The organism is Actinosynnema sp. NPDC002837 (assembly GCF_040295345.1).
In the GTDB taxonomy this organism is placed as follows: Bacteria; Actinomycetota; Actinomycetes; order Mycobacteriales; family Pseudonocardiaceae; genus Actinosynnema.
This window is the reverse complement of sequence record NZ_JBEOVG010000081.1, coordinates 1-42,310: the sequence shown is the minus strand read 5'-3', so window position 1 is coordinate 42,310 and position 42,310 is coordinate 1. Positions and strand designations below refer to the sequence as shown.

General features: G+C 73.2%; 32 protein-coding genes and 1 pseudogene. 16 read left to right on the top strand and 17 right to left on the bottom strand.

Annotated elements, in window-relative coordinates:
- Nucleotides 1-306: 306 nt before the first annotated feature.
- Nucleotides 307-1,362 (top strand): L-threonylcarbamoyladenylate synthase, encoded by a 1,056-nt coding sequence (locus ABTZ99_RS35525; RefSeq protein WP_499617664.1) that lies wholly within the window; start codon nt 307-309, stop codon nt 1,360-1,362.
- A 37-nt stretch (nt 1,363-1,399) separates the two neighbouring features.
- Here the strand turns inward: ABTZ99_RS35525 and ABTZ99_RS35520 are convergent, their stop codons facing one another.
- Both ABTZ99_RS35520 and ABTZ99_RS35515 read right to left on the bottom strand, forming a co-directional pair.
- On the bottom strand, nt 1,400-2,038 hold the full coding sequence (locus ABTZ99_RS35520) for a carbonic anhydrase (protein WP_499617663.1): 639 nt from the start codon (nt 2,036-2,038) through the stop codon (nt 1,400-1,402).
- Between the two features lie 132 nt (nt 2,039-2,170).
- Nucleotides 2,171-3,160 carry a hypothetical protein gene (locus ABTZ99_RS35515; protein WP_499617662.1) on the bottom strand — a complete coding sequence of 330 codons (990 nt, stop codon included), beginning with the start codon at nt 3,158-3,160 and terminating at the stop codon, nt 2,171-2,173.
- A gap of 318 nt (nt 3,161-3,478) precedes the next feature.
- Here ABTZ99_RS35515 and ABTZ99_RS35510 point away from each other — a divergent pair, with 318 nt between their 5' ends.
- The 5 genes and pseudogenes from ABTZ99_RS35510 to ABTZ99_RS35490 all read left to right on the top strand — a co-directional run bounded on the left by ABTZ99_RS35510 (nt 3,479) and on the right by ABTZ99_RS35490 (nt 8,717).
- Complete coding sequence (locus ABTZ99_RS35510) at nt 3,479-4,312, top strand: alpha/beta fold hydrolase (protein ID WP_499617661.1); 834 nt, start codon at nt 3,479-3,481, stop codon at nt 4,310-4,312.
- 459 nt (nt 4,313-4,771) lie between these two features.
- The gene (locus tag ABTZ99_RS35505) at nt 4,772-5,371 is read left to right on the top strand and encodes a hypothetical protein (RefSeq protein ID WP_499617660.1); all 600 of its coding nucleotides are present in this window, start codon (nt 4,772-4,774) and stop codon (nt 5,369-5,371) included.
- 273 nt (nt 5,372-5,644) lie between these two features.
- The gene (locus ABTZ99_RS35500) at nt 5,645-6,259 is read left to right on the top strand and encodes a cysteine hydrolase family protein (protein WP_498779103.1); all 615 of its coding nucleotides are present in this window, start codon (nt 5,645-5,647) and stop codon (nt 6,257-6,259) included.
- A gap of 60 nt (nt 6,260-6,319) precedes the next feature.
- Nucleotides 6,320-7,564, top strand: a pseudogene (locus tag ABTZ99_RS35495) (flavin-containing monooxygenase); the annotation flags it as partial.
- Between the two features lie 283 nt (nt 7,565-7,847).
- Entirely contained in the window at nt 7,848-8,717 is an 870-nt protein-coding gene (locus ABTZ99_RS35490; RefSeq protein WP_499617659.1) for an isocitrate lyase/PEP mutase family protein, read from the top strand.
- A gap of 7 nt (nt 8,718-8,724) precedes the next feature.
- Here the strand turns inward: ABTZ99_RS35490 and ABTZ99_RS35485 are convergent, their stop codons facing one another.
- Both ABTZ99_RS35485 and ABTZ99_RS35480 read right to left on the bottom strand, forming a co-directional pair.
- The gene (locus ABTZ99_RS35485; RefSeq protein ID WP_499617658.1) at nt 8,725-8,961 is read right to left on the bottom strand and encodes a DUF6343 family protein; all 237 of its coding nucleotides are present in this window, start codon (nt 8,959-8,961) and stop codon (nt 8,725-8,727) included.
- The gene (locus ABTZ99_RS35480; RefSeq protein WP_499617657.1) at nt 8,958-9,299 is read right to left on the bottom strand and encodes a hypothetical protein; all 342 of its coding nucleotides are present in this window, start codon (nt 9,297-9,299) and stop codon (nt 8,958-8,960) included. The genes ABTZ99_RS35485 and ABTZ99_RS35480 overlap by 4 nt, the downstream gene beginning before the upstream one ends.
- A 77-nt stretch (nt 9,300-9,376) precedes the next feature.
- On the opposite strand from ABTZ99_RS35480, the gene ABTZ99_RS35475 reads away from it, so the two are divergent.
- From ABTZ99_RS35475 to ABTZ99_RS35460, 4 genes are read left to right on the top strand one after another with little or no spacing between them, the layout of a single operon-like run.
- Nucleotides 9,377-10,834 carry an MFS transporter gene (locus tag ABTZ99_RS35475; protein WP_499617656.1) on the top strand — a complete coding sequence of 486 codons (1,458 nt, stop codon included), beginning with the start codon at nt 9,377-9,379 and terminating at the stop codon, nt 10,832-10,834.
- Between the two features lie 36 nt (nt 10,835-10,870).
- Nucleotides 10,871-11,956, top strand: coding sequence for a M20 family metallopeptidase (locus ABTZ99_RS35470; RefSeq protein ID WP_499617655.1), 1,086 nt, complete (start codon nt 10,871-10,873; stop codon nt 11,954-11,956).
- Between the two features lie 28 nt (nt 11,957-11,984).
- Nucleotides 11,985-12,407, top strand: coding sequence for a metalloregulator ArsR/SmtB family transcription factor (locus tag ABTZ99_RS35465; RefSeq protein ID WP_499617654.1), 423 nt, complete (start codon nt 11,985-11,987; stop codon nt 12,405-12,407).
- Entirely contained in the window at nt 12,404-12,901 is a 498-nt protein-coding gene (locus tag ABTZ99_RS35460; RefSeq protein WP_498779086.1) for an SRPBCC family protein, read from the top strand. Before ABTZ99_RS35465 ends, ABTZ99_RS35460 begins: the two co-directional genes overlap by 4 nt.
- A gap of 48 nt (nt 12,902-12,949) precedes the next feature.
- On the opposite strand, the gene ABTZ99_RS35455 is transcribed toward ABTZ99_RS35460, so the two are convergent.
- Nucleotides 12,950-13,351, bottom strand: a complete 402-nt coding sequence (locus ABTZ99_RS35455) for a MerR family transcriptional regulator (RefSeq protein ID WP_498779084.1) — start codon at nt 13,349-13,351, stop codon at nt 12,950-12,952.
- 68 nt (nt 13,352-13,419) lie between these two features.
- Between ABTZ99_RS35455 and ABTZ99_RS35450 the strand changes: the two genes are divergently transcribed.
- Nucleotides 13,420-13,977, top strand: coding sequence for a class I SAM-dependent methyltransferase (locus tag ABTZ99_RS35450; protein ID WP_498779082.1), 558 nt, complete (start codon nt 13,420-13,422; stop codon nt 13,975-13,977).
- Between the two features lie 208 nt (nt 13,978-14,185).
- Nucleotides 14,186-14,590 carry an STAS domain-containing protein gene (locus ABTZ99_RS35445; protein WP_498779081.1) on the top strand — a complete coding sequence of 135 codons (405 nt, stop codon included), beginning with the start codon at nt 14,186-14,188 and terminating at the stop codon, nt 14,588-14,590.
- 38 nt (nt 14,591-14,628) lie between these two features.
- On the opposite strand, the gene ABTZ99_RS35440 is transcribed toward ABTZ99_RS35445, so the two are convergent.
- Complete coding sequence (locus ABTZ99_RS35440) at nt 14,629-15,330, bottom strand: hypothetical protein (RefSeq protein WP_499617653.1); 702 nt, start codon at nt 15,328-15,330, stop codon at nt 14,629-14,631.
- A gap of 60 nt (nt 15,331-15,390) precedes the next feature.
- Nucleotides 15,391-16,158: an ATP-grasp domain-containing protein gene (locus ABTZ99_RS35435; RefSeq protein WP_499617652.1), complete on the bottom strand. Its 768-nt coding sequence runs from the start codon at nt 16,156-16,158 to the stop codon at nt 15,391-15,393.
- Between the two features lie 128 nt (nt 16,159-16,286).
- Between ABTZ99_RS35435 and ABTZ99_RS35430 the strand changes: the two genes are divergently transcribed.
- The gene (locus ABTZ99_RS35430) at nt 16,287-16,679 is read left to right on the top strand and encodes a GNAT family N-acetyltransferase (RefSeq protein WP_499617651.1); all 393 of its coding nucleotides are present in this window, start codon (nt 16,287-16,289) and stop codon (nt 16,677-16,679) included.
- A 74-nt stretch (nt 16,680-16,753) separates the two neighbouring features.
- On the top strand, nt 16,754-19,024 hold the full coding sequence (locus ABTZ99_RS35425) for a catalase (protein ID WP_499617650.1): 2,271 nt from the start codon (nt 16,754-16,756) through the stop codon (nt 19,022-19,024).
- Between the two features lie 48 nt (nt 19,025-19,072).
- On the opposite strand, the gene ABTZ99_RS35420 is transcribed toward ABTZ99_RS35425, so the two are convergent.
- Both ABTZ99_RS35420 and ABTZ99_RS35415 read right to left on the bottom strand, forming a co-directional pair.
- Complete coding sequence (locus tag ABTZ99_RS35420) at nt 19,073-21,358, bottom strand: PQQ-dependent sugar dehydrogenase (RefSeq protein ID WP_499617649.1); 2,286 nt, start codon at nt 21,356-21,358, stop codon at nt 19,073-19,075.
- A 172-nt stretch (nt 21,359-21,530) separates the two neighbouring features.
- Complete coding sequence (locus ABTZ99_RS35415; protein WP_499617648.1) at nt 21,531-22,409, bottom strand: bile acid:sodium symporter family protein; 879 nt, start codon at nt 22,407-22,409, stop codon at nt 21,531-21,533.
- 152 nt (nt 22,410-22,561) lie between these two features.
- Here ABTZ99_RS35415 and ABTZ99_RS35410 point away from each other — a divergent pair, with 152 nt between their 5' ends.
- Both ABTZ99_RS35410 and ABTZ99_RS35405 read left to right on the top strand, forming a co-directional pair.
- Entirely contained in the window at nt 22,562-22,903 is a 342-nt protein-coding gene (locus ABTZ99_RS35410; RefSeq protein WP_499617647.1) for a ClpX C4-type zinc finger protein, read from the top strand.
- Nucleotides 22,885-24,120 carry an MFS transporter gene (locus ABTZ99_RS35405; RefSeq protein WP_499617646.1) on the top strand — a complete coding sequence of 412 codons (1,236 nt, stop codon included), beginning with the start codon at nt 22,885-22,887 and terminating at the stop codon, nt 24,118-24,120. The genes ABTZ99_RS35410 and ABTZ99_RS35405 overlap by 19 nt, the downstream gene beginning before the upstream one ends.
- Here ABTZ99_RS35405 and ABTZ99_RS35400 read toward each other — a convergent pair.
- From ABTZ99_RS35400 to ABTZ99_RS35365, 8 genes are all read right to left on the bottom strand, one after another.
- On the bottom strand, nt 24,082-25,080 hold the full coding sequence (locus tag ABTZ99_RS35400; protein WP_499617645.1) for a class I SAM-dependent methyltransferase: 999 nt from the start codon (nt 25,078-25,080) through the stop codon (nt 24,082-24,084). The genes ABTZ99_RS35405 and ABTZ99_RS35400 overlap by 39 nt on opposite strands.
- Before the next feature lie 2 nt (nt 25,081-25,082).
- Nucleotides 25,083-29,495 carry a non-ribosomal peptide synthetase family protein gene (locus tag ABTZ99_RS35395; RefSeq protein WP_499617644.1) on the bottom strand — a complete coding sequence of 1,471 codons (4,413 nt, stop codon included), beginning with the start codon at nt 29,493-29,495 and terminating at the stop codon, nt 25,083-25,085.
- Nucleotides 29,492-30,814, bottom strand: coding sequence for an MFS transporter (locus ABTZ99_RS35390; RefSeq protein WP_499617643.1), 1,323 nt, complete (start codon nt 30,812-30,814; stop codon nt 29,492-29,494). The genes ABTZ99_RS35395 and ABTZ99_RS35390 overlap by 4 nt, the downstream gene beginning before the upstream one ends.
- Complete coding sequence (locus ABTZ99_RS35385; protein ID WP_499617641.1) at nt 30,811-34,038, bottom strand: amino acid adenylation domain-containing protein; 3,228 nt, start codon at nt 34,036-34,038, stop codon at nt 30,811-30,813. The genes ABTZ99_RS35390 and ABTZ99_RS35385 overlap by 4 nt, the downstream gene beginning before the upstream one ends.
- Nucleotides 34,035-34,712 carry a DUF6875 domain-containing protein gene (locus ABTZ99_RS35380; protein WP_498779054.1) on the bottom strand — a complete coding sequence of 226 codons (678 nt, stop codon included), beginning with the start codon at nt 34,710-34,712 and terminating at the stop codon, nt 34,035-34,037. The genes ABTZ99_RS35385 and ABTZ99_RS35380 overlap by 4 nt, the downstream gene beginning before the upstream one ends.
- Nucleotides 34,712-36,049: an FAD-dependent oxidoreductase gene (locus tag ABTZ99_RS35375; protein WP_498779053.1), complete on the bottom strand. Its 1,338-nt coding sequence runs from the start codon at nt 36,047-36,049 to the stop codon at nt 34,712-34,714. Before ABTZ99_RS35375 ends, ABTZ99_RS35380 begins: the two co-directional genes overlap by 1 nt.
- Nucleotides 36,046-39,192 (bottom strand): amino acid adenylation domain-containing protein, encoded by a 3,147-nt coding sequence (locus tag ABTZ99_RS35370; protein ID WP_499617638.1) that lies wholly within the window; start codon nt 39,190-39,192, stop codon nt 36,046-36,048. The genes ABTZ99_RS35375 and ABTZ99_RS35370 overlap by 4 nt, the downstream gene beginning before the upstream one ends.
- A gap of 5 nt (nt 39,193-39,197) precedes the next feature.
- Nucleotides 39,198-42,310: lantibiotic dehydratase (locus ABTZ99_RS35365; RefSeq protein ID WP_499617636.1), on the bottom strand; the 3,113-nt coding region annotated here is incomplete at its 5' end.

The following is a 42,310-nucleotide window of genomic DNA, read 5'->3' as shown; positions in this document are numbered from 1 at the left end:
CCGGCCCCCCCCCCCCCGTGCCCCCCCGCCCCCCGCCGGCCCCCCCGGCGCGCGCGGCCGGGGCCCCCCGGCCAGGCCATCCGCACGTTGCGGTAGAGGCCGGTAGCGCCTGCGCGGACCCGATCAGGTGCACGGCGAACAGGACCGTGCCGAGCCGGCGGACGTGGGACGAAAAGTGATCAGGTCGTGCGTGCCGTACGGCCTGATCACCGCGTGGACCAGGTAGTCGCACCGGTGCTCGGCGCCGCCTCGGCCTCGTGGGCGACCTCGTCGAGCAGCGCGACTGGTCCCAGGTCGTTGTCCAGGGTGTTCTCAGCCCACCTGGTCGGCCGCGACGTCGATGCCCCCAGTACGTTGTCGCGGGTGGTGGAGAGGATTGCGAGTCCGTTGGCAACGAGCAGTGATCTCGAGAAGGCGGCCGGTGTGCTGCGAGCGGGGGGTCTGGTGGCCCTCCCGACCGAGACCGTCTACGGCCTGGGCGCCAATGCCGAGGATCCCGCCGCGGTCGCGCGCGTCTTCCAGGTCAAGGGGCGTCCGCCCGACCACCCGCTGATCGTGCACCTCGGCGATGCGGACCAGTTGGGTGACTGGGTCGAGGACGTCCCCGCGACGGCGCGTCTGCTGGCCGAGCGCTTCTGGCCGGGGCCGCTGACGTTGGTCCTGCGGCGCGGCCGCCGGGTGCCGCTCGAAGCGACCGGTGGCCTGGAGACGGTGGCCGTGCGGGTGCCCGCACACCCCGTCGCGCTCGCGCTGCTGCGGGCCTTCGGGGGTGGTGTGGCGGCTCCGTCGGCCAACCGCTTCGGTTCGGTCAGCCCCACGACGGCGGACCACGTTCGCGCGGAGCTCGGTGATGCCGTGGACTTCGTGCTCGACGGTGGCCCGTGCGAGGTCGGCGTCGAGTCGACCATCGTCGATGCCACGGGCGACGTCCCGAGCGTCCTCCGGCCTGGCGGCGTGACGCGCGAGGACCTCGAAGCGGTGCTGGGGTGCTCGCTCGCGGTCCATTCGACGAGCCGCGTCCGGGTGCCGGGGCAGCACCCGTCGCACTACGCGCCGCGGGCGCGGGTCGTCCTCGTCGAGCCCGAGAAGATCGTCGCCGAAGCGGAGCTCGCGCAGGAACTGGGGCACAGGGTGGGCGTACTTCTTCCTCCCGCGTTCGCCGGCGCCCCGGTGACGGCGCACGCCGTGGTGGCGGTCCCCGGTTCGACGTCCGACTACGCGCGAGGGCTGTACGGGTTCCTGCGCGAGCTCGATCAGCAGGGGTGTGATCTCATCGTCGCGTCCTTGCCGGTGGAGGAGGGGCTGGGCTTGGCGATCGCCAACCGGCTTCGCCGCGCTGCCGGGCCCCGGCCCCTCGAGTGACCTGCACCGGTCTCGTTCAGCGCTCCTGCCGGGGTGCTCAGTTCGTGGGGACGGGGACGTCGAGGCCGCGGGCCGCGACGAGTCGGGTGTTGCCGTCGGCCAGGCGGTAGCACAGGCCTACCACCGCGGCCTGACCGGAGTCCACCCGCTCGGCGAGCAGCCGGGAGCGGTCGAGCAGCAGGTCCACAGTGCGGCTGACGTGCTCGGCGAGGATCTCGTCGGCCTGCAGGCGTCCGGCGGCCCGCGCCGCGATGACGCTGGGGGTGACGCGCTCGACCACGTCGCGGATGTACCCGTCCGGGACCGCGCCCTCGTCGAGCGCGGCGCACGCGGCAGCGACCGCGCCGCACGCGTCGTGCCCGAGGACCACCACCAGCGGGCTGCCCAGCACGCCGACCCCGTACTCGACGCTGCCCAGCACCTCCGCGCCGACCACGTGGCCCGCGGTGCGCACCACGAACAGGTCGCCCAGGCCGCGGTCGAAGACGATCTCGGCGGCCAGCCGGGAGTCGGAACACCCGAACAGCACGGCGAACGGGCGCTGAGCGGGTGCGACCTCGGCGCGACGGGCCGCGTCCTGATTCGGGTGCTCCGGCGTGCCGGCGACGAAGCGCTGGTTACCGGACAGCAGCAGTTCGAAGGCTTCCTGCGGAGTCGAGTACTTGATCTCGGCCATGACCTGAAGCCTAGGTCAAGCCCGTGCGTTGGGCGCTGCCCTGCCGGGTGACGACGCGGGGGGACGTGGACGGCGAAGTGCTGCCCAGCTCCGTCCGCGCGCACCGCCGCCCTCCGGGTCGGCGTTGCACGTCTACGGGCTGTCCTGGAACGACAACGGGGTGGTCGTGGGCGTGACGGTGACCTCCCCCCGCCTCAGCCGCAGGGCCAACGGTGCGTTCACGGGTAGTTCGCGGCGCAGCGGGTCGGAGAGGTAGTCCATCGTGGCGATGCGGTGGGCGTAGTCGAGGAACCGGTGGCAACCCACGGCGCGCACGTCACCGGGACGCGGTGCGGCCAGCACGTCGGCCAGGGTGAAACCACCGGCGCCGGCGCTTTGGATGACCTCGGCGCTGGACAGGTGCCGCATGACGACCCGCTCCGGGAACGACCGCGACGCGAAGTGCCGGTACAGCACGTACTCCGAAGCCCCGGTCCACCGGGACCGGTCACGGGCGACCAGGAACGCGCGCCAGAACGGCACACCGTGCGCCCGTTCGACCAGCCGCACCAACTCGGCCGCCACCCGGCGCTCCAGCACCATGTGGTGGTGCATCCCGCTGAAGCGGTCGACCGCGCACCACCCGGGCACCATCCGCGAGGCCGCGCTCAGGGTCGAGTGCCGGACCGCGCCGGACGCGCCTTGACCCGAGCCCCAGCGCAGCGGGTAACCCCACGGCATCAGCGCCCGGCCGAACGGGTCGACGAACGTCACGTCCGCGACGAACGCCAGGTCCGCGTCGGTGACCAGCACGTGGTCGGCGGTGACGCCGGGCAGCGCGAAGCAGCCGAGCTTGAGCAGCTGCTGGAAGTACCACGTCGCGTTGCCGTGCGGCGAGCCCGTGGCGCGCAACACCGCCTCGACCTCCGCCAGGCTCGGCTCGACCAGCGATTCGTCGAGCCACCGCACGCGCTGGTCGACGAACTGCGGTGGCGACGCCGACACGACGTGCACCGCGCGGATCGGGTTGCGGCAGTGCCGCAGCAACGACCGCAACGCCAACGCCGCGTCGGAAGCGTCCTTGGGTGCGACGGGCATCACGACGTCCAACTCCGGCAGCGCTGCGTTCACCGCTGAGCTCATCCCGCCATCATCGCGGTGCCGGCCGCTCCCCGCCGTCGGCGGCACGCGCGCCCGTGCGAACGCGCGGTCCCGACCCCAGCCCACCCCGTGGCATTCACGTCGCCGCAAGGCGATGTCGCGACGTATTCCTGACCGCGTTGCGGTGCACCGCGACTCGACAGCACGGCCGCCGCATCCGGTCGACGGACGACCCGACGAACCCGCGACCCCGTCGTGCCGGCAACGTCCGACGCCACGGTTAGCGGGACCCATACCAGGCGACGGTCTTCAGTTCACCTCGGTAGAGGTGAGACGCTGTCGGTGCCGAACACCGCCCGAGTGAGGGGACTTCGTCCGTTGGCCGAGAAGAGCATCACCGTCGACGGGCAGGAACTGGCCTACCTCGAGTCGCCCGGTTCCGGGCGGCCCATCGTCCTCGTGCACGGCAACTCGTCCGCCGCTCGCACCTGGCGCGCGCTGGTGGACGGCCCCTTCGGCGAGCGGTTCCGATGCCTGGCGCCGGACCTGCCCGGACACGGCGGCTCGCCGCCCCCTGCGGCAGAGGAGGCTTACTCGCTGCCGGGCTACGCCGACAACCTGGTCGGCTTCATGGCGGCCACCGACACAGAGGACGCTGTCGTCGTCGGCTGGAGCCTCGGCGGGCACATCGCGATCGAGGCAGCCCCGCGCCTGCCGCACGCGGCCGGGTTCCTGATCTTCGGCACACCGCCCGTCAGCTCACCTGCCCAACTCGCGGAGGCCTTCCTCCTCAACCCGGCCGTGAACATCGGCTTCAGCGCCGAGGTGGACGACGAGGCCGCGCGCGCCTACGCGGCCAGCTTCCTCGCCCCAGGCTCTGCGTACCCGGTCGCCGAACTCGTCGCCGACATCCTGGCCACCGACGGCTCCGCCCGTGCCGGTCTGCTGGCGAGCCTGGGCGCGGGCCGGTTCGCGGACGAGGTGGCGATCGTCGCCGGGCTCACGCAACCCCTGGCCGTCCTGCACGGCGAGGACGAGCAGCTCGTCAACCTCGACTACCTCAATTCGGTCCCGATGCCGACGCTCTGGCGCGGGCAGGTGCGCATCCTGCCGGCCATCGGGCACGCGCCGCACTTGGAGGCGTCGGAACAGTTCGCCGCCGTGTTGACCGAATTCCTCACCGACCTGGGCTGAATCGGGGCGACGGGGCCGGTCTACGCGATATCCACCTCCGCCGGGATCGTGGTGAGCGTCTGGTCGCCCATGACCAGCCTCCTGGTGTGAAGGTGCGAATCGTGACCGACTGGCCACGCCCACGCCATCTCTGGGATTGGTCCCATAAAGAGCGCGGGTCCGGTCGCTGCTCTGGATGCCGCAGCACCGCGTCTATAACTCGAAGTGGGTGCAGATCACGAATCAGTAAACACCGAAAAGTGCGGACGTGGATCCGCAGGAACGCCATAGCGTTCTGCTGCCTCGATGATGCGAGGTCGTCGCCTCTTCGCATGCCCGTACAGTGGTGGGAGCTCCATGACAGGACAGTTGCACAACATGGCTAGCGGCGAGGTACTCGGTGCCCTCGTCCAAGCGGGCTACATCAGCGGGAACCTGAATATCCACCTACCGCCTTCGCCGCCCTCGTCAACTCAGCCGTTGACCGGGTCGGCAAACAGCCCTTGGTACTTCATCATCGGCTGGAACATGGGCAATCGGTTGTCGTTGCTGCCATTGTCCAAGGAAGGTCGAACGGCTCGGGACGAGCTGGTCGAAGCGCTGGCCGGCATCGGGCTGACGTGGGAGGAATTCGTCCCCGTTCTGGCCACCGGCCACCAGCTGGTGGACCCGCCTCCTCCGGATCCACACGGCAAGGACCTGGCGATCAGGGCGTACACCGGGGCACTTGACGACCTCCAGCGGCGGGTTGAGCAGCAGGCAAACCGGGACGAGCTGGCGTGGTTCCTACTGGGGCGGCTTGTGGTGGAGATCCGCACCTACCGCGTCCTGGACCACCAGTTCGCTGCCAACCCGGACGGCTCCGAGCCTCGGGACCTGTCCGCTTCGGTGTACGCGGCGCAGATCACGCTTAGAGGCGTGGCGGAGACGGTGAAACTCCCGTCCGCCGTGGAGACGTTGCTAGGTCGGTTCCTCGACACGTTGGCAGGGGACGCGACCCTGCTGGAGTTGTTCGACCGCTCCGAGGAGCTCAAGCACGCCTGCCAGGCGATGCTGCGGTTGTCCCGCCCGAGCGACTGACCAGCCTTTCCTCAGCGGCTGTGACGAGGGCTCGAACACTGCTAACAGGTCCAGCGTCCGCCTTGGCGGCGTACGGCCGTCGTGCGGGAGGGTCTGGTGTCGCCATGCGGGTCGGAGGGCTCCGGTGGGGGCGCGTCGGGGCGACCGCTGGACGCGAGGTTCGGCACGATGTGTTCGGTTCACGAGGGGAGTGAACCCGGACGTCGCATTGCGGGCGGGGGGTCGGGGCCGTTGAATCAGGTCCGCGACCGCCGCCGAGGAGTGGAGCCTGCGATGACCGAGCTGGTGCTGGACCCGAAGACGACCGCGTTGGTGCTGATCGAGTACCAGAACGACTTCACCAGCGAGGGTGGTGTGCTCAACGGTGCGGTCAGTGAGGTGATGGGCAGGACCGAGATGCTGCCCAAGACCGTGGCCCTGGTGGAGGCGGCACGGGCGGCCGGGGTGACGGTGATGCACGCGCCCATCACGTTTGCCGAGGGCTACCACGAGATCTCCTCCCACCCGTACGGCATCCTCAAGGGCGTGGTGGACGGCAAGGCGTTCGTCAAGGGCAGCTGGGGCGCGGCGATCGTGGACGACCTCGCGCCCCGCGACGGTGACATCGTGATCGAGGGCAAGCGCGGGCTCGACACGTTCGCCAGCACGAACCTCGACTTCATCCTGCGCAGCAAGGGCATCACGACCATCGTGCTCGGCGGGTTCCTGACGAACTGCTGCGTCGAGTCGACCATGCGCACCGGCTACGAGAACGGGTACAAGGTCATCACGTTGACCGACTGCGTGGCCGCCACGTCCCAGGAGGAGCACGACAACGCGTTGCGCTTCGACTTCCCGATGTTCTCCCTGCCGGTCACGGCCGACGACGTGATCGCCGCACTGTCCTGACGCCGCCCCGGTCGGGATGATGGACGGGCCGGGTGTGCCGATCGCGGGGGAGTGGCGGCGATGAGGGCGTGTGTCGTCGGAGCGGGGCCCGCGGGCATCGTCACGGCCAAGGTGTTGCTGGAGCACGGCTTCGACGTCACCGTCTTCGACAAGTACGAGCGGGTCGGGGGGATCTGGTCGCCGGGCGGCAGCTACGACGGCCTGTCCAACCAGTCGGCGCTCCGCCTCTTCGAGTTCGCGGACCTGCCCAACCGGCTGAGCTTCGCCAGTTCCGTGGACAGCCAGCGCTACCTGGAGGACTACGCGAGGACGTTCGGCGTGCTCGACCACCTCCGACCGGGCACCGAGGTGACCTCGATCCGGCCGGTCGACGGGCCGGGGCCGGTCGGGGCCTCCGGTTGGCTGGTCGAGCACCGCCCGGTCGGGGACGAGGGCGCGCCGGTCGGTCGCGAGACGTTCGACCACGTCGTCGTCGCCAGCGGAGCGCACCACCACGTCCACGTGCCCGACCTGCCCGGGCGCCAGTCGTTCCCCGGGACCGTGCTGCACGCCAACGACGTGCGGTCCGGGACGTTCACCGGCAGGCGCGTGGTCGTCGTGGGCGGCGGCAAGTCCGCGTTGGACCTGGCCACCCGCGCGGCACGCGAGGCGACCTCGGCCACGCTCGTGCAGCGCAAGGTCAACTGGATGATCCCCGAACGGCTCCTGCTCGGCACGGTCGGCTACCGGTGGATCCTGTTCACCCGGCTCGGCGAGGCGCTCCTGCCCCGCTACCACGACCCGGCCTGCGTCCGCCCGATCGACCGCCTCGACGACCGGGTCAAGCGGGTCCTGTGGCGGCTCATCACCCGCGACATGCTGATCTCCGCCGGGTTCGCCCGCCTGCCGGAGCGGCTGCGACCGACCCGACCGCTGCCCTACCACCTGGCCCACGCGGGCGTCATGCCGCGCGGTTACGTGCGGGCCGTCCGCCGAGGTCGCCTCACGGCCGAGGTCGGCGCGGTCGAGGCGTACACCGACCAGGGCCTGCGCCTGGCGACCGGCCGCGAGGTCGCGGCGGACGTCGTCGTGTTCGCCACCGGCCACCGCCGGGTCTTCCCGTTCCTCGACCTGCGGGTGCACGACGACGCCGGGCGGCTGCGGCTGTACCGGGGCATCGTGCCGCCGGGCGTCGACCGGCTGGGGTTCGTCGGGTTCCGGCAGGTCTTCAACAACATCATGGGCGTGGAGCTCACCGCGCACTGGTTGGCCCGCCACTTCCTGGGCACGCTGCACGTCACCCCGGACGAGCGGGGCATGAACGAGGCCGTCGACGCCCGCCTGGCCTGGCAGGAACGGGTGCTCCCGGGCACCGGCGGCTACGACTTCGGCCCCTACGACATCCACACCGCCGACGAGCTCATGCACGACATGGGGCTGCCGTCCCGCCGCACCGGCAACGTCCTGGCCGAGTACCTGCTCCCCGGCGGGGTCGCCCACCGCTACCGGGGCCTGGCGGCGAGCCGCGCCGGCGCGGACCCGCGGCTGAGTGGATCTCATCCTTCCGATATCTCGACCAGGTTCGGCGAGGCCGCCTACGGTTCGTCGCATGGCTTACGGCAAGGCACTGCGCGAGGCCGTCGCGGCTCCCGGGACGACGCCGCTGATCGGCGTGTTCGACATGCTGTCGGCCACGATCGCGGCCCGGCACTACGACGGGCTGTTCGTCTCCGGCTTCGGCTTCTCCGCCTCGCACTACGGCCTGCCCGACGTCGGCTTCATCGCCTGGCCGGACGTGGTCGGGTTCGTGCAGCGGCTGCGCCTGGCGCTGCCGGACAAGCACCTGCTGGTCGACATCGACGACGGGTACACCGATCCCGAGGTCGCCTGCCAGGTGGTCCGCGCCCTGGAGCAGGTCGGCGCGTCCGGCGTGATCCTGGAGGACCAGCAGCGGCCACGCCGGTGCGGGCACGTCGAGGGCAAGCGGGTGCTGCCGCTGGAGCAGTACCTGGAGAAGCTGGACCTCGTGCTGCGGACCAGGACCGACCTGGTCGTGGTGGCGCGGACCGACGCCACCGACGAGGACGAGATGCTGCGCCGGGCCGCCGCGTTCGCCGGGACGGACGCCGAGGTGGTCCTGGTCGAGGGCATGCCGTCGGTCGACGTGATCCGCCGCGTCCGGCGGGCGGTGGGCGGCAAGGCGCTGCTGTTCAACCAGATCGCGGGCGGCCGGTCGCCGAAGCTGTCGCTCGGCGAGCTGTCCGACCTGGGCGTCGACGTGGCGATCTGCAGCACGCCGTGCCTGTTCGCCGCGCACGCGGCCATCGAGGACGCGATGGTGGGGCTCAAGGAGCGCGACGGCGTGCTGCCGGACGACTCGATCGACGTCGCCGAGTCGCAGGCCCTGCTGGAGCACAACGTCAGCCGCCATCACGACGTGCCCGCGCCGCGCGCGTCCCGACCGGCCATGTCCCGCTGAGCCGACGTCAGCCCGGGTCGCCGCGCCGCTTGCGGTGCACCACCCAGCCGAAGTCGACGATCAGCCCCACCACGATCACCGCGAGCAGCACCGCCAGCCACGTCAGGCCGGCGCGCACGCACAGCACGGCCGCCACGCCGTTGAACACGACGCCGAACCCGGCCAGCCACAACCGCAGGGTCAACGCGCTGCGCGGCGGCGCCGGTGGCGGCAGGTCGTCGTCCGGGTGACCGGGTCCGGTCACGTCCGCCACTCCTCCTGCCACCCGTGGTGCGTGTCGTAGGCGCCCGCGAGCAGCAGGAGCACCGACCGGTCGGACCCGCCCTCGACCTCCTCGCGCAACCAGCGCGCCTTCTCCTCGAACGGCACCGGCACGCGCTCGTCGGCGGTGCGCGCCTCGCCGGGCACGATGAGCAGCTCGCGGCCGTCGTCGGACCGCAGGATCGCCAGCCGCCCCCGGCGCTCGGCGTCGTCGAGCAGCGGCAGCTCCTCGCGCGCCAGCCGCTCGGCGTCCTCGTCCAGCCGGTCCAGCACGAACCGGCGCAGGTCCACGTCCGACAGTCGGTTCGGCTCCACGTCCATGCCCAGGGGGTATCCACTCCGGACCGGGCCACACGTGGTGGCGTGCGGGTGATCGTGCCGGGAGGTAGGAATGAGTGATGACCAGGGCGTACGAGCCGGACCCGCGGCGGTGGAAGGCGCTCACGGTCACGCTCGTCGCCGGGTTCATGAGCCTGCTCGACGTGAGCATCGTGTCCGTCGCCCTGCCGTCCATCCAGCACGGCCTCGGCACCACGCCGGCGGGCGTGCAGTGGGTCGTCTCGGGCTACGCGCTGGCGTTCGGCCTGACCCTCGTGCCCGCCGGACGCCTGGGTGACGCGATCGGGCGGCGGGCCATGTTCCTGGCCGCGTTGGGCGGCTTCGTGCTGTTCAGCGCGTTGGCCGGGCTCGCGCCGACCACGGAGGTGCTGGTCGTGGCACGGCTCGCCCAGGGCATCTCGGCGGGCGCGCTGGCGCCGCAGAACTCGGCGTTGATCCAGCAGCTGTTCCGGGGCGCGGAACGCGGCCGGGCGTTCGGGTTCTTCGGCTCCACGGTCGGCGTCTCCACGGCCGTCGGGCCGGTGGTCGGCGGCGTCATCCTGGCCGTGGCCGGCGAGGACGAGGGCTGGCGGTGGATCTTCTACGTCAACGTGCCGATCGGCCTGGTCGCGCTGGTGCTCGCGGCACGGCTGCTGCCGCCCGCCCGCGGTGGGCCGCGCGGCCACCTCGACCTGGTCGGCGCGGCCCTGCTCGGCACGGGGGTGCTGGCCGTGATGCTGCCGCTGGTGCTGGCCGAGGCGGGCGGGCTGGCGCGGCTGTGGTGGCTGTTCGGGCTCGGGGCGGCGTTGCTGGTGCTGTTCGTGCGGTGGGAACGGCAGGTCGCCGCGCGTGGCGGCGGTCCGATGCTCGACATCGCCCTGTTCACCGGCACGCCCGGTTACGGCTCGGGCGCGTTGCTCGGGATGGTCTACTTCATCGGGTTCGCCGGCATCTGGCTCGTGTTCGCGCTGTACTTCCAGACCGGGCTCGGCTACACGCCGTTGCAGTCGGGGCTGGCCGTGACGCCGTTCGCGGTCGGGTCGGCGGCATCCGCGGTGGTCGGCGGGCGGTTGGTGGAGAAGTGGGGGCGCAAGCTGACCGTCACCGGGTTGACCCTGGTGGTGGCCGGTCTCGCGGTGACGGCCGTGGTGCTGCGGTTCGCGCCGCCGCACGTGGCCGGGTGGGCGGTCACGCCGGCGTTGCTGGTGGCGGGCATCGGCGGCGGGTGGGTGATCTCGCCGAACACCACGCTGACGTTGCGGCACGTGCCGGTGTCGATGGCGGGTGCGGCCGGTGGGGCGTTGCAGACGGGGCAGCGCATCGGCGCCGCGATCGGCACCGCGGCGTTGACCGGCGTGTTCTACCTGGTGCTGACCTCGTCCGGGCGGGACTTCCCGGTCGCGGTGTCGGTCGCGGTCGGCGGTGCGACGGTGGCGGTGTCGCTGGCCCTGGTGGTGGCGATCGTCGAGCTGCGCGCCCGACCGCGTTGTCCGTCCGCTGTGGAGGGTGCGGAGCAGGCGATCCCGGACGCGCCGTGACCCGTGCCGCCGCGGTAGTCGGGGCACGATGGCGGGATGGACCTGCTACCGCTGACCGAGCAGCTGCTCGGCATCCGCTCGACCGCCGACCGCCCCGACGACCTGCGCCGGGCGTTGGACTTCGTGCTGGACGCGGTCGGGCCCGGTTTCACCGTCGAGCGGTTCGAGGCGGGTGGCAAGCCCAGTGCGCTCGTCTACTCGGGTGAACGCCGGCCACACTTCCGGGTGATCTTCAACGCCCACCTGGACGTGGTGCCGGGCGCGGACGAGCAGTTCCGGCCGCGTCGGGACGGCGACCGGCTCATCGGCCGGGGCGCGCAGGACATGAAGCTGTCCGCGCTGGTGCTGGCGTCGGTGTTCCGGGACGTGGCCCGGCGGCTGCCTTACCCGATCGGGCTCCAGCTCGTGACCGACGAGGAGGTCGGCGGGCGCAACGGCACGCTGCACCAGCTGGAGCAGGGCGTCACGGGGTCGTTCGTGGTGATCGGGGAGCACAGCGCGCTGCGCGTCGTGGCCGAGTCGAAAGGGCTCGTCACCGCACGGCTGCACGCGGTGGGACGTGCGGCGCACAGCGCTTACCAGTGGCTCGGTGACAACGCGTTGCTGAAGGTGATGCGCGCGGTGGACGGCGTGCTCGCCGCGTACCCGGTCGCGGGGGAGGAGGAGTGGCGGACGACGGTGAACGTCGCCCGGATCTCGTCCGGGAACCAGGCGCTCAACCAGGTGCCCGCGGACGCGACCGCGTGGCTGGACGTCCGCTTCCCGCCCGAGGACGTCGACTTCACCGGCCGCTCGCGGGAGGAGGTCGCCGCGCACCTCACCTCGTTGTGCCCGCCCGACGTCACGGCCGCGGTCGACCACGTCGAGCCGCCGCACCGGGCCGACCCGGACGGGCCGGACCTGCTGGCGCTGCAACGCGCCGCCCGTGCCCAGGGGTACTCGGGCGACCTGCTGCGCAAGCACGGCGCGGCCGACTCCCGGTTCTACTTCCAGCGCGGCATCGAGGCGGTGATCTTCGGGGTCGGCGGCGACGGGCAGCACGGGCCGGACGAGCACGCCGACCTGACCACGGTCGAGCCGTACCGGCGGGCGTTGATCGCGTTCCTGGAGGGCATTGCCTAACGTGTAACCCAGTGGTTACGCTTTAACGGTGGACGACGTGGCGGGTGCGATCGCCGACCCCGTGCGGCGGGAGATCCTGGAGATGCTGCGCGTCGACGCACGGCTGTCGGCCGGGCAGATCGCCGAGCGGTTCGCGATCAGCCGCCCGGCGGTGAGCAGGCACCTGCGGGTGCTGCGGGAGAGCGGGCTGGTGCGCGACGAGCTGGTGGGCCGACAGCGGTTCTACGTGCTGGACGCCTCCCGGCTGACGCCGCTCGCGCGCTGGCTGGCCGACTTCGGCGTGCCCGACCGGACCTCTGGTTGGGCGCACCGCCTCGACGCGCTGGAGACCGAGGTCTACCGCACCCGGCGGGAACGCCGCACCGGCCGACCCGGCGTGGACGGGCCGCTCGCCGACCGGTCGTCCCCCGATGGATCCCCTGCCGACGAATCGAAGGAGAACACCGCATGACCCCCACCCCCACCGGTCGGCTGTTCCGCACCGACGCGGGCAGCGACCTGGTGCTCACCCGCACGTTCCGCGCGCTCGCCGACGACGTGTGGGCGAGCTTGACCGAGCCCGAGCGCACGGCCCGGTGGTTCGGCCCGTGGGAGGGCGAGGCCGCTCCGGGGCGCGCGGTGAAGGTGCAGATGGTGTTCGAGGAGCAGGAGCCGTGGATGGAGGTCCGCATCGACGCGTGCGACCCGCCCCGGCGGTTGGCGATGTCGATGGTGGACGAGGCCGGCACGTGGCGGATGGAGCTGCTGCTGTCCGAAGTGGACGGTGTGACCGAGCTGAGCCTCGTGCACCACCTGTCGACCGAGGAGGGCATCGGCGAGGTCGGCCCGGGGTGGGAGTACTACCTGGACATGCTGGTGGCCTCCCGCGCCGGCGCGCCGCTGCCCGCCTTCGACGACTACTACCCGTCCCAGAAGGAGTACTTCGAGGGCCTGACCACCGACTGACGTGGCTGCGGGCGGCCCGCGGTTCGGCCTCGTCGGTGACGGACCGGGTCAGTCGGGGATGCGGGCGGCGACCTCGGCCTGGAAGTCGGGGCACGTGGTGATGTCCTCGGCGTCGCACCCCATCGCGTGTTCCAGCACCGACAGCGACGCCTGGAGCGAGGCGATCCGCTCGGCCAGCCGGTCGTGGTGCTCGCGGTAGAGCGCGCGGCGGGCCGAGCGGTCGGCGGTGGCGGCGAACAGCAGCCTGATCTGGTCCAGGCCGAGGCCGGCGTCCTTGGCGAGCAGGATCATCGCGATCCGCGCCTCGTCCGCCGGCCCGTACCGCCGCCGACCGCTCGCCTGGCGGCGCGGCGCGAGCAGGCCCACGTCCTCCCAGTGCCGCAGCACGTGCGTCGCCAGCCCGAACCGGTCGGCCAGCGTGCCGATCGACAGCTCCTCGCTTGACTTCATGTCGACATGAAGTTGCACAGTCGGTGGTGTTGTCAACCACCGCCGACTGTCGCGTTTCGGGAGCCCACGTGTCCGACCACCCGCAGACCAGCTACTTCGACCGGAAGCGCAGTGCGTCCTACGAGCGGCGGGCGACCCGCCTGCTGGGCGGCCTGTACCGGCTGGTCGCCTCCGACGTGGCCGCGCTCGCCCCGCCCGCCGCGGTGGTGCTCGACGTCGGCACCGGTCCCGGACGTCTCCTGCACGCCGTGGCGGCCAGGCGGGCGGACCTGGTGCTGGGCGGTGTCGACCTGTCCGCTGACATGGTGGACATCGCCCGTGCGCGCGCAACGTCGTCGCGCATCACGTTCCAGGTCGCCGATGTGGCGTCGCTGCCGCACCCGGACGACAGCGTGGACGTGGTCGTGTCGACGTTGAGCCTGCACGAGTGGCCGGACCAGCGTCGGGCGGTGGCCGAGTTGGGGCGCGTGCTGCGGCCCGGCGGCGTGCTGCTGCTGTACGACTTCCGCTTCGCCCGGTTCGACCGCGGGTCGTTCGCCGGGTTCGCCGACGTCCGTCGGGTTCCGGTGCGCCCGAAGTGGTGGCCTGCCCCGCTGTTCGCCAAGATCACCGCCGCCGTGCGCTGACCCGTCGGTGGTCACCCGTTCGAGGGGTTCCCGAGGTGGTCCGAAACCGGGCCCTCCCGGTGGGCCGCCTGCACTTCTCCGGGGCGCGGCGGTGGCCGTGGGTGTGCCGTTGAGCTGCGGATTCGGGTGGATGCGAGTACGGTCGGACGACGCAGCGGATCGAGTCAGCTGCCACTGCCTTCTTCGACCTCCGAGGAGGCTGCGGGCCGTGATAACCGAACCTTCCAGCCACTCGTTCAGGGTGGACCGCCAAGTCCACGGCTATGCCGTCGTGGTCCGCGTCGCCGGCGAGGTCGACGCGATGACCGTCTGCGGGCTGAAACACGAGATCGCGATCAGCCTGGCCCTGGCGACCCCGCCCGCACCGGTCGTCGTGGATCTCACCGAAGTGGACTTCTTCGCCGCCGCGGGCTTGAACGAGCTCCACCGCGGCCACCTGGCGGCCAAGGCGGCGGGCGTGCCGCTGCGCGTGGTCGCCAGCCACCGCCACGTCCTGCGACCGTTCGAGATCAGCGGCCTGGACCAGGAGATCACGCCGTGCTCCACGCTGGCCGAGGCCTTGGTGGTCCGCACCCCGAGGGGTGTCCGGCGTTTCGCCCTGCCCGTCACCTGACCCGGCGGGGTCGGTGGTCGGGCGATGGGGTCCGGTAGTCAGCCCAGGGTGCTCACGTAGGCCAGGGCGCCGAGGGTCGGAACGGCGGCGAGGGTCAGCAGGAGCGACTTGCGGGTTGGGCTGGGGCCGTCGAGCGCCTGGCGGATGCCCAGTGGCAGCAACGCGGCGCACAGGCCCACGACCGCGATCACCGACGTGATCTCGGTGCCCTTCAGCACGCCCAACGGCAGCAGGCACGTCGCGGCCAGGGCGGTGGCGCGGACCGGGCCGAGGACGCCGCTGCGGTAGGCGGCGAAGGCCAGCACCGGCCAGCCGAGCAGGATGGTGAACGACAGGAAGCTGAACAGGTGCAGGTCCTGGTAGGACTGGCCGACGAGGTCGGTCGCGACGGCCGCGCCCTGCCGTCGGACCAGACCGTGCGCGGCTTGGTCGATGCCCGCGTGGAACGTGCGTTCGAACAGGCCCACGAGGACCAGCCCGGCACCCCACGCCGCCAACACGGGACGCGTTCGCCCGATCCGGTGCGCCAGGGCGATCACCGCGGGTGCGAGCAGCACGGTCCCGGCGAGCACCAAGGTGTGCGCCGCGGTCATCCGGCCCGGCTGCTCGGCCACGGCGGCCAACTGCTGGGGGAAGAAGTAGTGGAACGGCCACCGCAGCAGCGTGCCCACGAGCAGCAGCACCGGACCGAGGGTCGTCGCGACGGCTCCCGGCCACCGGCCGGGGAAGGGGGAGGTCATGGGGTAGACGATCTCAACGAAGGGCTCGGAGCGGATCGGCCCGGGGTCCGGGGTGCCAGGTCAGACCACGGTCGGATGCCGCCGCACGAACGGGTGGTCGGACACCGCCACGTCGTCGATCGGCCCCGCCGCGCGCAGCACCACGTCGAGCGCCCGCGCCGGATCGGACATGTAGATCTGGCTGAACCACGCCATGTTCGCCTCCACCACGACCACCGCCGCACGGGGGTCGTCCGGCGGACCGGTCAGCCCGACGTCCACCACGACCGCGCCGGGCAACCCGGGCAACGCCGCCGCGAACACGCGCACCCGGGCCGCCGCCGAGCAGGAGTCGAGCGGCGCCGGGTCCAAGCGGCCCCAAGTCGCGTACCGAGAACCCGTGCGCACCTTCCCGTCCAGCAGAAACAGCCGGAACTCGGCGGCGAACCCGACCACCTCGCTCACCAGCACGGCCGTGTCGTCCGGCAGGTCCGCGGGCAACTCGCCACCGTGCTCGTACACGCGTGCCGGGAAGCTCTTGCTCGACGGCGGCTTCACGAACGCCCGACCGGACCGGGCGCGGGCCTCGGCCAGGGTCGTCGCACGGATCCGCCGGCCGACCAGCTCCCGCGGCAGCCCGGGGAGCCAGTCGTCGGCCGGTTCGAGCAGACCGAGGCCCAGCCGCGCGGCGACGCGGTCGGCGAACAACGGCCCGCCGTAGTAGTGCACCGGTCCCGCCGGAACGACCGACACCGAGGACACGACGGCCAGCCCACGATCGGCCGCCGCGCGGGCGAGCGGACCGATGGTGGGCACCACCAGGGGAGGCGCGAACAGGGAACCGGTCATGGTGCGCCCATGGTGCGGCCCGCCGGGCCGATCCGTCGACCGATTACCCGTCGTGGGCGGGGGCGCGCGAAGTCCGTCCTTCGTGCTGCGAAAGCTCTCACCACCTCCTGCTTCCGTACGCTTCGCGGATGATCGACTACCAGTGGCGCGGCCGGTTCGAGAACCCCGAGGTCAACGCACTGCACGCGGAAGGGTTCGACCACCGCACCCTGGACGACGACTGGTGGGGCCAGGTCACCCGGCACAGCCTGGGCTGGGTCACCGCACGCCGCGACGACGCCCTCGTCGGTTTCGTCAACGTCGCCTGGGACGGCGCGATCCACGCCTTCGTCCTCGACACCCTCGTCACCGCGACCGCGCGCCGTCAGGGCGTCGGACGACAACTCGTCGCGACGGCCGTGGACGGCGCGCGAGCCGCCGGCTGCGAGTGGCTCCACGTCGACTTCGACGACCACCTCGAGCCGTTCTACTTCGACAGCTGCGGGTTCCGGCCCACCAAAGCGGGCCTCATCTCCCTCTGAACGACCGGCGGACGCCGCGTGTAGTTCGCTCCACCCTGGGTAGTCGGCGTGAGACTGCCGACGAGGAGGAGCACGTGGACGCGTTCAAACCGGCCAAGGTCGTGAAGGAAGCGCTGGACAAGGCCGTGGAGAAGGTCGCCGACCTGGTCACGCCGCCCGTCCCCGGCACACCGGGCAGCGCGCCGCCGCCGCTGGACCCGCCGGACGAGCCGCAGGGGCCGCTGCCGCGCAAACCGGACCAGGCCTCACCCCAGACGCGGACCGCGACCGGCGCGGAGACCGGCGCCGCGGCGGACACCAGGGAGCAGCAGGGCGAGTACCTGACCACGTCGACGGGCGCTCGCCTGTACGACACCGACCACTCGCTCAAGGCGGGCGCGCGCGGACCGACACTGCTGCAGGACCACCACCTGCGCGAGAAGATCACCCACTTCGACCACGAACGCATCCCGGAACGGGTGGTCCACGCGCGAGGCGCGGGCGTCCACGGCGTGTTCGTGGGCTACGGAAATGCCACGAACGTGTGCAAGGCCGGTTTCCTGGCCGAAGGCGTGACCACCCCGGTGTTCACCCGGTTCTCCACGGTCGTGGGTTCACGCGGTTCCGCCGACACCGTGCGTGACACCCGGGGCTTCGCCACGAAGTTCTACACCGCCGAGGGAACCTTCGACCTGGTCGGCAACAACATCCCGGTGTTCTTCATCCAGGACGGCATCAAGTTCCCGGACATCATCCACGCCGCCAAGCCACACCCGGACCGGGAGATCCCGCAGGCGCAGAGCGCGCACGACACGTTCTGGGACTTCGTCTCCACCCACACCGAGGCCACCCACCACGTGATGTGGCAGATGTCCGACCGGGCCGTGCCGCGGTCCTACCGGATGATGGAGGGCTTCGGCGTCCACACGTTCCGGCTGGTCAACGCCGAGGGCACGACGTCGCTGGCCAAGTTCCACTGGAAGCCGAAGCTCGGCGTGCACTCCCTGCTGTGGGAGGAGGCGCAGTTGATCGCGGGCGTCGACCCCGACTTCCACCGGCGGGACCTGTTCGACGCGATCGAGTCCGGCGCGTTCCCGCAGTGGGAGCTGGGCATCCAGGTCTTCCCGGACACCCCCGAGCAGACCTTCGAGGGCATCGACCTGCTCGACTCGACCAAGATCGTGCCGGAGGAGCTGGCGCCGGTCCAGGCGATCGGCATGCTCACGCTCAACCGCAACACCACCAACTTCTTCGCCGAGACCGAGCAGGTCGCCTTCCACCTCGGCCACCTGCCGCCGGGCATCGACGTGACCGACGACCCGCTGCTGCACGCCCGCCTGTTCTCCTACATCGACACGCAGCTCAGCAGGCTCGGCGGGCCGAACTTCAACCAGATCCCGATCAACCGCCCGCACGCCCCGGTCAACGACATGCTGCGCGACGGCTTCCACCAGCACGCCGTGCACAGCGGCGTGGCGCCGTACAAGCCGAACACCCTCGACGGCGGCTGCCCGTTCATGGCGGGTCTGGAGACCGGCGCGTACGTCGAGTTCCCGGCCCCGGTGGCCGAGGGGGTCAAGGAGCGCCGCGCGCCCGCGTCGTTCGCCGACCACTTCACCCAGCCCCGGCTGTTCTACCGGAGCCTGAGCCCGGTGGAGAAGGAGCACCTGGTGCGGGCGTTCACGTTCGAGCTGGGCAAGTGCTACGAGCAGGCGATCAAGGAACGCGAGCTGCGCGTGCTCGCCAACGTGGACGCCGAGCTGTGCGCCCTGGTGGCCGCCGGTCTCGGGCTGCCCGCGCCGGCGGCGACCGAGCCCGCGGCCGAGGTCGCGCCCAGCCCGGCGGTGTCCCAGATCGGGCAGGTGTGGCCGACGGAGGGCCGGATGATCGGCATCGTGGTGGACGCCGACGACCCGGCGAGCCTCGACGGCCTGAACGCCCTGCGCCAGTCGATCAGCGCGGGCGGCATGGTGCCGTTGGTCATCGCCGCTCGCGGCGGGCAGCTGGCGGACGGGCTGGTGGCGCAGCGGACGTTCCTGACCGCCCGCTCGGTCGAGTTCGACGCGTTGCTGCTGGCCGCCGCGCCACCGCCCGCCCCGGACGCGATCCCCGCCCGTGACGACAAGGCCGGCGCCCCCGCCGCCACCGTCGACCCGCGCGTGGTGCTGATGGTCCAGGAGTGCTACCGGCACGCGAAGGCGATCGGCGCGTGGGGCTCGGGCCAGACCGCGCTGCTCGAGGCCGGGTGCGAGGCCGACGACCTCGGCATCGTGGTCGGCGACACCCCGGAGGCCGTGTTCGGCCAGGTCCAGGAGCTGCTCGGCACGCACCGCGTGTGGGACCGGTTCCCGGCGACCATCGCCTGACCCGACGACGACCGGCCGCGGACGCCCGTCCGCGGCCGGTCGGCCATGTCAGCACAGGCAGAGCGTGTAGTTCGCCTGGTACGTCGTCGCGGTCGCGGGCGCGGTGATGTTGTGCGTCTGCGCCCCGCCGTCGGACCAGTTGCTGTACCGGTAGCGGAACACCAGCGCGCCGCCTTGCGGGCTCGGCGCGCTGATCGAGTTGTTCGACCCGACGATCACCGTGCGGGTGAACGGCGTGGTCTGCGCCGTGCCGCCGACGCTGAGCTGCAAACCGCTCGGGTTCGACGTGAACGTCAGCGCCACCGTCCGCGGGTCGAGCTTCGTCGTGGTGCTCTTGGTGCGCCCCGACGAGTCCGTGGCGGTCAGCGTGAGGTCCAGGTACGACGGGTACTCGTGGTCGGGCGCGATGAACGAGCCCGATGCCACGCCCGCCCAGTTCTGCACCACGTGCTCGTGGCACGAGCCGCTGGTCGCGCAGTGCTGGATGCTCAGCTTCCAGCTCAACGCGGACGCGGGCAGCGCGCCGTCCTGCGGGTCGGTCGCGTGGCCGGTGAACGGCACCTGCTGACCCACCGACCAGTTCAGCGGCGCGGTCGGCGCGTCGATCACCGGCACGGGGTCCTCCGCGACCGGTGTGCCGACCGTGACGGTGACCGAGGTGGTGCCCGTCGCGCCGGACTGGTCGGTCACCCTGAGCCCCACCGTGACCGCGCCTTGCGCGGTGTAGGTGCGCGTCGGGGTGGCGGAGGTGGAGTCGTCGTGCTGGCCGTCGCCGTCGAGGTCCCAGGCGTAGGTCAGGGTGTCACCGGGGTCCGGGTCGGTCGAGCCGGTCCCGCTGAACTGCACGGCCAGCGGCGCGGCCCCGGACTGCGGGGTGGCCGTGGCGACGGCGGTCGGCGCGCGGTTGCCGGTCGGGTAGGAGACCCGGCGCAGCTGGCCCGCGCCCAGCGCGAGGTAGAACAGGTCGCCGCCGGGGCCGGTGGTGATCTGCACCGGCACGTTCACGCCGGTCACGAACGGCACCAGCTTGGCCGGGTCCGGCTGGCCCGCGGTGGTCTGCATGGCCCAGATGCAGCCGCGCGAGCTGTCGGCGAAGAACAGCGCGCCGTCGTAGGCGGGCGGGTAGTTGGCGCCGGACTCGAACGCGATGCCGGAGATCGACGACCCGCCGGTGGGGCACGGGTCGGTCGCGACGACCTTCGCCGAGTGGTTGTAGGCGTAGTAGGGCGTGGTCTGGCCCGCTCCCGTGTACAGCGACTCGCACAACGTCAGGTTCGCGCCGTCGTACCCGCCCTGGCGCGCGGAACCCTCGTAGCACGGCCAGCCGAAGTTCTCCGCCGTCGCGTCGTTCACGTCGGCGATCCGGTTGACCTCCTCCCAGGTGTTCCAGCCGACGTCGCCCACCCAGAGCTCCTCGGTGCCGGGCCGGAACGCGAAGCGGAACTGGTTGCGCAGGCCGTGGGCGATGACGCGCTTGGCGTTGGCGTCGGCGTTGCCCGCGAACGGGTTGCCGGCCAGGCCCGCGCCCGTGTCGGGGTCGATGCGGACGATCGTGCCGTCGAGGCTCACCGGCTCGCCCGCCGGGCGGCGGATCGACTGGGCGCGCAGGGCGCCGCCGCGCGCGGTCGGCGCGGTGAGGTTCGTGCCCGCGGGCGACGGCGGGTCGGCGCACGGGTTGCCGACCTGGCCGTAGTCGGTGAAGTTGAAGCTCGCGCCGTCACCGCCGCCGACGTACAGGCCGCCGTCGGGGCCGAAGGCGACCGTGCCGATGGAGTGGCTCGGGTACTGCTGGCACCAGTCGGTGACCAGCGGCTGCTCGGCGGTCATCGTGCCGCCGGCGCCCGCGGTGAGCTTGGAGACCCGGCCGGTCACGACGCAGCCCTGGTCGGTGGCGCCGGGCGGGGTGGGGCACTGGTCGCCCCAGCGCGGGTGCGTGCCGCCGGGCGCGGCGTCGTAGGTGTAGGCGACGTAGACGTACGGGCGGGTCGGGAACTGCGGGTCCACCGCCAGGCCGAGCAGGCCGCGGTCCCAGAAGTCCTGCGTCTGCGGTCGGAGGTCGGCGAACACGGTCGCGGTGGTGTCGGCGAGCGAGTCGAAGACCTTGATCAGGCCGCTCTTCTCGGCGATGAACACCCGCCCGTCCGGTGCGAACGAGACGGCGGTGGGCGTGGTGAGGCCACCGATGGCGAGGGTGTCGGTGAAGCCGGTCGGCACGGCGGCGGAGGCCGTCGGCGGGAGTGCCGCCGTGGTGGCGGCGACCACGATGGTCGCGGCGGCCACGGCGGTCACGCGTCTCGAACGCGGTGAAAGTTGTGCGCGGCGTAGTAATCGCATGGTCCGATTCGCCCCTTCGTGACACTTTTGGGTGAGCACGGAAGGGTGGCATGCGGGTTGCCGGTTACGCACTGCTTTGTCGGGCCGGCGTGCGGTCTCATCCGAGCGGACTATCGGTCACCCCGATAAATCGGCTCAGGCCTGGTCCGTCCGGCGTACCGGCGCTCGGCGTTCAGTCGAGCACGGCGTCGCGCTCGGTCCTCGTGCGGGACAGCAGGAACCCGGCCGCGGCGGCGAGCGGGAACATCACCACGCCGTAGACGGCGGCCGGCACCGCCAGCCGCTCGCTGCCCAGCACGGTGATCGCGACCGTGATCGCCAGCGTGCTGTTGTGCACGCCCACCTCGAACGCCGACGCGATCGCCTGCCGCTTGCCGACCCGCGCCAACCGGGGGAACAGGTAGCCCGCGGCCAGGCTGCACGCGCAGAACAGCGCGGTGACCAGCCCGATGTCGGCCAGGTACTCGCCGACGTTCTCCCGCTCGGCGACGATCGTGCCCACGATCACGGCCACCAGCACCACGCCCGAGAAGATCCGCACCGGCTTGTCCGCGCGGTCGGCGAACGCGGCCGACCGGCGGCGCACCGCCATGCCGAGCACCACCGGCACCAGCACGATCGCGAACACCTGCGCGACCTTGCCGAACTCCAGCCCCACCGCGCCCTCGGCGGCGGGCTCGAAGTGGTCGAGGGCCAGGTTCACCACCAGCGGCAGCGTGGCCACGGCGAGCACCGAGTTCACCGCCGTCAGCGTGATGTTGAGCGCGACGTCGCCGCGGAACAGGTGGCTGAACAGGTTCGCCGTGGTGCCGCCGGGCGACGCGGCCAGCAGCATCATGCCGACCGCGAGCACGGGGTCGAGGTCCAGGGCGACCACCAGCCCGAAGCACACCAGGGGCAGCAGGACCAGTTGGGTGGCCAGCGCGACCGCCACCGCGCGGGGCTCGCGCGCGATCCGGGCGAAGTCGGCGACCGTCAGCGACAGCCCGAGCCCGAACATGACCACGGCCAGCGCGATCGGGAGGCCGACGCTCGTCAGGGCGGAATCCACGGTGATCACCTGCGTTTCTGCGTCGAGCCCGGATCGGGAGGAGCGCATCCTCCCCCAGAACGGGACGAATCGGGAGGTTCGAGGCCGGTTCGATGGCATTCGGTGATCACGGCTAGAGTTGTCAGGCAATGCCTGACAACTCTGGAGGGCCGATGACGTACCCGCCGGGCTGTTCGTTCTGCGGCAAGGCCGCCGCCGACGTGCGCAAGATCATCAGCGGGCCGGGCGTCTACATCTGCGACGGGTGCGTGTCGGCGTGCGTGGCGATCCTGGAGGCCGGCGACGGGATGTCCGACGTGACGGTGCCGGAGTGGTCGGTGATGTCGGACGACGAGCTGCTGGCCCACCTGCCGCGCATCGCGGCCACCGCGAGCCAGGTCGAGACCGGGCTCAGGGACCGGGTCGCCGAACTGCGCGGCCGGGGCGTCACGTGGGCGCGGATCGGCGCCGCGCTCGGGATGAGCAGGCAGTCGGCGTGGGAGCGGTTCTCGTGAGCGTGTGGCGGGTCCGCGACTTCCGGCTGGTGTGGGCGGGGCAGGCGCTGTCGTCGTTCGGCAACGGGGTGTCGCAGCTCGCGTACCCGTTGCTGGCGCTCGCGCTGACCGGCTCCGCGGCGGTGGCCGGGGCGTTGGCGGCCGTGCGCGCGCTGCCGTACCTGGTGCTGGGCCTGCCCGCGGGCGCGCTGGTGGACCGCTGGGACCGGCGGCGCACGATGGTGCTGTGCGACCTCGGCCGTGCGGTGAACATGGCGACCGTGCCGGTGGCGTTGGCGTTGTCCGCGTTGACCCCGGCGCACCTGTTCGTCACCGGGTTCGTCGGTGGCGTGCTGCACGTGTTCTTCTCCGCCGCCGAGAACGCCGTGCTGCCCAACGTGGTCGGCAAGGACCAGCTGACCGGCGCCGTGTCCGCTGCGGAGACCGCGCAGGCGGCCACGGGCGTGCTCGCCGGGCCGGTCGGCGGCGCGTTGCTGCAGGTGTTCCGCGGGCTGCCGTTCCTGGTGGACGCGGTGTCGTTCCTGGCGTCGGCGCTGTGCCTTTCCCTGGTGAGGGCCGACTTCCGGGGCGAACCCGCGCGGTCGCGCGACGGCTTGCGCGCCGAGATCGGCGAGGGCGTGCGGTGGCTGTGGGGCCACCGGGCGCTGCGCTCGATCGCGGTCACCGCCGCCGGGTTGCAGGTGGCGATCTCCGGTGTCGCGCTGGTCGCGATCGTGGCGGCGCGGCACGCGTCACCGGCCGCGATCGGCGGGTTGTTCGCGGCCCTGGGCGTCGGCGGGGTCGTGGGGGCGGTGATCGCGCCGAAGCTCAAGGCGCGCATGGGGTTGTTCCGGCTGCTGCTCGCGGTGGTGTGGCTGCAAGGCGTGCTCTGGGTGGCGTTGGCGTTCGCCGACGGGTTGGTCGCGGTGGGTGTCGTGCTGGCCCTGTTCACGGTGTCGATGCCGTGCTTCGGCGTGGCCGCGCTCAGCTACCAGTTGGAGGTCACGCCCGACCACCTGCTCGGCCGCGTCGGCGCCACGTTCGGCCTGCTGATCTGGGCGGCGACGCCGGTGGGCGCCGCCGCCGCGGGGCTCTTGCTCGACCTGGTCACGCCGCGCACGACGTCCCTGCTGCTCGCCGGGTGGGTCGTCGTGCTCGGCGTGGTGTCGACCCGCGTCCTGAGCCGCAGGGCACGCGGGTCAGGGTTTGTGGGCCACCAGGAGGGACTGGCCGGGTGAGGTGGTCAGGGGATGGGCGACGGGGGCGCCGAAGCCTGCTGCGGTGAGCCAGGCGGTGATCTTCTCCGTGCCGTAGACCTGACCGCCCTGGCCGTGGAACAGGTTGAGGCTGAAGACGCGGGCGAAGGCGTCGGACGCGAGGTCGGGGGAGTGCTCGTCGTGCTCCAGCAGCACGACCGCGCCGCCGGGCCGGAGAGCCGCCGCGACCCGCGCCAGCAGCTCCTCGTTCGCCGCCGCCGGTCGGCCGTGGACGACGTTGAACAGCAGCGCGGTGTCGTAGCCCTCGCCGAGGTCGAGCGTGTCGTAGTCGCCGGCGCGCAAGGTGATCCGCCGGGACAGGCCCGCGTCGGTAACCGCCGCCGCGCCCACCGCCAAGGCGTCGGGCAGGTCGACGACCGTCGCGTGCAGCGAGGGGTGCGTCGAGCACAGCCGGATCGCGTGCTTGGCGTGCCCGCCGCCGACGTCCAGCACCGTCGATCCGACCGGCACGATCGAGGCCACCTCGGGCGCGATCGCGTCGGCGTGCCCGGACAGCATGCCCTGGAACCGGCGCAGCACCTCCGGCCGTTCGGCGAGCCACGCGTAGAAGTCGATCGCGGGCTTGCCGGTGCGCACCGACTCCTCCAAGCCCTCCCACGACTCGAACAGCACCACCGACCAGAACTTGTCCACTTCGGAGTAACCGCCGCCCGCCAACCACTTCGCGGTCTCGGCGGTGTTGGCGTACCCGTCCGGCCCGCGGGTCAGGTACCCGAACGACACCAGCGCCTCGGCCAGCAGCCCGGTGCCGCGCGGGTCGGCGCCGAGCGCGGAGGCCAGCGCACCCACCGGCCGGGGGCCGTCGGCCAGCGCGTCGAACACCCCGAGTCGCAGCCCCGCCGCGACGGCCCGGTAGCCCGCGGTGGCGAGCAGGTCGTGGAACGACGGCGGACCGTCGTCCGGTCCCAGGTGCAGTGGCATGGTCAGCCCCTTTCCGGCAGCACGCCCGCGGCGGCGAGGAAGTCCACGTGCCGGGCGATCATCTCCGCGTCGGCGGGCGGGAACTGGACCCCGCACGACGCCGCGGCGGCCCACGTGGTCGAGCAGTCGAACACCGGGTGCGCCCGGTGCGTGGTGGTCAGGCCGAACGCCAGCGGGCCGAACGCGCTGTCCGGGCTCTCCAGCATCAACGACCGCCAGTCGGCGTACTCCAGCAGGCGGGTCGGGTAGCCCTTCGCGGTGAGCACCTCGCCCAGGTCGGCGTAGGTGAACCCGTCGGCCCGGTAGTAGTGGAAGTCCTGCCCGTGCGGCGCCGGCCGGGTCGAGATGCCCGCGATCGCGCCCGCGAGCCGGTCGACCGGCAGCATGTCGATCACGTCCGGCGTCCGCGGCACCGCGCCCGCGTGCGCGCAGGTCGCGATCTGCCTGCTCAGGTACGACTCGGTCTTCGCCGTGCCGGTGCGCACGTCGCCCACGATCGCGGCGATGCGGTGGATCGACACCGGCACGCCCCGGTCCCGCGCGAGCACGCCCATCATGTCGGCCACCCACTTGGTGGTGTGGTAGCCGGTGTCCAGCCCGGTCGGGTCCTCCGGCCGGTCGGCCTCGGTGATCAGCTGCTTGTCGTAGTTCGCGCCGAGGAACACGCCGAGCGTCGACATCAGGTGCAGCGGCTTGGTCGAGTACCGGGTCGCCAGCCGCAGCACGTCCACCGTGCTGCCCACGTGCGGCGGCATCATCCACTGGTAGGTGAGGACGAAGTTCATCACCGCGCCGTTGTGGTAGATCGCGTCCATGCTCTCGGCCAGCGCGTCGAAGTCCTTCTCCTCCAGGCCGAGCAGCGGCTGCGACATGTCGCCGACCACCGGCACCACCCGGGCCAACCGCTCCTCGGGCACGTCGAGGTGCGCGCGACGCAGGTTGGCGCGGACGCGCGCGAGGGCGACGGCCGGCGTCTCCGCCCGGACCAGGCAGTGCACCTCGGCGTCCGTGCGGGCCAGCAGCTCGGCCAGCAGGTGCGCGCCGAGGAACCCGGTGGCGCCGGTCAGCAGCACCCGTTGCGCGGGCCCCGTCCGCACCGGGTGCCGCACCTCGATGTCGTCCGGCGGGGTCGCGTCGACCCGCATCTCCGGCACGGAGGGCAGGCCGGACTTGTAGCGCTTGGCGAACGTGTGGTCCGACGCGGCGGCCTGCTCCACCACCTCGGCCAGCTCGGCGAGGTCGGCGGTGGCGAACAAGGCGCGCAACGGCACCGTGACGCCCAGCAGCGAGCGGACCCTGGCGAGCACGGCGGCGGCGATCAGGGAGTGCCCGCCCAGGCCGAAGAAGCTGTCCCGGCGACCGACCAGCGGCACGTCCAGCACCTCCGACCAGACCTCGGCCAACGTCCGCTCGACCGGGGTGCGCGGCGGCTCGTACGGCGTCAGCCGGGCCGCCGGGTCGGGGTCGGGCAGCGCCGCCACGTCGACCTTGCCGTGCCGGGTGAGCGGCAGCCCGTCCAGCACCACGACCGCGCCGGGCAGCATCGCGTCCGGCAGCCGTCCGGCGCAGAACGCCCGCAGCTCGTCCAACGCGGGCGCCTCCGCTCGGGGCACGACGTAGGCGACGAGGGTGTCGCCGCGCACCGCCACCGCGGCCTCGGCGACCGCCGGGTGCGCCAGCAGCGCGGAGCGCACCTCGCCCGGCTCGATGCGGTGACCGCGCAGCTTGACCTGGTCGTCCACCCGGCCGAGGAACTCCAGCGTGCCATCGGGCAGCAGCCGCACGAGGTCGCCGGTGGCGTACATCCGACCGCCCAGGACGGTCGGGTCGGGCAGGTACACCGACGCCGTGCGCTCCGGGTCGTTGCGGTAGCCGCGCGCGGGTGCGAGGCCGCCGATGTGCAACTGGCCGGGCACGCCGACGGGAGCCGTGCGCAGGTCCGGGTCGAGCACGTACGCCCGCACGCCGGGCAGCGGTCGCCCGATCGGCACCGTGGCGGCCCGCGGGTCGACCTCCGACGCGTCGACCGTGCGGTGGGCCGTGGCGCAGACCGTGGTCTCGGTCGGGCCGTAGTGGTTGACCAGCGCGACCTTCCCGCCGGTCAGCGCTGCCCACTCGGCGACGGTCGCCGTCGGCACCGCTTCGCCGCCGATCATCATCACGGCCAGCGGACCGGGGTCGACGTCGAGGCCCGCCAGGTCCGACACCCAGCGCTTGAACAGCGCCGCCGGCGAGTCGACGGCGGTGATGGCGTGCTCGGCGCACAGCTTGAGCAGGTCCGCGCCGCCGATCGCGGCCGGTTCGGGGTGCACGACGACCGCCGCGCCCGCGCACCACGCCGGGAACACGTCGCCCACCGACGCGTCGAAGCTCAACGGCGGGATCATCAGGATCCGCTGACCGGGCGCGAACCCGTGCAGGTCGACGAACGCGCCGGTCAGGTTCGCGAGCGTGTCGTGCTGCACCTGCACGCCCTTGGGCACACCGGTCGACCCGGACGTGTAGACGATGTACGCCAACCCGTCGTCGGGCACGTCCGCGGCCGGCGGCGCGTCGGCCTCGCCGGTGAACGCGTCGTCGGTGGTGTCCAGCAACGCGCCGTGGAACTCGCCGAACCGGTCCCGGGAGCCCGGCGCGGTGATCACCACGGGCGCGCCGCAGTCGGCCAGCAGTCCGGCGAGCCGCGCGGGCGGGTGCGCTGGGTCGAGCGGCACGTACGCGCCACCGGCCTTGAGCACGGCCAGCAGCGCCACCAGCGCGTCCGGCCCGGCCTTCAACGCCAGGCCGACCGGCGTCTCGGGACCGACGCCCCACCCGGTCAGCACGTGGGCGACCCGGTTGGCCCGCCGGTCGAGCTGCGCGAACGTCACCTCCGTGCCGTCGGCCAGGTCGAGCACCGCGGTGAGGTCGGGGTGCGCGGCGACCTGCTCCGCGATCCGGGTGAGCACGGTGGCGTGGCGCAGCGACAGCGCCGGGTCCAGGGCGTCCTGCGGCTCGCCGTTGAGCCGGCCCGCGGCGAGGCGGTCGGCCTCCGTGGTCGTGTCCACCGCGGACAGCCGGGCGGACGGGTCGGCCACCAGCGCGGCGAGCACCGCGAGCAGGTGGTCGGCCAGCCGGGCCACGGTGTCCGCGTCGAACACGTCCGTGCTGTAGTCGAGGTTCGCGGGCCAGTCGCCGTCGGTCTCCCGCACGTGCAGCGTGAGGTCGAACCGGCTGGTCTCGCGGTCGACCGGCAGCTCCGCGGCGTCCATCCCGGCCCACGAGCCGGTGGCGTCGCCCCGGTTGAGCACCAGCATCACCTGGAACAACGGGTGGTGCGCGAGGTCGCGGCGCGGCGCGACCTGGGCGGCGACCTCGTCGAAGCTCACCTCGGCGTGGTCGAGCGCGTCGATCGCGGTGGCGCGGGCCCGGCTGAGCAGGTCGGCCACGGTCGGGTCGCCGGACAGGTCCAGCCGCAGCGCGGTGGTGGTGACGAACATGCCGACCGAGCGCTCCAGCTCGGGGAACGGCCGGTGCGTGGTCGGCGAGCCGATCACCAGGTCGTCCGCGCCCGACCGGCGGGCCAGCAGCACGCCGAACGCGGCCAGCAGGCCGGCGAACGTGGTGCAGCCGTGCGCGCGGGTCACCTCGGCCAGCTTCCCCGCCAGCGCGGCGGGCACGGTGAACCGGTGGCTGCCGCCGGCGGTGGTGCGGTTCGGCGTCCGCGGCCGGTCCAGCGCCAGGTCGAGCACGGCCGGCGCGCCGGACAGGCGGTCGTGCCAGTGGTCCAGCTGCCGCTGCCGCTCGCCGTCGGCGAGCCGGTCGGCCTGCCAGTGCACGTAGTCGGGGAACTGCGCCCCGACGGGCTCGGGCGTCACGCCCGCGTAGACGTCGCCGACCTCGCCCGCGACCACGCCGAGGGAGAGGTCGTCGCACACGATGTGGTGCGCGCTGAACACGACCGCCGTGTCGCCCGGACCGACCCGCACCACCCGCACCCGCAGCAACGGCGCGACGGCCAGGTCGAACGGCGTGTCCACTTCGGACACGAGGAAGGCGTCCAGCTCGTCCTCGCCGTCGACCGACGAGAACGCGACGTCGGCGGGCACGTCGTCCACCACCTGCTGCTCGGGCACGCCGTCGACGTCCACGATCCGGGTGCGCAACGCCTCGTGCCGTCCCATGACGGTCCGCACGGCCGCGCGCAGCCGGTCCTCGTCCACCTCGCCGGCGACCCGGAGCGCGGCGAACATGACGTACGCGCCCGCGTCCAGGCCCAGCCGCCCGGTCAGCCAGAGGCCGCGCTGGTTGCCCGACAGCGGCACGACCGCGCCGTCGGGGCGGCGTGGCACCGCCTGGCGGGGCGCGGCGGCCAGGCCGCGTTCGGCGAGCAGCTTGGCCAGCAGGCGTTCGCGGTGGTCGGAGAGCTCGGTCATCCCAGTGTCCTTTCAGGTGACGGCGTCTCGTCGGCCACCGCGTCGGGCAGGTCGTCCACGGTCCGCAGGCGCGGCCGCGTCCAGGCGAAGGCCGCCAAGGCGAGCATCAGCACGCCGACGACCAGGAAGATCAGGGCGATGCCGCGGCCCTCGCCGGTGCCGATGAGCGCGCCGACACCACCGGCGAGCGGGCCGTCGGCCGCCATCAAGGGCTCGGCCACGCCGTCGGTCAGCGGGCCGATCAGGAGGAACGCGACGGGCATCGCGGCGGTGCCGACCACCCGCACCACGGCCAGCACCCGGCCCAGCACCGCCGGGTCGACCTTGGTCTGCAACAACGTCACGCAACACGTGTTGATCAGCGGGAGGGTGAACAGGAACGCGGGCGCGGCGATCCCGATCAGCCACGGCGACGGCGCCAGCGAGTGCAGCACCAGGAACACCCCGCCCAGCGCGATCCCGAGGCAGATGCCGTGCACCCGGCGGGCCGGGCCGCCCCACACGCCCATCACCAGGCCGCCGACGAACAACCCGCTGCCGCCCGCGGCCATCAGCACGCCGAGCGTCGCGGGACCGGAGAACGACAGGATCAGCGGCTGCACCAACCCGCCCGCGATGGCGAACAGGAAGTTCCACACCCCGAACACCGCGAACAAGGCGAACAACCCGGGCGCGCCGCGCAGCCACCTCAAGCCCGCGCCGATGCCCTCGCGCCCCGGCTCCCCGGCGCCGGCCGGCCGCACGGCCTCGTCGGGCAGCCGGGCCAGCAGCAACGCGCCGACCGCGAACACCATCGACACCAGGTCGATCAGCAGCACACCCCGCAGCCCCACCACGCCGAGCAGCGCACCGGCGACCAGCGGCGCGGCGATCTGCACGCCCTGCGTGATCTGCATCAGCCCGTTGATCCGCCCCAGGTGCTCCTTGGGCACCAACGCGGGCACCAGGGCCGTGTAGGCGATGATGTGGAACGAGTTCAACGTCGCGGTCAGCGCCGTGGCCACGTAGACCTGCCACACCGCCAGCGAGTCCGTCGCCACGGCCACCAGCAGCAGCGCCGTCACCACGCCCGCGCCGGAGTCCGCGACCAGCATGATCTTCCTGCGGTCGTGGCGGTCGGCCAGCGCGCCCGCGTACGGCGCGAGCAGGATGCCCGGCACCACCGCGCAGAACTGGATCAGCACGAACGTCGTCACCGACCCCGTGCCCAGGTAGACCCACACGCCGAGCACGAACGCGGTCAGCGCGGAGCCGATCACCGACACCAGCTGCCCGGCCCACACCACGGCGAACCGGCGCACACCGGCCCGCGCGCTCATCGAGCCTCACCGAGCATCGACTCGACCTCCTCGGCCGACATCCCGGCCAGTTGCAGGCGCAGCTCGGCGACCGCGGCGACCCGGGCCGGGTCGTCCAGGGCGGCGAGCGCGACGGCGACACCGGCGACGGTCGGCGCGGCGAACATCCGGCCGATCGGCACCGTCACGGCGAACGCGGCCTGCACCCTGGCCAGCGCCTTCGCCGCCAGCAGCGAGTGGCCGCCCAAGGCGAAGAAGTCGTCGTGCACGCCCACTCCCGGCACGCCCAGCACCTCGGCCCAGATGCCCGCCAGCACTTCCTCCACCGCGTCGCGCGGCGGCACCCGTTCGCCGTCGACGTCCCACACCGGCGCGGGCAGCGCCTTGCGGTCGGTCTTGCCGTTGGGCGTCAACGGGAACGCGTCCAGCACCACCGCGGTGGCGGGCAGCATGTAGTCCGGCAGCCGTTGCGCCAACCCGGCCCGCAGCCGCGACCACAACCCCTCCCGTGGCACGTCCGCGGGCACCACGTAGGCGACGAGCCGTTCGTCGGCGGCCAGCACGACCGCCTCGCGCACCTCGACGGACGCCAGCAACGCGGCCTCGACCTCGCCGAGCTCGATCCGGAACCCGCGCACCTTCACCTGGTGGTCGGACCGACCCAGGAACTCCAGCGTGCCGTCCGACCGCTGCCGCACCAGGTCGCCCGTCGCGTACAGCCGCCGTCCGGGCTCCTCGGCGAACGGGTCCGGCACGAACCGGCTCGCGGTCAGCTCCGGCCGGTCGTGGTAGCCGCGCGCCACCCCCGCGCCGCCGATGTGCAGCTCGCCGACCACGCCCGGCGGCACCGGTTCCAGCCCCGGACCCAGCACGTACAGCCGGGTGTTGCCGATCGGCGGACCCAGCACCACCGGCGCGGGCGAGGGCTCGACCAGTCCCGCGGACGACCAGACCGTGGTCTCGGTCGGCCCGTACGCGTTCCACAGCACCGCGTCGTCGGTCAGCAGGTCGTCGGCCAGGTCGCGCGGCAGCGCCTCGCCGCCGCAGATCCGGGTCGCCACCCCGGCGGGCACGCCACCGGCCGCGTGCAGCAGCCGCCACGTCGCCGGGGTCGCCTGCAGCGCGGTGACCTCGCGGTCGACCAGCAGGTCCCGCAACGCCGCACCGTCCGCGCTCACGTCGGCGGGCACGACCAGCACCTCCGCGCCCGCGGTCAGCGGCAGCAGCAGTTCCAGCACCGAGATGTCGAACGACAGCGTGGTCACGGCGGCCAGCCGGTCGGCGTGGGTGAGGGTGAAGAGGTGCTGGAACGACACCAGCAGGTTCACCACCGCCCGGTGCGGCACCTCGACGCCCTTGGGCGTGCCCGTCGAACCGGACGTGTAGATGATGTACGCCAGGTCCTCGCCGGAGGCGGGGCACGGCTGGGGCGCCGGCTCGAAGCGGTCCGCGTCGGCGAGGCCCAAGACCGTGCCGCCGAACGGCAGCTCGTGCTCTGAGACCAGCACGGCCGCGCCCGAGTCGGCCAGCATCGCCGTCAACCGGTCCGCGGGCCAGCCCGGGTCCAGCGGCACGTACGCGGCGCCGGCCTTCCACACGCCGAGGACGGCGGCCACCAGGTCCGGGGTGCGCGGCAGGCACAGCGCCACCGCCGACCCGAGGCCCACGCCGTGCGCCCGGAGGAGGGCGGCGATCCGCTCGGCCCGGGTGTCCAGTTCCGCGTACGTCAGCCGTGAGTCCACCCCGGACACCGCCGTGCCGTGCCCCGTGACCAGGTCCAACGCGGTGCGCGCGGGCGGCAGCGGCAGGTCGGTGGCGTTGAGGCCCTCCAGCACCTCCCACCGCCGCACGCCGGTCAGCCCGTCCAGCTCGCTGATCCGCTTCTCCGGGTGCTCGGCGGCGGCGGTGAGCAGCGCGATCAGCCGATCGGTGAACTCGGCGACGGTCGAGGCGTCGAACAGGTCGGTGTTGTACTCGACGCCCAAAGCGAGCGTGTCGCCCTGCGGGTCGGCGGCGAGCGTGAGGTCGAACTTCGCCACCTTCGGGTCGGGCACCAGTGGCGTGACGTCCAGCCCGGTCAGCTCGACGTCCAGCGGCGGGGTGTTGGTGAAGATCAGCTGGGCCTGGTAGACCGGCGCGTGCCCGGTGCTCCGCCGCGGGCTCAGGTGCTCCACCAGCCGTTCGAACGGCAGGTCGGCGTGCGCGAGACCGTCCGCGGCGACCTGCCGGGTCCGGGCCAGCAGCTCGGTGAACGTCGGATCGCCGCCGACCGGTGTCCGCAGCGCGAGCGTGTTGACGAAGAACCCGATCAGGCCCTCCAGGTCCGGGTGGGAACGCCCGGCGACCGGGGTGCCGACCACCACGTCGTCCTGACCGGCCAACCGGCCGAGCCGGGCCGCGAACGCGGCCAGCAGCACCATGAACACGGTGACGCCGTGCGCGCGGGCCAGCTCCTCCAGCGGTCGGATCGGGACGTGGCCGTACCGCAGCGCGCCCCGGTGGGTGACCACCGGCGGCCGTGGCCGGTCGGTCGGCAGGGTCAGCAGCTCCGGCGCGCCCGCGAGGTGGCGCGTCCAGAAGTCGAGGTGCCCGGCGGCGAGCTCGGTCACCCGGTCCCGCTGCCAGACCGCGAAGTCCGGGTAGTGCAGCGTCAGCGCGGGCAGGTCGGGGTCGCGGCCGCCGAGCGCCGCGTCGTAGGCCTGACCCAGCTCGCCGAGCAGCACCGACAGCGACCACGCGTCGGCGATGATGTGGTGCAGGTTGAGCACCAGCACGTGGTCGTCGTCGGCGAACCGGCCCAGGCTCGTCGCGAACAGCGGGCCCCGGTGCAGGTCGAACCCGATGCCGGCGCGTTCGTCGGCGAACCGCTGTGCCTCCGCGTCACGGTCCCCGTCGGGGAGGTCGTGGGTGGTGAGGGTGGCCGTGCCGGTGGGCGCGACCAGCTGCACGGGCTCGCCGCCCGAGTCGGGGAACGTGGTGCGCAGCGACGCGTGCCGGGTGACCAGGGTGTCCAACGCGCGCTGCAACGCGACCTGGTCGAGCGTGCCGCGCAGCCGCAGCGCGAGGGGCACGTTGTAGACGGCGCTGCCGGGGGAGAACTTGTCCAGGAACCACAGGCGTTGCTGCCCGAACGACAACGGGTAGGCGGTGGGCGCGGCGGCCCGTGCCCGCAGCCGTTGTGCCAACAGCTCCCGCTTGCGCGCCGACGCCGCAGCCGCCGCGCCGGTGTCCCGCAGATCGGTCATGACGTGCTCCCCGACCTGGTCAGCCGGTCCGCCGCCGCGCGGACGTGGTCACGCAGGTGCGTGGGCACGCGGTCGCCGAAGCGCTCCAGGTAGGCGGCCACGGTCGTGTCGTCGTCCCGCAGGAACGGGAAGTCGGTGGGCACCATGTGCCGGATCGCCAGCAGCGGCACGGGGCTGTGCAGCGGCCGGAAGACCGGGTTCCACAGACCTGCCTTCTGCGGCGGGCCGGGGTGGAACTCGCCCAGCATCAGCCCGCCGCGGGTGTACTCCGGTTTCAGCAGTTCCTGGGCCCGGTCGACCACGCCGAACTCGGTCAGGTCCGGGAACAGCACCACGATGGTCTTGAACTGCGCGCCCGGACCCTTCTTCGGCTCCAGCTCGGCGAACCAGTCGCGGTAGTGCAGCAGCAACGCGGCCAGCTCGTCCGGCTGCTCCGGCACGCCGGTGTGCACGGACAGGTAGAACAGCCCGCGTTGCAGGGACGTGTCGGTGAACGGGCACACCGCGCCCCTCCGCCCCAGGTCCGGGTGCGGTCCGCACAGGTACTCACCGGCCCACTCGAACACCGTCCGCAGCGCCGGTTCGTGCGCCGCGACCGCGTCGGGCAGCCGAGGCGCGGCGAAGTCCGCCGGCTCGACCAGGGGGTGGGCCTGGTGGGTCGGATGGATCAGCATCAACTCCACCTGCCTTTGTTCCGGGACCGGCGGGTCAGGGCCGCCAGCGCCGCACCGGTCACCGCGGCCGTGACGCCGCCGAGCACGCGGTCCTGCCGCCGCGCCCGCGCCAACGCCTCGCCGTAGGGGACCGTGGTGTGCGAGATCAGGGTGTAGAGCGGCACCCACGCGTTCGGGAACATCCGGTGCAACGCGAGGTCCACCTTCTTGCGCGCGGTGAACAGCGGTGAGCGCAGCTTGTCCCGCAGCTCCACGAAGTTGCGCTTGGACAGCTCCGCCAGCACGTCGGTGTGCGGTCGACGTGAGCGCTCGAACTCCGCCAACGCCCGCGGCAGGTCGTGCGGGTGCGCGGCCAGGCACCGGTCGAGCACCGAGCAGTCCTCGAACGCCGCGTTCATGCCCTGGCCGAAGAACGGGTACACGGCGTGCGCGGCGTCGCCGATCAACACCACCCCGCGTCCCTCGTCGGTGGTGACGTGCCAGGGCGAGGTGCGCACGGTGACCAGGCTCGCGGGCGGGTGCGCCAGGAACTGCTCGACCACGTCCGGGATGAGCACGAGCGTGTCGGGGAACCGGCGGGCGAAGAACGACCGCACCCGTTCGGGTTCGGTCAGCCCGGCGAACCCCTGCTCGCCGTCGAACGGCAGGAACACCGTCGCGGTGAGCGAGCCGTCCGCGTTCGGGTGCGCGACGATCAGACCGTCGTCACCCGGCCACACGTGCAACGCCCGCAGTTCGGTGCGCGGCTCGCCGTCGTCCCCGACCGGGATCAGCAGCTCCTTGTAGCCCCACTCCAGGAACTCCTGGTGCAGGTCCACCCGCAGGCCGCGGCCGAGGTGGGTGCGCACGGCGGAGAACGCCCCGTCCGCGCCGATGATCAGGTCCGCCGTGTGCACGGTCCCGTCGTCGGTGGTGACGGCGGGCTTGGCGCGGTCGACGGCGCTCACCCGGCAGCCCCAGGAGAACCCGACGCCGAGCCGTTCGGCCTCGTCCACCAGCGCCACGTTCAGGTCGTGCCGCAGCACGGAGTGCAGGATCTGGTCCTCGGCCAGGCCGTAGGGCTGGAAGCGCAGCGTGCCGTCGGGCAGGTGCACCGCCCGGCCGCGCATGGGCACGGTCAGCGGCGCCAACCGCTCCAGCAGGCCGACTTCCCGCAGCGCCACGATGCCGCGCTGGGACAGGCCGAGGTTGATCGACCGGCCTTCCTCCCGCACGCCCGGCGCCCGCGGGTCGCCCCGCCGTTCGAGCACCCGCACGCCGAACCCCCGTCGGGCCAGGTAGACGGCCGTCAACGAGCCGGCCAGCCCGGCGCCGACCACCACCGCGTCGCGGCTCATGCGTCGTCCTCGTCGACCAGCGTGCCGAGCAGGCGGTCGATCTCCTCGTCGGACAGCTCGTCGAGCTGGTCCAGCAGCGGCACCGGCCCCCGGGCCACCGGACCCGTGCCGCGACCGAGGTTCGCGCACAGCTCGGCGATGGTCGGCGCGGCGAACAGCGTCGCCAGCGGCAGGTCCACGTCCAGCGCGACCCGGACCCGGGCCAGCATCTGGGTCGCGGTCAACGAGTGGCCGCCCAGGGCGAAGAAGTTGTCGTGCACGCCGAGCGGCGCGTCCGCGGGCATGCTCAGCACCTCGCGCCAGATCAGCGCCAGCCGCCGTTCGTCCTCGTCACGCGGCTCGACCCGGTCGACGTCGTCGGTCGTCCACACCGGATCGGGCAGCGCGTCGCGGTCGATCTTGCCGGTGCCGGTGCGCGGCAGCTCCGGCAGCACGACGACCGCCGCCGGGAGCATGTAGTCGGGCAGGCTCACGGCCAGGTGCGGGCGCACCCGCCGGCGCAGCTCCTCCTCGCCGACGTCCGGGTCGGCGGGCACCGCGTACGCCACCAGCCGCACGTCGGCGGCGTGCGCGGACCAGGCGACGACGACGGCCTGCGCCACGTCCGGGTGCGCGCGGAGCACGGCCTCGATCTCACCGGGCTCGATCCGGTAGCCGCGCACCTTGAGCTGCCGGTCGGCGCGGCCGAGGAACTCGAGCTTCCCGTCGGCGTGGCGGCGGACCAGGTCGCCGGAGGCGTAGAGGCGCCCGCCGGGCGGTCCGAACGGGTCGGGTAGGAACCTCTCCGCCGTCAGGCCGGGCAGCCCGTGGTAGCCGCGGGCCACGCCCGCGCCGCCGATGTGCAGCTCGCCGATCACGCCCGGCGGCACCGGGCGCAGCAACGGGTCCAGCACGTGCAGCGACGTGCCCTTCACCGCCGGCCCGAGCCGCACGGGGTCGGGCGCGTGCGAGACCACACCGGCGGCCGAGTACACCGTGGTCTCGGTGGGCCCGTAACCGTCGATCAGGGTCGCGCCGTCGGTCTGCAGGTCGTCGGCCAGGTCGCGGGTCATCGCCTCGCCGCCGCTGATCCGCAGCCGCACGCGCGCGGGCACACCGCCGGCCGCGACGATCATCCGCCAACTCGCCGGACCGCCCTGCACGACCGTCGCCCTCGTCTCCTCGATGCGCGCGCGCAGCAGCCCTCCGTCGGCCACGTCGTCGGCCGGGACCACCACGAGCGTCGCGCCGCTGATGAGCGGGGCGAGCATCTCCACCGTGGACACGTCGAACGCGGGCGTGGTGATCGAGGCGAGCCGGTCGGCCGGTGTCAGCCGCATCAACTCGCCCATGGCGCGCAGCAACGCGGCCAGCCCGCCCTGGGTGCACCGCACGCCCTTCGGCTTGCCGGTGGACCCGGAGGTGTGGATGACGTAGGCCAGCGTGCCGGGGTGCTGCCGCGCCGCGGGTGGCGGCGTGTCCGGTTGGGCGTCGAGCTCGGCGGTGTCCAGGTCGACCTCGGTCCACGGCCCGGTCAGGGGTCCGGTGACCGCGCGCGACGCGCCGTCCGTGACGAGCACCGGCACGTCGGACCCGGCGGCCATCGCGGTCAGCCGGGCCGGCGGCCACGACGGGTCCAGCGGCAGGTAGCCCGCGCCCGCCCGCCACGCGGCGAGGAGGCCGACCACCATCGGCGCGCCCCGGTCGAGGCACAGCGCCACCGGCTGGTCCGGCCGCACACCGGCGGCCACCAGCACGTGCGCCAGGCGGTTCGCCGCCCGGTCCAGCTCGCCGCACGTGAACGCGCCCTCGATCGCGACCGCGTCCGGGTGCTCGGCCAGCGCGGCGAACACCAGGTCGGCGGCGGTCTCCGCGGGCACCTCGACGGCGGGTTCCTGCGGCGCGTCGTCACCGAGCCACAGCTCGGCGACCCGGTCGGCGGGGGAGGCGTGCACGGCGGCGGCGAACACCGAGTGCAGCGCGGCGACCGTCTCGGGCGTGAACAGCGCGGAGTCGTACTGCCAGCGCGCGAACCACCGGTCACCGGCCCGTTCGACGGTCAACGACAGGTCGAACTTCGCGCCGCCGTTCGCGACCGCCTCGGGCCTGATCGTGATCGGGCCGGCGTCACGCGCGGGCGGCACGGGCTCGACCGCGAACATCACCTGCACCAGCGGCGCGTGCGCGAGCGTCCGCTGCGGCGCGGCGATGTCCACGAGCCGTTCGAACGGCAGGTCCTGGTGGGCGAGCGCGGCCACGGTCGCGTCCTCGGCCGCGCCGACCACCTCGCCGAACGTGGTCTCCGGCGTGAACCGCGCCCGCAGCGGCAGGGTGTTGGCCACGAAGCCGACCAAGCCCTCGGTCTCCGGCCTGGTGCGCGCCGCGACCGGCGTGGCCACCAGGAAGTCCGCCTGCCCGGTCACCCGGTGCAGCACGCACTGGAACACCGCGAGCAGCCGGGCGAACGACCCGTCCGGCACGGTCAGCTCCGCCCGCAGCTCCGCGCCGCGCCCGGTGGGCGTCGCCGGCCGCGCCTTGTCGGTCGGCAACGAGAGCACGGTCGGCACGCCGTGCAGCGCCTCGCGCCAGAACTCCTCGTCGGCGGCGAACGCGCCGCCGTCTGCCTGCTCCCGTTGCCACACCGCGTAGTCCGGGTACTGCACGGGCAGCTCCGGCAGGTCGTGCGGCACGCCGGCGACCTCGGCCGCGTACAGCCCGGCCAGCTCGTCGAACAGCACCGCGCACGACCAGCCGTCGGCGATCGCGTGGTGCAGCACGAGGACCAGCACGTGCTCGTCGGGCGAGACCTCCACCAGACCGGCGCGCAGCAGCGGCCCGCCGTGCAACGCGAACGGTCGGGCGACCTCCTCGCGCACCACCGCGTCCACGTCACCCGACAGCCGCGCCAGCGGCACCGTCAACGCCGCCGAAACCACCTGCACCGGCACGCCGTCCTCGGCCGCGAACCGCGTCCGCAACGCCTCGTGCCTGGCGACCAGCGCGTTCAACGCCACCCGCAACGCCTCGGCGTCCAGCGGACCGTCGATGCCGACCCGCCAGCCGATGTTGTAGACCGGGCTCGCGGGCAGCAGTTGGTCGACCAACCACAACCTGCGCTGCCCCGACGAGGCCGGGAACCGGAACACCTCGTCCTCTCTCGTCACCGCGCTCACCGCGGTCCCTCCCCCCTCAGACCGACACCTTCCGGCCAACCCCTCCGGTCGACCGCCACCACCCGGAACTCCGCCGTGTGCCGAGCGCCCGCGGCGTCGGTCAACCACAGCTGGTCCGGACCGGGCAGCATCTCGCCCACGCCCATCGGGACGTCGGGCTTCTCGCGGTCCAGCGCGCGCACCGCGTGCGCGAACAGCTCGACCGACGGCTGGCTCTCCAGATCCACGTAGAACGGCTTGTGCTCCACCGGGCTCTTCACGAACACGAACCTCGGCATGCCGTGCTCCCGTCGCCAGGCCTGCGCCCGCAGGAAGCGGGTCGCCTCGTCCGGGGCGAACGCGAACGCCGACCTCGCGGCGGGCAGCCGCCAGCCCTCCCGGGCGACGACCAACCGGTCCAGGCTGACCCGGGGCGTGTGCGCGCCCGCGGGCAGCAGCCGGAAGTGCTGCACCAACTGCGCCATGACCTGCTCGTTGAGCAGCTCGACCAGGTCGACGTCCACCCGACCGTCCCGGCTGCGCGCCACCAGCCGCCCGCCGCTCTCGGTCACCTCGCACGCGCCGACCGGCACCGCGTCGCGCAGCCCCGGCCCGCACGCGTCGTGCCCGAACACGATCTTCAGGTCGTCGGGCGAGACGAGGGCGTCGGCGAGCCGCTGCGGCGTGCCGCCTTCCTCGCGCGTCGTGGCCAGCACGATCCGCGGCCCGGCCATGTCGTGCCGCATCGCCGCGCGCAGCTGGGCCGGGTCGGGGTGCTGGGACACGAACAACGCCGACCGCATGGTGTTCACGCCGGGGTGCACCTCGCCGAGCACCCACCGGTAGTCGCCCGCCCGGATCGCGTCCTCGTCCCGTGCGGCGATCAGCACGTCGGGGCTGTGCTGGACCGCGCCGCGCCACCCCGGCCGGGGCGCGGCGAACGCCTTGAGCACGGCGTCCCGCACGTCGCTCACCCGGTAGTGGGCCTCGCGCCCGGCCGGCGCCTGCCCGAGGGCCTTGGCCCAGCGGTCCTGCAGGGCCCGGACGAGCCTGCCGATCAGCCGTTCGTCGAGGCGGAAGATCGTGTCGTTGGCCCACAGCCAGAAGTCGGCCAGCCGCACGCGGTCCGAACCGGTGGCCGCGACCCGTTCCCGGTACACCTCGCGCAACGCCCGCCCGTACAGCGCGGAGCCCGCGGAGGTGAACCACCGCGCCGCTTCCAACACCAGCGACAGCGGCGTCCACAGCGTTTCCACCAGCGCGGGGGAGAGGGTGACGTCGAGGTCGCGCCGGCACTCCTCGTGCACCACCGTGCGACCGGCGTAGAAGAGGCCCGGTCGACGCACGGCCGCCGTGCCGGTGATGGCGGTGAACGTCTCGTGCAACCCGTCGATGGCGCGCACCAGCCGGTCCGGGTCGCCGACGGCGGCGGCGACCGCGTCGCGTCCCCGTTCGATCCGGTCGAGCGCCCGCTCGGCCCCGGCGCGGACCTCCGGGTCGCCGATGGCCGCGATCTGCTCGCGCAGAGCGGTTTCCGGCACCAACGCCTCCGGCGGCACCTCCAACGTCCACGCGATCCGCTTGGCCTGCCGCAGCCGTTCGAGGGTGGCGAGCACCCCGTCGAGCGGCAGGTCGAGGTCGAGCGCGATCTCAGGTGCGCGGCGCAGGCCGTCGCAGGCGGCGAGGACGGCCGCGTCCGCCGCGGGCAGCCGCACCGGATCGGTCATCGGGACGTGCATGGTGTCGCCCACGACGTCCACGAAGGGCATCCGCCTCGGCACCGCCCACGGCCGCACGGCGTCCGTGGTCAACGCCTCGGCCAGCTGCTGGACGGCCCAGTTCTCCAGGTAGGTGGTGCGCGAGGCGATCAGGTCGGGCCCGGGTCTCGCGGTGATCGCGGCGGGCGCGCCGTCCTCGATCCTCGCCCACCCGACCGGCCCGAAGAACCCGATGGTGTCGTTCTTGGCGCAGTAGCGCTGCAGGTAGCTGACGACGGTGTGCTCCCAGCGCCGGTAGTCGACGTTGCGGGACGCGGAGCGTTCGCCGGACAACGCCCGGTGCAACGCGTCGACGGCGGTCTGGAGGGCACGGGGGTTCTGCCAGGCCACGGCTTCGCGGAACCTGGCGTCCCCGCTGACGGCCCGCAGCACCTCGGCGGCGGCCTCCCGGCCCGCCTCGAACCGGGCCGCGTACTCGACGAGCAGCGCGTCGTGCCGGGTCGCGGCGTCCTCGGCGGCCGCCAACGCCGCATCGACCTCCGCGTTGTCCGATGCCGTCGACGGGCCCGCGTCCTCGCCGGCCTCCGGGCCGACGACCAGCACCGCGGCCGGTCCGCCGTCGGCCTCGGTCCTCGCGGAGCCCGCCACCAGCGCCACGGGCGCTTCCTCGATCGGCAGCGCGACCGCCACGGGCGTCGGCGCCGCGGCCAGCGCCGCGCGGGCCTCGGCGAACCGGCCCTTGCGCACCAGCCGACCGATCCGCCGCAATGCGGACCGCCGCTCGCCGCGCGCCCGGTCCTCGACCTCCCGCAGCACCCGGAACGCCGTCCACCGCGCCTGGCCCACCGCGTCCTCTGCCGCCAGCACCGCCTCCGCCGCGCGCGCCGCGTCCGGGCTCGCCACGGCCAGCAGCGGCTCGACGACGAATCCCGTCCCGCGCAGCTCGACCCACCGCCACGCCGCCCAGTCACCGCCGCTCGGCAGCACCAGGTGGTCCGCGACCGGTCGCGCCGGCGTGCGCGGCGCGGGCACCAGGTAGGCCGACCGGTCCCGCCGGGTGATCGGCACGCCGCAGGCCGCCGAGCCCGTCGCCGCGTCCAACACCGCCGCGCACGCCGCCAGCGTCCGGGCCCGGTGCAGGTCGGCGACCGGCACCTCGACCCCGAACTCCTCTCGCACCCGGAACGCCAACCGCACCGCGAGCAGCGAGTTGCCGCCCACCGCGAAGAAGTCGTCCTCGGCGAACACCTCCGGCGCGCTGAGCAGGTTCTCCCACAGCGCCGCCAACCGCCGTTGCGTGGCGGTCGACGGGCGGGTCCGGTCCGTGCCCCGCGCGCGCGGGGCACGGACCGACCGCCGCGCCGCCCGGGCCACCTTGCCGCTGGGGGTGAGCGGCAGCGCCGGCGGCGGCC

What these genes read in the sequence shown, in the direction of transcription:
- ABTZ99_RS35455 (WP_498779084.1), bottom strand. Translation starts at nt 13,351, where the DNA reads ATGAAGTCAAGCGAGGAGCTGTCGATCGGCACGCTGGCCGACCGGTTC.
- ABTZ99_RS35430 (WP_499617651.1), top strand. Translation starts at nt 16,287, where the DNA reads ATGATCGACTACCAGTGGCGCGGCCGGTTCGAGAACCCCGAGGTCAAC.
- ABTZ99_RS35375 (WP_498779053.1), bottom strand. Translation starts at nt 36,049, where the DNA reads ATGAGCCGCGACGCGGTGGTGGTCGGCGCCGGGCTGGCCGGCTCGTTG.
- ABTZ99_RS35410 (WP_499617647.1), top strand. Translation starts at nt 22,562, where the DNA reads ATGACGTACCCGCCGGGCTGTTCGTTCTGCGGCAAGGCCGCCGCCGAC.
- ABTZ99_RS35480 (WP_499617657.1), bottom strand. Translation starts at nt 9,299, where the DNA reads ATGGACGTGGAGCCGAACCGACTGTCGGACGTGGACCTGCGCCGGTTC.
- ABTZ99_RS35395 (WP_499617644.1), bottom strand. Translation starts at nt 29,495, where the DNA reads ATGACCGAGCTCTCCGACCACCGCGAACGCCTGCTGGCCAAGCTGCTC.
- ABTZ99_RS35380 (WP_498779054.1), bottom strand. Translation starts at nt 34,712, where the DNA reads ATGCTGATCCATCCGACCCACCAGGCCCACCCCCTGGTCGAGCCGGCG.
- ABTZ99_RS35515 (WP_499617662.1), bottom strand. Translation starts at nt 3,160, where the DNA reads ATGAGCTCAGCGGTGAACGCAGCGCTGCCGGAGTTGGACGTCGTGATG.
- ABTZ99_RS35440 (WP_499617653.1), bottom strand. Translation starts at nt 15,330, where the DNA reads ATGACCTCCCCCTTCCCCGGCCGGTGGCCGGGAGCCGTCGCGACGACC.
- ABTZ99_RS35420 (WP_499617649.1), bottom strand. Translation starts at nt 21,358, where the DNA reads ATGCGATTACTACGCCGCGCACAACTTTCACCGCGTTCGAGACGCGTG.
- ABTZ99_RS35500 (WP_498779103.1), top strand. Translation starts at nt 5,645, where the DNA reads ATGACCGAGCTGGTGCTGGACCCGAAGACGACCGCGTTGGTGCTGATC.
- ABTZ99_RS35400 (WP_499617645.1), bottom strand. Translation starts at nt 25,080, where the DNA reads ATGCCACTGCACCTGGGACCGGACGACGGTCCGCCGTCGTTCCACGAC.
- ABTZ99_RS35470 (WP_499617655.1), top strand. Translation starts at nt 10,871, where the DNA reads ATGGACCTGCTACCGCTGACCGAGCAGCTGCTCGGCATCCGCTCGACC.
- ABTZ99_RS35490 (WP_499617659.1), top strand. Translation starts at nt 7,848, where the DNA reads ATGGCTTACGGCAAGGCACTGCGCGAGGCCGTCGCGGCTCCCGGGACG.
- ABTZ99_RS35390 (WP_499617643.1), bottom strand. Translation starts at nt 30,814, where the DNA reads ATGAGCGCGCGGGCCGGTGTGCGCCGGTTCGCCGTGGTGTGGGCCGGG.
- ABTZ99_RS35460 (WP_498779086.1), top strand. Translation starts at nt 12,404, where the DNA reads ATGACCCCCACCCCCACCGGTCGGCTGTTCCGCACCGACGCGGGCAGC.
- ABTZ99_RS35520 (WP_499617663.1), bottom strand. Translation starts at nt 2,038, where the DNA reads ATGGCCGAGATCAAGTACTCGACTCCGCAGGAAGCCTTCGAACTGCTG.
- ABTZ99_RS35475 (WP_499617656.1), top strand. Translation starts at nt 9,377, where the DNA reads ATGACCAGGGCGTACGAGCCGGACCCGCGGCGGTGGAAGGCGCTCACG.
- ABTZ99_RS35435 (WP_499617652.1), bottom strand. Translation starts at nt 16,158, where the DNA reads ATGACCGGTTCCCTGTTCGCGCCTCCCCTGGTGGTGCCCACCATCGGT.
- ABTZ99_RS35385 (WP_499617641.1), bottom strand. Translation starts at nt 34,038, where the DNA reads ATGACCGATCTGCGGGACACCGGCGCGGCGGCTGCGGCGTCGGCGCGC.